Below are 57,671 nucleotides of genomic sequence, written 5' to 3'. Positions count from 1 at the left end.
GCGCCGCGCGAGCACGGCCACCACGGCCATGAGCACCACGTCCACCACCGCGCGGTGAGCCTCGACGTGCCCGCCCCGGTGGACCCTGCGACGATCACGGATCTGCTGGAGGATCCTCCGGCGTCCGTGCACCGGGTCAAGGCACTCGTGGACGTGCTCACGCCCTCGGGGCTGCGCCGTTTCGCCGCGCACTCGGTGGCCGGCTACGTCACGGTCGCGCGGACGAGCCGTCCCGCGCAGGCACCACCGCACTCGGTGGTCGTGGCGGTCGGACCCGAGGACACGGCGTCGTCACCCGTGGGCCTCGACGTCCTCGCCGCCACGGAACGTGCCGAGGTACCGTCGTCGCGGGAGCTGCGGCGCCTGACCCGCTACCTCTGTGCAGACACCGGGGACAGGCACACGTCGGAGCCCGCCCGGTCTCGGCGGACGCACGCCGTGGCATCGCCGACGCCGGCCGCGGAAGTCCCGCAGCTGGCCACGGCAGACCGGAGCCGACCGTCTGGGACCGTCCCGGCAGACGTCGTCAGGCCAGGTTCGAGAACCGCTCGACCTTCCGGGTGGGCCCGGTGACGAGGATCTGGTCGTCGTGGTACAGCATGGTCCCCGGCTCGATCGGCTCCCACTGGCCACCGGGACGGCACACCGCGACGACCGAGACCCCGAGCTTCTGCCGCACGTTGAGCAGGTCCATGGGCCGCTGCTGGATGGGCAGCGGCGGGGTGCAGCGCACGAGCGCGTAGCCGTCGTCGATGGGGACGAAGTCGAGGATCCGGTGCTGGATCAGGTGCGCGGCGCGGGTGCCCATGTCGCTCTCGGGGTTGACCACGTGCTGCACTCCGAGCTGCGTGAGGATCTCCGCGTGCGGCTCGGTGATGGCCTTGGCCCAGATGGCCGGGCAGCCGAACTTCACGAGCCGCGACGCCGTGAGGATGCTCGCCTGGATGTCCGAGCCGATCCCCACCACGGCGCGCTCGAACTCGTTGACGGACAGTTCCCGCAGGACGTCCTCATCCGTGGCGTCCGCGCGCACCACGGAGGTGAGCTTGCCGTTGAAACGCTGCACCGTGGCCTCGTCGTGGTCCACGCCGAGCACGTCCGTGCCGTTACGCATCAGCTCCAGCGCCAGCGCGCCGCCAAAGCGGCCGAGGCCGATCACCGCCACGGCATTGGACATGCCCTTGCGGGAAGACTCTGCGGGGTGGGATCCGAACATGTGAACCGCCTCTCGGGTCGGTGCGCGCCGCGTTTGCGGCGCGCGGGGAAAGGGGGGAGGACGACGTCGTGCGTCCGGGGGCGTCAGCCGATCAGCGGGCGTTCCTTGGGCAGCTCGTAGGCGGGCGGCCTGCGGCCGAAGGCGATCGCGGCGGCCACCGTGACAGGGCCCAGACGTCCCATGAACATCAGGGCGATCAGCACGCACTGCGCGAAGACCGGCAGCGTGGGGGTGATGCCCGTGCTCAGTCCCACGGTGGCGAACGCGGAGATGCACTCGAAGAGCACCCGGTCCAGGCCCAGGGACTCGTCCGTGAGCATGATGAGCATGGTGCCGCCGATCACCGCACCGGTGGCCAGGACCACCACCGTCATGGCCTCGCGCTGCACGGAGCGGGAGAGCTGCTTGCCGAGCACGGGGACGGCCGCCCCGCCGCGGATCTCCGTGAGGGCGATGAAGAAGAGCACGCCGAACGTGGTGACCTTCAGGCCGCCCGCGGTTCCGGCAGGTCCGCCGCCGATGAACATGAGGATGTCCAGCCCCAGCCAGGACACGGGGTGCATGTGGGAGATGTCGATGCTGTTGAACCCGGCGGTGCGGGCGATCGTGGACTGGAAGAACGCATTGAGCACTTTCACCGCGGGGGACTCCTGCCCCAGGGTCTGCGAGTTGTTCCACTCCAGTACAGCCAGGAACACCGTGCCGCCGAGCAGCAGCACGGGTGTGGCGAGCAGCACCAGGCGCGTGTTCATGCTCCAGAGCCGCGGGGTGCGGATGTGGCGGCGCAGCTCGTAGAGCACGGGGAAGCCCAGCCCACCCAGGATCACGCACGCGGCCAGCGTCAGAAGGATCCACGGGTCGCCGGAGAAGTCCATGACGTTCAGGGAGTAGAGCGCGAACCCGGCGTTGTTGAAGGCGGACACCGCGTGGAACGCCCCGTGGGCCAGTGCCGCGCCGGGGGAGTAGTGGTAGTAGCCCCAGAACCGCAGGAAAAGGATCCCCGCGGCGGCGGTCTCGATCACCGCGGTGGTCAGCACGATGCGCGCGACCACCTGACGGGCTCCGCCGCGGGACTTGGTCTCCACGTTGGCGAGCAGCCGCGTGGACAGCCCGAACTTGCGGGCCAGCAGGATGCCCAGCATGGTAGTGAACGTCATGACGCCCAGGCCGCCCACCTGGATCAGGCAGATGATCACCACCTGACCGAACGGGGTCCAGTAGGTGGCGGTGTCCACGGTTACCAGGCCCGTCACGCACAGGGCGGACGTGGCGGTGAAGGCCGCGGTGATCGCCTCCGCGCTGCCCGGGTCCACGGTGGACACGGGCAGCATGAGCAGACCCGTGCCGGTCAGCAGGGCGAGCAGGAAGGCGGTGACGAGGACCCTTGCCGAGCGCGCAGGGGTCAGCTCGTGGAGGTGCAGCGGGTCCGGACGACTTCGCAGCAGCGGCACCGCGCGGGGGATCCTGGAACCGTTCGTCTGCGAGCGGATCGCGGCCTGACGGAACGCCTCGGTAATGGGCACCGGGCAAAAGTACACCCGTCCGAGGGCCCTCGGTAACCCCCGTACGAGGCCCGTGGGCTTGCCGCGTGCCGTGACGCTCCGGCAGGCCGGGGGCGGCACCTCCCGCGGGCGCGCGTGTGATGGCCGCTACTGCACCGTGCGTGCCCTAAACTGACCGACATGACCAACATTCCCGCAGAACTCGCGTACACGGCAGAGCACGAGTGGGTCGAGGACCTCCACGAGGACGACACGTTCCGTGTGGGCATCACGGACCACGCACAGAGCGAACTGGGCGAGGTCGTCTTCGTCCAGCTCCCCGAGGTCGGGGACACCCTGGCCGCGGGGGACGTGGTGGGTGAGATCGAGTCCACCAAGTCCGTGAGCGACCTCTTCGCCCCGGTCAGCGGTGAGATCGTCGGCGTCAACGAGGAGCTCGTGGAGAACCCCGGGCTGCTCAACGAGTCTCCCTACGAGGCGGGATGGCTCTTCACGGTGCGTGCGGGCTCGGGGGAGGCCCCCGCGGACCTGCTGGACGCACAGGCTTACCAGCAGCTGCTGGACTAACAACGACACTTCACGTGAGGTGAGGGGATCCATGTCCAATCAAGAGAAGTCCGAGGCCGGGACCGGTCCGGAGACCACGTCCATCCAGATCGTCGCGGACGTGCTCTCGACCGCGGCGCACCACAAGCTGACGGAGGGCGAGCAGAACGCGGTGGCGTCCCTGCCCCCCGGCTCCGCCCTGCTGCTGGAGACCAACGGCGGGCTGACCGGCGCTCGGTTCCTGCTGGACCGGGACGAGATCGTGGCCGGGAGGCACCCCGCGTGCTCAGTGTTCCTGGACGACGTCACGGTGTCCCGGCGCCACGCGGAGTTCATCCGGCGCGACCACACCTTCGAGGTGGTGGACCAGTCCTCCCTCAACGGGACCTACGTGAACAGCGACCGTGTGAACACCAAGGTGCTGGAGAACGGCGACGAGGTGCAGATCGGCAAGTTTCGCTTCACCTTCTACCATTCTGTGCAGAACAGGGCCTGACGCGCTCCATGTCTAAACCCGAGCAGCAGCAGACCACGCGGCTGGGCATCGGCGCCCTGCTGCGTCGGTTGCAACCCCGTTTCCCGGACCTGAGCGCGTCCAAGGTGCGATTCCTGGAGGACCAGGGGCTCGTGCACCCGCAGCGCACGGCGTCCGGGTACCGGAAGTACTCTGAGGAGGACGTTGAGCGTCTGGAGACGGTGCTGTCCCTGCAGCAGGAGCGTTACCTGCCCCTGCGCGTGATCCGGGACCGCCTGGACCGCGGCCTGGACCCTGCGGCCGGTTCCGAGCGCCAGGTCCCGGACGCGACGTCGTCGCCCTCCGTTGGAATGCAGCCGTCCGACGACGTCGCCGCCCCAGTCGCCGGGCCCCCCAGCGGGCGCCGCTACACCCTGCGCGAGCTCGCGGCGCGCTCCAGTTCCGAGGTGCCCCTGGTGCGCGAGCTGCTCAACCACGGACTCATCGTGGAGCGCTCGGGAGAGTTCGACGACCGTGCGCTGGCGATTGCCGAGGCGGCGGGCCGGCTCAGCGGCTACGGCATCGAACCGCGCCACCTGCGGGTGCTGCGCGGGGCGTCCGAGCGGATCGTGGCCCTCGTGGACGGCAGTGTCTCGCCCCTGCGCAACCGGCGTGACCCGGAGACCCGGCAGATTGCCGTGCACCGCGCCAGGGAGATCTCGTCCCTGTGCCTGTCGATGATGTCCGCCATGGTGAACGCGCAGGTGGACGACACCGTCCGCGGGCTAGAGGCTCAAGAGCGGTCCGGGAGCACCCGGTGAGCGCGGACGTCCTCATGGAGATTGCCGGCGTGCGCATGGACGTGCCCAGCGGTCAGCCCGTGGTGGTCCTCAAGGAGGCCGCCGGTGCGCGCCGGCTGCCCATCTGGGTGGGGACCAACGAGGCCACCTCCATCGTCTTCGCACTGCAGGGCATCCGGCCACCTCGCCCCCTCACGCACGACCTGCTGCTCTCGGTGGTCGGGGCGCTCGGCCGCAGCGTGACCGGCGTGGTCGTGCACACGGTGGAGGACACCGTCTTCCACGCGGCCATCACGTTTGACGACTCCACCGTGGTGGACGCCCGTGCCTCGGACGCCCTCGCGCTCGCTGCGCGCACAGGCTGCCCCGTCCGCTGCGCCACCGCCGTGCTGGACGAGGCCGGGCTGGTGCTGAGCGCGGACGGCGAACTGCGGGAACAGGCGGGGGACGCGCCACGGGAGGCAGAGGCTCAGGTGCGGGAGTTCCGAGACTTCCTGGACCAGGTGGACCCGGAGGACTTCCAGTCCTGAATCACCGTGCGGGCACCCGCGGCGGGTAGGCTGGCGACACGGTCGCAGCCGCGCGGTATGTCTTTGACCCGGTCCCCGGCCGGGTCTACCGTCGGAGGACATCACCCGAGCACCCGCCCGGTCATCCGGGAGCACCGGCCGAAATCACCGGGCGCGGTCCGTGCGCACCACCCCCCATCCACGAGGAGGACGCTTGAGCAACCCGGAGCTGCCGTTCGACGCGGCGCAGTTGCGTGCCTCCTCCCTGGCCGGTGGCACGCAGGAGATGCTCTTCTCGGAGGACCTCGGCAGCTACGACGAGACCGTGGGATTCCGCGGCCCCACCGCGTGCAAGGCCGCGGGAATCTCCTACCGCCAGCTGGACTACTGGGCCCGTACCAGCCTCGTGGAGCCCACCGTGCGCGGTGCGAAGGGATCGGGTTCGCAGCGGCTCTACAGCTTCCGGGACATCCTCGTGCTCAAAGTGGTCAAGCGACTGCTCGACACAGGGGTGTCCCTCCAGCAGATCCGCTCCGCCGTGGGCGCGCTGCGGCTGCGGGGGATGGAGGACCTCACCCGGCTGACGCTGATGTCCGACGGCGCGAGCGTCTACGAGTGCACCTCCCCGAACGAGGTGATCGACCTCGTGCAGGGCGGCCAGGGCGTGTTCGGCATCGCCGTGGGACGCGTGTGGCGCGAGGTGGAGGCCACGCTCGCCTCGATGCCTGCGGAGCACGCGGCCCTCGACGGGTCATCCCAACCCGACACCTTCCCGGAGGACGAGCTCTCCGCCCGCCGCGCAAGGCGGCGCAAGAAGAACGCGGGCTGACGCGGCGTCGTCGTGCCCGGTCCGTCACGCCCCCACCGAGGCATCAGTGCAGCATGCCCTGGAGGATCGAGCTGAACCGCCCCGCGAGGTCCGAGGCAGCGGTTCCCGGCCAACGGTGCACGGGCCACGCCGCGCCCTGGGCCTGCTGCACCACGGGGGCGTCCGGCAGCACGGGGTCTACCACGAGCTGGCCGAAGAGTTCCTGCAGCTCCCGCAGGCGGTGGTGCTGCTCGTCGGAGCCGTCCCGGAAGCGGTTTACGACCACCCCGGCATCGGGCACTGCCCAGATCCGTGAGGTCTCGAACTGCGCGAGCGCGGACATCGTGCGCTTGGTTCCCGCCACCGAGAAGAGCGACGGCTCGGCCACGGAGAGCACCATGTGGGAGGCCGCCCAGGCCATGCGCGTCAGGGCGCTCAGGGTGGGTGGGCAGTCGATCAGGACGAGCTCGTAGCGCTCCAGCCCGTGCAGGACGGTCTCGAGTCGTTTGAGGTCCTTGGTCCGGAACGCCGCGTGGTCAAGGTGAGACGACGCCGCGGAGCCGGGGGCGACGTCGAGCACCGGCCGTCCGACGGCCGGGGAGCCGGCGGGCTGCCAGCCGGGATCCTGCTGTGTGCCGCTGACCTCGGGGGTGATGGGGTGCCGCGTCCACGGTGACGGAGCTGCGACCGCAGCAAGTCCCCCTTTACGGGGACGGCGCAGCACACTGCCCACGTCCTGGCCCGCCCGGGCGTGGACCCCGAGCGCAGTGGAGGCGTCGCCGTGCGGATCGAGGTCCACCACCAGGGTGGGGACCCGAGCCTCCAGGGCCGCCGACGCGAGTCCCAGGACCACCGAGGACTTGCCCACGCCGCCCTTGAGGCTGCTGATGCTGACGATCTGCACGGATCACCCTTCTGTCATCTGAAATGGGGCTTTACAACCAACAGGTACATGCTAATCGGTGCAGTTCCCGGTGGCGGCGAGGGCGGATCGCGTGGCGGGGGGGGGCGGCGGTGGACACGAAACGGCGGAGAGGGTCGTGTGAGGTGGTGCTCACGTAAGATGGATCCCGGTACTCGACCCCTCACCCAGTGCGCGGCGGCCCACCGGTCCCGCGCGCGGAAACGACAGCAATGTTCTCCAAAATCCTGGTGGCAAACCGCGGCGAGATCGCCATCCGCGCCTTCCGAGCGGCGTACGAGCTCGGAGCCAAGACCGTGGCCGTGTTCCCCTACGAGGACCGCAACTCGATCCACCGTCAGAAGGCGGACGAGGCCTACCACATCGGTGAGGACGGCCACCCCGTCCGTGCGTACCTGGACGTCGCGGAGATCATCCGCGTGGCCAAGGAGTCCGGCGCGGACGCGATCTACCCCGGTTACGGCTTCCTCTCCGAGAATCCGGAGCTCGCGCGTGCCGCGGCCGCGGAGGGCATCACCTTCGTGGGCCCGCGCGCGGAGATTCTCGAGCTCGCCGGCAACAAGGTGGCGGCGCTTCGCGCGGCCCGCCGCGCCGGGATCCCCACCCTGGAGTCCTCGGACCCGTCCTCGGACAAGGAGTTCCTGATCGCCGAGGCCGAGAAGATCGGCTACCCCGTGTTCGTGAAGGCCGTGGCCGGCGGCGGTGGGCGCGGGATGCGCCGGGTCGAGGCGCCCGAGCAGCTCGCCGACGCACTGGACGCCGCCATGCGCGAGGCGGACACCGCGTTCGGGGACCCCACGGTGTTCATCGAGCAGGCCGTGCTGCGCCCCCGCCACATCGAGGTCCAGGTGCTCGCGGACAACGACGGTGAGATTGTGCACCTCTTCGAGCGGGACTGCTCGCTGCAGCGCCGCCACCAGAAGGTCATCGAGATCGCACCGGCCCCGCACCTGGACGAGGAGATCCGGGAGGCGCTGCACCGCGACGCCGTGAAGTTCGCCAAGGAGCTGGGCTACGTCAACGCCGGCACGGTCGAGTTCCTGGTGGACACCGCCGGGGAGCGGGCCGGGCAGCACGTGTTCATCGAGATGAACCCGCGCATCCAGGTGGAGCACACCGTGACCGAGGAGATCACGGACGTGGACCTTGTGCAGTCCCAGTTGCGGATCGCCGCGGGGGAGTCGCTCTCGGAGCTGGGCATCTCCCAGGAGGACCTGCGGGTGCGCGGTGCGGCGCTTCAGTGCCGCATCACCACCGAGGACCCGGCCAACGAGTTCCGCCCGGACGTGGGCAAGGTCTCTGCCTACCGCTCGGCCGGTGGCGCGGGGGTGCGCCTGGACGGCGGCACCCTCTACGCGGGGGCGGAGATCTCCCCGCACTTCGACTCCATGCTCGTGAAGCTCACGTGCCGCGGCCGCGACTACGAGACCGCCGTGCTGCGTGCGCGCCGTGCCCTCGCGGAGTTCCGCATCCGTGGCATCGCCACCAACATCCAGTTCCTGCAGGCCGTGCTGCACGACAAGGACTTCCTGGCCGGGGACGTGGCCACGGACTTCATCGAGAACCACCCGGGTCTGCTCAAGGGCAAGGGCTCGGCGGACCGCGGCACCCGCGCGCTGAACTACCTCGCGGAGGTGACGGTCAACAAGCCCCACGGCGAGCGCATCGACGGCATGGACCCGCGCGACAAGCTCCCGCACTACCCGGGGGACAAGCGGGACGAGCCCTTCCGCAGCCCGTTCGACGGCCCGTCCTCCCACGAGGTGCCCTCCGGCTGGCGCCAGGTGCTCCAGGAGCAGGGGCCCGAGGGCTTCGCGCGCACCCTGCGGGACTACGAACCGCTCGCGGTGACGTCCACCACGTTCCGTGACGCCCACCAGTCACTGCTGGCCACCCGCGTGCGCACCCGCGACCTGCTCGCGGCGGCACCCGCGTACGCGCACCTGCTGCCGGGGCTGCTCTCGGTCGAGGCCTGGGGCGGTGCCACGTACGACGTCGCGCTGCGCTTCCTGGGGGAGGACCCGTGGGAGCGGCTGCGGCTGCTGCGCGAGGCGATGCCGAACATCCCCATCCAGATGCTGCTGCGCGGGCGCAACACCGTGGGGTACACGCCGTACCCGGTGGAGGTGACCAACGCGTTCGTCGCTGAGGCGGCCGAGACCGGCGTCGACATCTTCCGGATCTTCGACGCGCTCAACGACGTCGAGCAGATGCGCCCGGCCATCGAGGCGGTGCGAGCCACGGGCACCGCGGTGGCCGAGGTGGCCCTGTGCTACACGGGCAACCTCCTCGACCCGCAGGAGAACGTCTACACGCTTGACTACTATCTGGACCTCGCGCAGCAGTGCGTGGACGCCGGCGCGCACATCCTGGCGATCAAGGACATGGCTGGGTTGCTGCGCCCGGAGGCCGCGCGGCGTCTCGTGGCGGCCCTGCGCGAGCGCTTCGACCTGCCGGTGCACCTGCACACCCACGACACCGCGGGCGGGCAGCTCGCCACGCTGCTCGCCGCCGCGGAGGCTGGGGTCGACGCCGTCGACGCCGCATCCGCGTCCATGGCCGGCACCACGTCCCAGGTCTCGGGCTCCGCGCTCGTGGCCGCGCTCGAGAACACGGACCGGGACACCGGACTTGACCTGGACGCCGTGAGCGACATGGAGCCCTACTGGGAAGTGGTGCGCTCCATCTACAAGCCCTTCGAGTCCGGGCTGACCGGGCCCACCGGCCGCGTGTACCGCCACGAGATCCCGGGCGGGCAGCTGTCAAACCTGCGCCAGCAGGCCATCGCGCTGGGGCTCGGGGAAAAGTTCGAGGCGATCGAGGACATGTACCACGCCGCGGACCGGATGCTGGGGCACCTGGTCAAGGTCACGCCGTCATCCAAGGTGGTGGGCGACCTCGCCCTGCAGCTCGTGGGCATGGACGTGGACCCCGCCGAGTTCGAGGCCGATCCCCGCAAGTTCGACATCCCGGACTCCGTGATCAACTTCCTCGCCGGCGAGCTCGGCACCCCGCCCGCGGGCTGGCCGGAACCGTTCCGCAGCAAGGCGCTGGAGGGACGCACCGTGCACCTGGCGGACGAGGAGCTCTCGGAGCAGGATGTCGAGGAGCTCGCCCAGCCGGGTGAGGTGCGCCGCGCGGCCCTGAACCGGCTGCTCTTCCCCGGCCCCACGCGCGACTACCAGAACTCGCGCACCAAGTACGGGGACATCTCCCTCCTGCACACCCGCGACTTCCTGTACGGGCTGAAGCAGGACCACGAGCACGTCATCTCGCTCGGCAAGGGGGTGCGGCTGCTGGTCACCCTGCAGGCGATTTCCGAACCGGACGAGAAGGGGATGCGCACGGTCATGGTGACCCTCAACGGTCAGCTGCGCCTGCTCGAGATCCGCGACGAGTCGGTGAAGTCCCAGGCCGTGGAGACCGAGAAGGCGGACACCTCCAAGCCCGGGCACGTGGCGGCACCCTTCGCCGGTGCGGTCACGGTCACGGTCTCCGAGGGGGCAAAGGTCGCCGCGGGGGACTCAGTGGCCACGATCGAGGCCATGAAGATGGAGGCGTCCATCACTGCGCCGGTCTCGGGCACGGTCTCCCGCGTGGCACTTGCGGACACCGCGCACGTCAGCGGCGGGGACCTGGTGCTGGTGATCGACCCCGAGTGACGGATCCCGCCGCCCCGCCTGTCCCCGGACGCGCGGGGCGGCGGCCTAGGATGGGGCGTATGCGTTCTTTCGACCTGATCATCGTGGGCTCCGGCTCCGGCAACTCCATCCTCACAGACGAGTACGCGGACCTCGACGTCGCCATCGTGGAACCGGGCCGGTTCGGCGGCACGTGCCTGAACGCGGGGTGCATCCCCACCAAGATGTATGCCTACCCGGCCACCGTGGGGGACCAAGCGCGGGACGCCATACGGCTGGGCCTGGACGCCGTGATCGAGGGTGTGGACTGGCCCGGCATGCGGGATCGCATCTTCGCCCGCATCGACGCGATCTCCAAGAACGGGCTGCAGTACCGCGAGTCGCTCGACAACGTCACGGTGATCCAGGAGTACGTGCACTTCGTGGAACCCAAGGTCCTCGAGACCGAGTCCGGGCAGCGGATCACCGCCGATGAGATCGTGCTGGCCAACGGTTCGCGGGTCAGCATCCCGGACGTGCCGGGTACCGACCTGCCCGGGGTGCACACCTCGGACACCGTGATGCGCCTGGACGAGTTCCCCCGAGACGTCATCGTGGTGGGCGGCGGGTACGTGGCCGCCGAGTTCTGTCACGTCTTCCGCGGACTGGGCGCCTCCGTGACCCAGCTCAACCGTTCGCAGCGCTTGTTGCGCGAACATGACGACACGATCGCCGAACGCTTCACGCGCGAGGCCGCCGAACAGTGGGACCTGCAACTCGGGTGGACGCTGTCCGGGATCGAGCGTGCCGAGGACGGCCGCCTGACGGTGTTGGCGCAGGCCTCCGACGGTTCCGGGCAGCACTGGGACGGCACCGCCGACGTCGTCCTGCTGGCCACGGGGCGCGTCCCCAATGCGGACACGCTGCGCCCGGAAGCCGCCCACCTGGACGTCACCGGTGGCGGACTGCTCGCCGTGGACGAGTACCAGCGTGTGCTCTCGGACGGGGAACCCGTGACCGGCTTGTGGGCCCTCGGGGACGTGTGCTCCCCGTACCAGCTCAAGCACGTGGCCAACGCCGAGGCCCGCACGGTCTCCCACAACGTGGTGCACCCGCAGGATCTGCGCGCGACCGATCACCGCTACGTGCCGTCCGCGGTGTTCACCGAACCGCAGATCGCGTCCGTGGGCATGACCGAGGTCCAAGCCCGCGACTGGGCCGCCCGGAACGGCGAGCAGATCACGGTTAAGGAACAGGACTTCGGGGACGTTGCCTACGGCTGGGCCATGGAGGACCACGCCGGGATCTGCAAACTCATCGCGAACGCCCGCACCGGCGAGCTGCTGGGGGCACACCTCATCGGCCACGATTCCTCCAACCTGATCCAGCCGCTCGTCCAGGGCATGTCCTTCGGGCTGCGGGCCCACGAGATGGCACGCGGGCAGTACTGGATCCACCCAGCGCTCGCGGAGGTCGTGGAGAACGCCCTGCTGGGCCTGGACGTCCCTGGCCAGCACGTCAGGGACTGACGGCCACGCCGTGCCAGGGCCCGCCGATCAGAATGCGCCCTGGTGCGCAGGCCGGGCTCAGGCCGCCGGATCCCGCCAGGCCCCGGCACACTGATGCCGTCGTGGCCTGCGCGCCGCGACGGCTGTGACCCGCGAGCCAGTGCCGCTGGCTCCCACCCCAGCGCCGCCGGCCCCGTGGGTTCCGGTGCCGCGCCGTCGTCCCCTGCTTCTACTTCGCGTAGATGCCCTCGATGACATCAACGAAGTCCTCAGCGACCTTGGCTCGCTTGAGCTTGAGCGAGGGGGTCAGGTACCCGTCCTCCACCGTGAGGTCCTCCTCGAGGATCCGGAAAGCTCTGATGCTTTCCGCGCGGGAGACCCTGGCGTTGGCGTGGTCCACGATTTTCTGCACGTGCGCGATCACGGCGTCCTCGTGGCCGGCGCGCGCCGGGTTCATTGCGGGGTCCAGGCCGAGGCCCCTCAGAATTGTGGGAAGGGTGTCCGGGTCCAGCGTGATGAGCGCCGCCACGAACGGGCGGTTGTCTCCCACCACCATGATCTGACCCACGGTGGCCGAGGCCCGGATGGGATCCTCGAGCTGCGTGGGGATCACGTTCTTGCCACCGGCGGTCACGATGATCTCCTTCTTGCGCCCAGTGACGGTGAGCAGCCCCTCCTCGTCCAGGTGGCCGAGGTCCCCGGTGGTGAACCAGCCGTCGTGGAAGACCTCCGCGGTCTTCTCCGGCAGCCCGTTGTAGCGGGCGAAGACGTTGGAGCCGCGCACGAGGATCTCGCCGTCCTCGGCGACCGCGATCTCGTTGCCCGGGATGGGGTGGCCCACGGTGCCGATCCTGTTGATCGCCGGGAAGTTGCCGGCAATGGGCGCGGTGGTCTCCGTGAGCCCGTAGCCCTCCACCACGTAGACGCCGATGCCGTTGAAGAAGTGTGCGAGGTGCTCGCCGAGCGACGCCCCGCCCGACACGGCGTAGCGGACCTCGCCGCCCATGGCCTCGCGCAGCGTCGAGTACACGAGCTTGTCGTAGAGCCGGTGGCGGAACTCCAGCCACGGCGGGACGTGCCCGTTCTGCGAGGCCTTGGACCACGCGGCGGCCGTGGTCACGGCCCGTTCGAAGATCAGCTTCTTGACGGGGGAGCCCGCCTGCGCCTTGAACCGGGCGCCCACCAGGATCTTCTCGAAGACTCGGGGCACCGCGAGGATGAACGTGGGCTTGAACCGGGCGAGGTCGTCCATCAGCTGGGAGACGTCCGGGGTGTGCGCGAGGGTGATCCCGGCGTCCAGTGACGTGACCTCCACGAAGCGCGCGAAGACGTGGGCGAGCGGCAGGAACAGCAGGGTGCGGGCACCCTCGGCCATGATGGGTCCCGCCACGGGGATCGTGTTCTGCGAGCACGCCACGAAGTTGCGGTGCGTGAGCTCGCAGCCCTTCGGCGGGCCCGTGGTCCCCGAGGTGTAGATCAGGGTGGCGGTGTCGTCGAGGGAGACGCCGTCGTAGGGGCCGGTCAGGTCCGTTCGCCCCGAGCCCGCGGCCACGAGTGCGTCGAGGGAGAGCTCGTCCGACGTCGTGTCGAAGACGCAGATCCGCTGTGCGGCCGGGAACGCAGTGATCTCCGCGGCCGCGCGCACGCGGTCCGCGAGCTCGTCGGTCTCCGCGAAGACCGCGACGGCCTCGGAGTCCGAGAGGATCCACGCGATCTGGTCAGGTGAGGAGGTGTCGTAGACCGGCACGGGAACCGCCCCGAGCCACCACAGCGCGAAGTCCGCGAGGCTCCACTCGTAGCGCGTGCGGCTCAGCAGCCCCACGCGGTCCCCGGCACCGATGCCCCGGGCGGCCATGCCCCGGGCCAGCCCGACGACCTCGTCGCGGAACTGCCGGGCGGTGACGTCCCGCTCGCGCCCCGGCGCGAGGACCGTGTAGAGGACCGCATCGGGTGTCTTCTCTGCACGCTCCGCGAGGATGTGGGCGGTGCCGGGGTACGGCAGGGGGTCGACGATGGCGGGGGCACTGACGCGTCTCATGGGGAACCTTCCTGGTGAGATCGAGCCTCAGCCTACTGTGTGTTTCCGTTCATACACCGGCGCGACGCTCGGGTGACGGCGCGATGCGCGGACGACGGCGAGGCACTCAGACCACGGCGCCGTCGTCGTCCTCCGGGGCGTCCTCGGGCAGCGCCCGGAAGACGAGGACAAGACCTGCCACGATCCCGGCGATCCCCGCAACCCACACGAGCCCGGGCAGGGGGCCGGGCAGCAGGGCGAGGCCCAGCATGATCACAAGGACCGCCAGGATCACGCCCAGAGCCCGCAGCATCGCGGGGGAGATCCCGCTCGTCACGGGGCCCGGGTCAGGGTCGTAGCGTTCGTCGGCGGGATCCTCCGTGAGCTCCGGGGGAATCCCGTCCGCGGGCTGCTCGCGGGGCTCCCAGGGAACATCCTCCGCCCAGGGCTCCAAGTCCTCGTCGTCACGAGGGACGTCGTCCCAGCTGTTCGCGCGGATGATGCTCTCGAACGGGTCCTCGGAGGGGGTGCGCCCGCTCATGCCCGGTCCCCGGGCAGGAACGGCTCGCCGCGGGAGAGCCGCTGCACGGCGTCGCGTGAGGTGGCCTCGACGACCGGGGCGTCGCGGTCGAGGGTGGCCACGTGGTAGCTCTCGTGCAGGGGGACCACCAGAACCTCGCCGCGGCTGCGCCGCGCAAGCAGGTCTGCGGACGACCCGGAGACCACGTGGTCTTCGTCGGAACGGAACACCACGGCCGGTGCCGTGACGGCGGGGAGCATCCGCACGGTGTGGTGCATCAGGGTGTTCAGCTGGGCCACGGCGGCCAGGGGAGTGCGGTCGTAGGCGGACTCCAGGCCCGCGGGGTGCTTGATGTCGCTGCCAATGCCCTCCAGAGAGGGCACGGCCGGGGCGAGAACGTGACTGAAGCGAGCCATCCGGTTCACCAGCGCCAGGGCGGGGTTCACCAGCAGCACACCGGAGACGTCCCGCCGCGCGGCGGTGTGCAGCGCGAGCGCGCCGCCCATGGACAGCCCGCACACCACCACGTGCTCGTGCTCCCGGCGCAGCGCCCAGTACTCGGCGTCCACGGCGTCCCGCCAGTCCTGCCAGTGCTGACCGGCGAGGTCCTCCCAGCGGGTCCCGTGACCCGGCAGGAGGGGGACGCGCACGCCCGGGTGGGCGCCGTCGTCGTCGACGGCCGTGTGGATCGCCCGCGCCCACTGCGCCACGGAGGCAGTGGTCGAGGTGAAGCCGTGGAGCACCAGCACCCCCACGGAGGAGGTGCCGGGAAGGGACAGGGGGCCGTGCTGCGGATCCGGAGACATGGCGCCATTGTGCCAGCCGCCGGCCCGCCCCGTGAGAGAATCGCCCGTGGACGCCCGGCCACGGGCCCCGCTCCCGGCGACGACGACGGACCCGCCCACCACCCGCACGGTGCGGCGCGTCCACGAAAGGCTCCCACTGATGGTGTACATGTTCCTGCGGACCTATGTGGTGGCGCCGGTGGTCAACCTGATCTGCCGCCCCACGGTGATCGGCCTCGACAACGTTCCCGCCGAGGGCCCCGCGATCCTCGCGAGCAACCACCTCTCCGTCCCGGACTCGATCTTCATGCCCGTGGCCGTTCCCCGCCAGGTCTACTTCCTGGCGAAGTCGGAGTACTTCACCACCCCGGGCCTGCGCGGGCGGGTCGTCGCGTGGTTCTTCCGCGCCATCAACCAGATCCCCATGGACCGCCGTGGGGGACGGGCCAGCGCGGAGTCCCTCAGCGCGGGGGGCCAGGCGCTCGCCGAGGGCAAGCTCGTGGGCATCTACCCGGAGGGAACGCGGTCGCCGGACGGGCGGCTGTACCGGGGGAAGATCGGTGTGGCCCGGCTCGCGCTCGAGACGGGTGCTCCCGTGATCCCCGTGGCCATGCACGGCACGGACCGCATGCAGCCCCTGGGCTCGCGCTTCCCGGACCCGCGCCGCGCGAAGATCACCACCACGTTCGGCGAGCCCATGGACTTCTCCCACCTGATGTCCCAGCACGGGGACCACGCCACGCTGCGGCGCGTGACCGACGAGATCATGGCGGCCATCCAGCAGCTCTCCGGGCAGGAGCAGGCCGATGTCTACGCCGCTGACCACAAGCGCCAGCTCGCGCAGGAGAGGGCCCGGGAGAAGTCCGGGGGCCTGTCCTCCCAGGCGCGCGAGGTCGCCCAGGCCACGAAGGACAAGGGCCGCGCGGTGACGGAGGCCGTCTCCCAGCAGGCCGGGGCGCTGGGGGAGAAGCTGCGGGATCGTTCACATGACGGAACGGACGAGCAGGGCCGCCGCTGAACGGCCTACACTGTCCGAATGAGTTCCCTGACCCTGCCTGAACAGTTCCGATCCCCGGCCTCGTCCCTGCGTGCCGCGAACTACCCCGGCCTGGACGACTGGCGGGGCAAGACCATCGGCCAGCACCCCCAGTGGGCGCAGCACCCTGACTTCGCGCGGTCCATCGAGGAGCTCAACACGGTGCCGCCGCTCGTCTTCGCGGGCGAGGTGGACCGGTTGCGTGCCCGCCTCGCGGAGGTCGCCAACGGCGAGGCTTTCTTCCTCCAGGGCGGCGACTGCGCCGAGACCTTCGAGGGCGCCACGGCGGACAAGATCTCCGGGCGCGTGCGCACCCTGCTGCAGATGGCCGTGGTGCTCACCTACGGTGCCTCGATGCCCGTGGTGAAAATGGGCCGCATGGCCGGGCAGTTCTCCAAGCCGCGCTCCTCGAACGAGGAGACCCGCGACGGCGTGACCCTGCCCTCCTTCCGCGGCGAGATGGTCAACGGCTTCGACTTCACCCCGGAGTCCCGCGAGCACGATCCGAACCGGATGCTGCGCGGCTACCACACCTCGGCGTCCACCCTGAACCTGATCCGCGCGTTCACCCAGGGCGGCTTCGCGGACCTGCGCCGCGTGCACCAGTGGAACATGGGCTTCGCCGCCAACCCCGCCTACTCCCGGTACGAGACCATGGCGCGGGAGATCGACCACGCGGTGAAGTTCATGGCCGCGTGCGGCGCGGACTTCGACGCGCTGCGCACCACCGAGTTCTTCGCGGGCCACGAGGCGCTGCTGCTCGACTACGAGCGGGCCCTCACGCGCATCGACTCCCGCACGGACCTGCCGTACGGCACCTCCGCCCACTTCCTGTGGATCGGGGAGCGCACCCGCGAGCTCGACGGCGCCCACGTGGACCTGCTCTCGCGGCTGCGCAACCCCATTGGCGTGAAGCTCGGCCCGGGCACCACCGGCGAGGACGCGCTGCGCCTGATCGACGCCCTGGACCCCGAGCGCGAGCCCGGACGCCTGACGTTCATCACCCGCATGGGCGCCAAGAACATCCGGGAGAAGCTTCCCCCGGTCATCAAGGCGGTCCAGGAAGCGGGCGCCAGGCCCGTGTGGGTCACCGACCCCATGCACGGCAACACGGTGTCCCTGCCCTCCGGGTACAAGACCCGCAACTTCGACGACGTCGTGGACGAGGTGCGCGGCTTCTTCGAGGTGCACCGCGAGCTGGGCAGCTTCCCGGGCGGCATCCACGTGGAGATGACGGGCGACGACGTCGCGGAGTGCCTGGGCGGCTCGGATCCCGTGGCCGAGTCCTCCTTCGCGGAGCGCTACGAGACGCTGTGCGATCCGCGGCTGAACCACATGCAGTCCCTGGAGATCGCGTTCCTCGTGGCGGAGTACCTCTCGAACCAGAACTGAGCGCATCCCTGACACCGCCCCGGTGCCCCCCTCTCCGGGAGGCGGCACCGGGGCGGTGTCCGTGTGCGGGGACGATGACGGCTGGAGGGCACGTCGGTTGCGAGGAATCCCGAATCAGAGCACGGTGAGGAAGACGGTGTCGCCCTCCTCGCGCTGGCTCACCACGCGGTGCAGGTGGGAGCCCACGGGAGCAGAGACCTCCACCGTGTAGCCCTTCGCCTCGAGGGTGCTGCGCGCCTCCTCCTCGCTCTGGCCGACCACGTTCGGCGGATCCCCCTGCGGGCTGTCCGCCGCGACGGTCAGGTCCACAGCCGTGCCCTCGTCCACGCTTGCGCCCGCGGCGGGGGACTGCGAGACCACGGTGTCCACGGCCTGGGTGGAGTAGGTGCTCGTCACCGTGCCCACCGTGAGCCCGGCGTCCGTGACCGCGGTCCGTGCGGCGTCGGCGGAGAGACCCGTGAACGCGGGGACGTCCACGCGGGCCGGTCCCTCGGAGACGAGCAGGTTGACCTGCTCGATGCCGCGCACGGAGGCGGACGCGGCCGGGTCCGTGGAGATCACGGTGCCCTCCGGTGCGTCCCGGCTGGTGGTGGAGCGCACGCCCACGTTGGAGATTCCCGCGGCGTTCAGTGCGCGCTCTGCGCTGGCGGCGTCCTGCCCCGCCACGGCGGGAACAGTGGCGGACGCGGTGCCCGGCGCCGAGCCCAGCCACCAGCCCAGGAATCCTGCGACCGTCAGCAGCAGCGCGAACAGGATCACGGCGACCGCCACGTGCAGCGGTGTCAGGTTCGGGTTCAGGCGGACGCGCGGAGTCTCGGGGGAGCGGCGCGCAGTGGAGCCGGACTGCCGGCCGGCGCGGGCGCCCACTGCGGTGGTGGTTCCGGTGGCCTCCGGGTCGTAGCTCGGAAGGATCGGGGAGGTGGGCGGGCCGCTGCGTGGCGTTCCCATCACGCGGGTGGCGTAGGGATCTGGGCGGATCGTGGCGGTGCGCTCTGCGGTGCCCAGCGCCTCCGTCGCGGCCTCGCCGCCCGGTGCGCCATCCCCGAGGGTGCCGGAGTCAGATGCGCTGCCCAGACGATTCCGGGCGTCGAACGCCTCGGTTGCCATCTCGTCCCCGTGCCGCGTGGTGGTGCCGAACACCTCGGTGGGTGCCTCGCCCGCGGACCCGGCGCGGGCGGCGTCGCCGTCGAGCGCGGAGAGCGGTTGCGTCAGTGCGGTGTCGAGGGAGGGCGGGTCCTGGGGCGCCGGCAGGGAACGGCGGATGGCGAGCGCGAGGTCCAGCAGTGCGGCGGCGTCCACGGGCCGGCGGGAGGCATCGCGCGCGGTGGCTCGCAGCACGAACTCGTCCAGGGCGGGCGGCACCCCGGGGACGACGCCGCTCGGGGCCGGGACGTCGCGGCTCACGTGGGCGTTGACCACCTGCAGGGCGGTGCCCGTGTAGGGGCGGGAGCCCGTGAGCATCTCGTACGCCATGATCCCCACGGCGTAGACGTCGCTGCGCTGGTCCACGGGGCCGTCCCCCACGAGCTCCGGGGCCGCGTAGCCCACCGTGCCCAGGACGGTCGCGCTCGCGGTGTGCTCGTCCACGGCGCGCATCAGCCCGAAGTCCGCGACCTTGACCTGGCCGTCCTCGGTGAGCAGGACGTTCTCGGGCTTGACGTCCCGGTGGATCAGACCGATCCGGTGCGCCTGCGCGAGGCCGCGCAACACCGGGACCAGCAGGTCCAGGGTCCGCCGCGCGGAGAGCGGAGCCTCGCGTGCGATGACCTCCCGCAGCGTGGGCCCGGCGACGTACTCGAGCACGAGGTAGAGCTCGCCCTCGCGGGTGTGCCCCTGGTCCAGGACGGAGACGACGTTGGGGTGCTGCAGCCGGGCCGCGGACTTCGCCTCGCGCTGGGCCCGCCGCACGAACGAGGAGTCGTCCGCGAGGTGCGGGTGCATGATCTTCAGCGCCACGGGCCGGTCGAGGCGCTCGTCGAGCCCCTCGTACACGGTCGCGGAGCCGCCGCGCGCGATCCTGCGCCGGACCGTGTAGCGGTCCTCGAGCAGGGTTCCCTCGCGGGGGTCGTTCGTGCTGCTACTGGGCAAAGTCTCGTTCCTGTGCGCTCACGGCCTTCACGTACGCCTTGGTGTCGGGGTACATACCGTACGTCTGCACGCCGTGCAGACCCTGGTAGTAGGCCGCGACGCCCACGTCCTTGGACGGGGCCCTGTCCTGCAGCTCGCGGATGATCGCCACCCCGGCCGTGACGTTGTCGCGGGGGTCCAGCAGGTCCAGGTTCTGACCCACCATGGCCGAGGCCCACTCTCCCGCGGCGGGGACCACCTGCATGGTGCCCACGGCGTCCGCGGGGGAGACCACCGCGTGGCGGAAGCCCGACTCCTGGGAGGCGTGCGCCAGCGCGAGCGCGGGGTCCACGCCCATGGAATCTGCCGTGCTGCGCACCAGCTCCCGCAGCTCGTCGGCGGACGGCTGGGCGCGAGCGGCGAGCTGTGCGCGGTGGGCGTCCGCGGAGGCGACAGCCTCGGTGGGGTACGTGCGCCCGGCCATCGACGTGGGCCCCGTCGGGGCGGAACCGGCGGCTCCCTGGGCCGGGCGGGCCCCGGCAGTGGTGTCGGCTGCGGCTGCGGTGTCCGTGGTGTCCAGGGGATCCTCCGACGACGTCGTACGGCCACTCTGTGCCCCATCAGGGGCAGGCACAGCGAGACTCTGCCCGGGGCGCAACCCGGCACCTGCCGGGAGGCCGTTGGCGGCCGCGAGGTCCGCGACGCTCACCCCGTGGCGCAGCGCGAGGTCCCAGAGGGTGTCACCGGAGGCCACCGTGTGACGGGCGACGGGGTGGGAACCGGTGCGGGCGGCGTCGTCGCGCTCGGCGCCGTCCATCGAGGTGCTGGCCCGCGTGGCGCGCTCATTCGCGGCACCTGCCTGCGTGGCGGTGGGCAGCGTGAGGCGCTGGCCCGGTCGGAGCATCCCGTGCGCCGGGACGTCGTTGGCGGCCATCAGCTGGGTGACCGTGACGCCGTGGGCGGTGGCGAGGGACCACAGGGAGTCCCCGGGCCGCACGGTCACGGACGAGGAGCCCGTCTGCTGGGATGCGTGGACGCTCTGCGCCGGGGCGGGGGCTGCTTGGGCGGGACCGACGGTCCCCAGTGCGGTGAGGGCCGCAAGAGCGGCGGCCGAGCCCTGCGCGGCGCGGCGACCCCACGCGGGTCGCGGGGAGGGGCGGTCGTGGGGCGGCTCAACCGGCATGTTCGCGATTCCTGCCTCGGGTGGGGGAAGTAGGGGGTGCACGCGGTGCGCTCGCGGGCGGCGCGTGTCCCCACCAGATTACCCGACGACTCCGGCCCGGCCCCGGGGGTGTGAGCCTGGCGCCGCGCCGTGGCAGAGTAGTGCCCGTGAACTACGCAACGGATCTGACACCCGAGGAATTTGCCGAGCTGGATGCGCTTGTGGGCGAGTGGAGCTATCTGCCGGACATCGCCGAGGCCATGGACGTGCAGGTGACGCGAGTGCACCGGCTCATGGACGACGGCTCCCTGCTCGAGGTCCGCCGCCCCGAGGACCGCGTGCGCGTGGTGCCCGCCGAGTTCATGGACGGCTCCCACCCCCTCGACTCCCTCAAGGGCACCGTGGGTGTGCTGCGCGACGCCGCGTTCACGGACGCGCAGGCCATCCGCTGGCTCTTCACCGCGGACGAATCCCTGCCGGGCCGCCCCATCGACGCGCTGCGGCGCGGTCAGAAGACAGAGGTGCGACGGCGGGCCCAGGCTCTGGGCTGGTAAGGCACCGGGCCCGGTTCTACCGGGCGCGCCGCACGGCGGCGTCGGCGAGGTTGCGCAGCCCGGCCCGGCTCACCCCGTCCGTGGCGAGGGCGGCCAGGCCCTCGTCCGAGGTGGTCACCAGCGAGTCGATGAGCTCCTCCGAGCGCGCCAGCGCGCCACTGTCACGGATCAGTGTGCGGGCCCGGTCGACGTCCCGGTCGCCGAGTTCCGGGGTGCCCAGCACAGAGTCGAGCCACGCGTTCCCGGCGGGGTCGCCGTACTGCGCGCACAGCGCCACCAGGGCGGTGCGCTTGCCCTCGCGGATGTCGTCCCCGGCGGGCTTGCCCGTGGTCTCGGGATCCCCGAAGACTCCCAGAACGTCGTCGCGCAGCTGGAAGGCCTCCCCGAGGGGCAGGGCGAAGGCGGTGCACGCGGTCAGGAAGGCGGGTCCCGCCCCGGCCAGTGCGGCACCGATGCTCACGGGGTGCTCCACCGAGTACTTGGCGGACTTGTAGCGCAGCACGGTCATGGCGCGCTCCAGCTGCTCGCGGGGATCCTGCGGGGCCGGGGAGACCTCGGCGTGGATGTCGAGGTACTGGCCCACCATGACCTCGGTGCGCATGGTCGAGAACAGCTCGCGAGCCCGTGCCGCGGCGGGCGCGGGGACCCGGGCCGCGGCGTCGGCGAAGAGCTGCTCTGCGAAGGACAGACTCATGTCGCCGGTGAGCACCGCGGCGCTCACCCCGAAGTGCTCGGCGTCCGCGGCCCAGCGGGACTCACGGTGCAGCGACTCGAAGACCCGGTGCACGCTCGGGTTCCCGCGGCGGGTGTCCGAGCGGTCCAGGATGTCGTCGTGGATCAGCGCGGCGGTCTGGAACAGCTCGAGCGCCGCGGCCGCGATCTCGGGCTCGGGCTCGTGCGCCCCACCGCCAGCCGCGCGCCATCCCCAGTAGCACAGCCGCGCCCGCAGCCGTTTGCCGCCGTGGGTCAGCCGCTCGATGGCGTCCACGAGGTCCGTGGCGGAGGGCGAGATGCCCGTGACGCGCTCGCGCTCGGCGCGGAAGAACTCCCGCAGCCGGGCGTCCAGCCGGGCGGAGAACTCCCGGTCCTGGAGCGCTGCGGTCGCGGTCGCGTCGGAGGGGGTCATGCCGGGGCACCTCTGTTCTGGGGAAGTCGCTCCGCAGAAGTTCTGCTGCGCCCGTCCAGCCTAACCGGCCGCCGCGGCGTGCGTGTCGGAGCCTCCACCTACTCTTGCACCTGGAATGCCGATGGGCGCGGTTGCGGGAGGAGCGGGATGGCGGGTCCGAGTGCGGAGCAGCTGGAGCAGTACCGGCGCTGCGCGATCCTGCACGTGGACATGGACATGTTCTACGTGGGGGTGGAGCTTCTCAACGCCCCGCAACACCGGGGCCGGCCCGTGATCGTGGCGGGCTCCGGCGCCCGTTCCGTGGTGCTCTCCGCGTCCTACGAGGCCCGCGAGTACGGCGTGCACTCGGCCATGCCGCTGATGCAGGCCCGCGCGCGGTGCCCCTCCGCCGTGCTGTTGGAGCCGCACAAGGAGGCCTACGCGCACTACTCGCGCATCGTCATGGGAATCTTCCGCTCGGTCACGGACCGCGTGGAGCAGCTGAGCGTGGACGAGGCGTTCCTGGACGTCTCAGGGGCCATCAGACGCTGCGGACCGCCCGTGGAGATTGCTCGGCGGCTGCGGCGCGAGATCCAGGAGTCTACCGGGCTCACGGCGTCGGTGGGCGTCGCCGAGAACAAGACGGTCGCCAAGATCGCTTCCGCCTACTGCAAGCCGGATGGGCTGCTGGTGGTCGCCCCAGAGCACACGCGCGCGTTCCTCGCCCGGCTGCCCGTCAACAAGCTGTGGGGCGTGGGCCGGCGCACCACCGAGACGCTGCAGGCCGCCGGTCTTCCCACGGTGGGCGACATCGCGACCACCCCGCTTCCCCGCCTGCACTCGCTCGTGGGGGCGGCGGCAGGCGCCCACCTGCACCAGCTGGCCAACGGGCACGACCCCCGCCCGGTGACACCCGTGCGGGAGGAGAAGAGCCTTGGTGCCGAGCGCACGTTCGAGCGCGACGTCGCCGAGACCGCCGCCCTGAAACGGGTGCTGCTCGGGCTCAGCCACGACACCGCGGCCCGGCTGCGCCGCCACGGGCTGCGCGCGGGGCGCGTGGGACTGAAGCTGCGCTACGCGGACTTCGCCACGATCAGCCGCTCGCGCACGCTCGGGCACCCGGTGACCTCCGCGCACGACCTCTACTCCGAGGCCTGCGCGCTGCTCGACGGGATCGGTCCGCGGCCCCAGTCCGTGCGGCTGCTCGGGGTGCGGGCCGAGAAGCTCACGGGCAGCGAGCACGCCCTGCAGCTGAGCCTGGACGGTCGTGAGGCGGAGTGGGGTGCGGCGGAGGAGGCCATGGACCGGGTGCACCACAAATTCGGCCCCGGCACGCTGCGCCCGGCCAGACTCATGGAGCCCACGATGCCAAACCGCCCCGCACGGGATATTCTGGACGACACGTGAGGCTCGCCCGCCCCACGCTCAACCCCTCAGGAGGAATCGTGCCTCTCTCCGAGCACGAACAGCAGCTTCTCGCCCAGCTCGAGAAGCAGCTGCACGAAGAAGACCCCCGCTTCGCATCCACCATGCACAAGGAGGCGGCGCGGGGCCGCGGCTCCATGCGCAACCTGGTGCTGGGCGTGGTGATCGCGGTCGTCGGGCTGGGCGTTCTCCTGGCCGGTGTCTCCACCCACCTGATCGTCGTGGGAGTCCTGGGCTTCGTGCTCATGGCCGCCGGCGCGTACGTGGCCACCCTGCGCAGCAAGGCAGCCCCCGGCGAGGTTCCGGGCACGGGGCGCACGCCACGGTCACCCCGTGACAGCTCCTCCGGTTCTGGAAAGTCCTCCACTTTCCTCCAGAACCTCGAGGAGAAGTGGGACCGGCGCAACCAGGGCGGGCGCTGACCCCCTCTCCACCACAGTCTCGGACCGCACGGTCCACGAAGAGCTCCCCGGCACACCGCCGGGGAGCTCTTCTCGTTCCCGCCCCTCGTCAGCCCCGGTTTTCCGGGCCGGGAGAGGGCGTCGGGTGCGCGACGTCGGGCTCCGGCCCAGGTTCTCGAGCCGTGTCGTGGAGCGGATCCGCATTGACGGGGGAGGGGTGTGGAGTAAAGTGGAGGGCGGTAGAGAAGCGAGGGTCGGGCTGGCCCTCATCCGAAGGCGGTGGCGATGTTTCTCGGAACATACGAGCCGCGTCTGGATGACAAGGCACGGCTGATCCTTCCGGCCAAGTTCCGGGCTGAACTGGCGGACGGACTGGTGCTGACACGAGGGCAGGAACGTTGCCTCTACGTGTTCAGCGCGCAGGAGTTCGCCAGGGTGCACGAACAGATGAGAGCGGCACCGCTGTCGTCGAAGCAGGCCAGGGACTACATCCGCGTTTTTCTCTCCGGGGCCTCGGACGAGATCCCGGACAAGCAGGGCCGCATCACCATTCCCGCGTCACTTCGTTCGTATGCGGGCCTGGACAGGGAACTGGCGGTGATCGGGGCGGGAAGCCGCGCCGAGATCTGGGATGCGGCCGCCTGGCAGCAGTACCTCGCGGAGAAGGAAGCGGCCTTCTCCGACACCGAGGACGAGGTGATACCCGGTCTCTTCTAGGGAGCGGGAGCAGCCGGAGGTGCGCACGCGACGTCGCCGGTCGTGAGATCTCCAGCCGCCCACGTCACCGTCCTGACTCGACTTCCCCCGAGTCAGGCCGGATTCGAGGGGCGAGCGGCGGATGGGGATCTGGTGACCGGCCGCACGTGGGCCGCGCCGCACGGTGCGTGGCCGCCATGCAGACGGACCCCGTGGACACGGTGCGGCACATGAACGGCACCGCGGATGAACGGCCCGGGCCGGGCACACCTCGACAAGACCCCCAGGTAACACCCGCGACGGACCAGGAGCCCGGCATGGAAGACGCGCCCGCCGAGCAACGGCACATACCCGTGATGCTGGGGCGCTGCCTGGACCTGCTGGCCCCCGCGCTGGACACCCCGGAGCCGGTCGTCGTCGATGCAACCCTCGGGATGGGCGGCCACACCCACGCCATGCTCGAGCGCTTCCCCTCCTTGCGCGTAGTGGGCATCGACAGGGACCCGCAGGCCCTTGAGCTGGCCGGTGCGCGCCTGGCCCGCTTCGGCTCGCGCTTCCAGGGCGTCCACAGCACCTATGACCACGTTGCGGACGCCGCCGCCCTCGCCGGGGTGGAGCGGGTGGACGGCATCCTCTTCGACCTCGGCGTCTCCTCGCTGCAGCTCGACGAGCGCGAACGCGGTTTCGCCTATTCCTTCGACGCGCCCCTGGACATGCGCATGGACTCGCACGCGCAGCTCTCCGCCGCCACCGTGGTCAACGAGTACACGGAGGCGGAGCTGCGCGACATCATCTACCGCTGGGGAGAGGACCGCTTCGCCCCCCGGATCGCGCGGGCCATCGTCGCGGCCCGCGCGCAGACGCCGCTGCGCACCACGGCCCAGCTGGTCGACGTCGTCCGCTCGGCCGTGCCCGCCGCGGCCCAGCACAAGAAGGGCCACCCCGCCAAGCAGACCTTCCAGGCGCTGCGGATCGAGGTCAACGAAGAGCTCGACGTGCTGGAGCGTGCCGTTCCCGCGGCGGTGGAAACTGTCAGGGTGGGAGGGCGTGTCGTCGCCATGAGCTACCACTCCCTGGAGGACAGAATTGTGAAGCAGGAGTTCGCCCGCGGTGCCCGCTCCACGGCTCCCAAGGGCTTTCCCGTGGAGTTGCCCGAGCACCGTCCCTCGCTGACCGTGCTGACGCGCGGCGCCGAGCGGGCCACGCCGGAGGAGACCGAGGGCAACCCGCGGGCCGCCTCGGCACGGCTGCGCGCGGTGGAGAAGCTCCGCGAGACCACGACCCCAGGGAGCGTCCGATGAGCAGTGCGGCCACCACCGCCTCGAGCGGCGCCTCCGAGGGCCACGGCCCGGAGCGCCGTCGGCCCCTGTCCGTGGTGCCTCACCGAGCCAGCCGTCGCAGCCGCGTATCCACAGTGGTGATGTGTGCGCTCGCGCTCGCCGCCGCGCTGGTGGGGATCCTCGTGCTCAACATCCAGATCACGCAGGGGCAGTACGAGCTCACCGAGCTGACGGGCCAGCAGCGCGCCCTGTCCCAGGAGAACGAGGCCCTGACCCAGGACATCGAGGCGAACTCCGCCCCGCAGAACCTCGCGGCCCGGGCCAACGACCTCGGCATGGTCAGCGCGAAGGACGTGGGCAGCATCGACATCGCCTCTGGAGCTGTGAGCGCGCCGTCCGCCGTGGCCGAGAAGGGCGACCCGCAGAACATCCTCGTGCCGCCGGCCAAGCTGAAGGGCTCCGACGCCGCCGAGGCCAACCGCCGTGCCGCCGAGGAACGCGCGGAGAAGCGGGCCAAGGAGGAGGCGGACAAGAAAACCGCCGAGCGCGAGGCCGCCCAGAAGGCCGACAACGCGCGGGACCTCAACGGGGGCTCGTTGCCCGCGCCGTCGCAGCGCGCACCCGGCAACTGACGCCGAGGGTCCACACGTCGGACCCGCGACCACCACCCATCGGAGGGAGCCGCACCACGCCGGAGTCCAGGAAACGAGGAAGACCGTGTCACCATCCACAGCGCGCAGGAACCGACTGCTCAGGCCCTACTCGCGCATGCAGGTGGGCATCGCCGTGCTGCTGGTGCTGCTGCTGCTGGTGGTGGGCAAGCTCTTCTGGATCCAGGGACTGGACCCCAGCGGCAGGGCGGAGGCTGCGGCGGCGCAGCGCACGCTGGTGGAGTCGATCCCGGCGGTGCGCGGTGAGATCACCGACTCCCGGGGCGCGGTGCTCGCCCGCACACTGCAGCGCTACGACATCACGGTGGACCAGACGGCGGTCACCTCGGTGGACGTCCCCAGCACGGACGGCTCCACCCAGACCGTGACCCCCACCCAGGCGGTGTACAAGATCGCCGACGCCCTGGGAATGAGCGACACCGACGTCAAGAAGGCGCTGGACGGCGACAAGACCTTCAACTATGTGGCCCGCGGCGTGACCCCCGAGCAGTACAACAAGCTGCGGGAGCTGAACCTGCCCTACATCTATGGCCAGCCCACGTTCCAGCGCAGCTACCCGAACGGCTCCCTGGGCGGCTCGGTGGTGGGCTTCCTCGGCGGGGACAGCCAGGCGCTGGGCGGCATCGAGCAGACCCAGGACTCCGCGCTGCGCGGCACGGACGGCGAGCGGCGCTTCGAGATCTCGGGCGACGGCGTGCGCATCCCCGTGGCCCCGCAGGAGCAGAAGGCCGCCCAGAACGGCTCGGACGTGCAGCTCTCCCTGGACAGCGACGTGCAGTTCTTCGCCGAGCAGGCGGTGCGCGAGCGCGCCAAGGCCCTGAAGGCAGAGTGGGGCACGGCCGTCGTGATGGACGTGAAGACCGGAAAGGTGCTGGCGCTGGCGGACACCTCCTCCGTGGATCCGAACGCGCCCGGGGAGGCCAAGGCGGAGGACCTCGGGGTGCGCGCGGTGACGCAGTCGGTGGAGCCGGGCTCCACCGAGAAGATCGCCACACTCGCCGGTGCGCTGGACCGGGGGATTGTGACCCCGTCCACCCAGATCACGGTGCCCTCCTACCTGCAGATCGGCTCGGAGAAGATCACGGACGCGTTCGACCACCCGGCGCAGAACCGCACGGTCGCGGGCATCATCGGGGACTCCATGAACACGGGAACGGTGATCATGGGCTCCAAGATGGACAAACAGACCCGGCACGACAACCTCGCGAACTTCGGGGTGGGCCAGGCCACGGGCATCGAGCTGCCCGGCGAGTCCACCGGCATCCTCGCTCCCGCGGACCAGTGGGACGCCCGCCAGGAGTACACAGTGCTCTTCGGCCAGGGCGTCTCCCAGACCCCGCTTCGCACTGCCTCGATCTTCCAGGCCGTGGCCAACAAGGGCCGTCAGATCGAGCCGCGCATCGTGAACTCCGTCACGGCGGCGGACGGCACCGTGAGCACCCCGCAGAGCCCCGAACCCAAGCAGGTGCTCTCCGAGTCCGCGGCCCAGGACACGCTGGACGTGATGGAGAACGTGGTGACCCAGGGCGGTGCCAAGGAGGCCGCCGTGCCGGGCTACCGCGTGGGCGGCAAGACGGGAACGGCCGAGGCCCCGAGCGACAGCGGCGGCTACGACGGCTACACGACCTCGTTCGTGGGCGTGGCGCCCATGGAGGATCCGCAGTACCTGGTGGCCGTGACCATGCAGCGCCCCCAGGGCGACGTCCACACGGTCGGGGTCACCTCCACGTTCTCCACGATCATGTCCCAGGTGCTCCACCACTACAACGTGGCACCCTCCACCACCGAGGGCCCGAAGTTCGACATGCAGGTCCCGGAGAACATCAAGCGGGACGTGACCCCGGAGAACGCCCTCGAGCAGACCTGGCCCGAGCCGAGCAGGGACGACTCCCAGGGCTAAACTTCCGATGCAGGCGCGCACAGCGTGGACTACTACCGGTGAGTTGCCGGCCCGGGTGAGCGGGGATCGTTCGCAGACAGGTTTCGAGAAGGACTTTCATGGAGACATCTGCCCACGAGGGGGTCGACGCGCAGAGCATGCGTCCCTCCCGACCCGTGCCCCACACGGTGCAGGAGCTGGCCCGGCTGACCGGTGCCGAACTGGTGCCCGCCCGTTCCGATGCGGCCGGCGCGGTGACGGGCGTGGTCCTGAACTCGCGCGAGGTGCAGCCCGGTGACCTCTACGCGGCACTGCCCGGTGCGCGGGTGCACGGGGCGCGCTTCGCCGGCGACGCCGCCGCCGCGGGTGCCGTGGCCGTGCTCACCGATCCGGTGGGTGCGCGTGAGCTCGCGGCGGCTGGTGTGGACCTGCCCGTGCTCGTGAGCCCGCAACCGCGCACGTGGGTGGGTCCGGTGGCCCGCGCGGTCTACGACTCCCAGCCGCAGGACGGCACCGGCCAGGAGCTCTTCGCCGTGACCGGGACCAACGGCAAGACCACCACCACGTACTTCACCACTTCGATCCTGCGCGCCCTGGGCCACACCACCGGGCTGATCGGCACCATCGAGATCCTCGCCGGAGACACCCCCATCCCCTCGCGCCTGACCACACCGGAGGCACCGCACGTGCACTCGCTGCTGGCCCTGATGCGCGAGCGCGGGATCACGGCCACGGGCATGGAGGTCTCCTCCCACGCCCTCGAGTACCACCGGGTGGACGGCGTGCGCTACGACATCGCCGGATTCACCAACCTGACGCAGGACCACCTGGACCTGCACGGCTCCATGGCCGAGTACTTCGAGGCCAAGGCGCAGCTGTTCACGGCGGAACGCACGCGGCGCGCCGTGCTCGTGCTCTCCGAGGACGACCCCTGGGGCGCCGCGATGGCGCAGCGCGCCCGCGAGAACCTGGGGGCCGAGAATGTGACGACCGTGGCCCTGCGCGGCAGCGACGCCGCGGGGGAGCCCGCGGACTGGACCCTCAGCTCGCTCGAACGCAGGGGGATCGGCAATGCGTTCCGGCTGCAGCACACGGACGGGACACAGCTGCGCGTGCACACGGGCTTGCCGGGCGAGTTCAACGTGGCCAATGCGGCGCTGGCCGTGCTCATGGTGCTGGACTCCGGCGTGGCCGTGGATGCCCTGCAGCGCGCGCTGGACGAGCACGACCCGCTCACCACGAGCGTGCCGGGCCGGATGCAGCTCGTGGGCACCGCCCCCACGTCCCTGGTGGACTTTGCCCACAACCCGGACGCGCTCGTGCGCTCCCTGCGATCGGTGACCCCCGAGGACCGCGAGGGCCGCGTGATCGTCGTCTTCGGCGCCACGGGCCAGCGGGACACGACCAAGCGGCCCGTCATGGGCAGGGTGGCCGCCGAGGAGGCGGACGTCGTGATCGTCACGGACGACGACCCCCACTCCGAGGAGCCCGCCCCCATCCGGGAGCAGGTGGCCGCCGGGGCCCGCGAGGCCGTGGCGAACGGAGCGCGCGCCACGGATGTGCTCGTCATCGAGCCGCGTGCCACGGCCATCCGCACGGCCGTTCGGATGGCCCGCCCCGAGGACTCGATCATCGTGGCCGGGCGCGGGCACGAGACCGCACAGGATTTCAACGGCGTGAGCGTCCCCCTGGACGATCGCGTGGAGCTGCGGAGCGCCCTCGAGGCGCTGCACGCGCACACGAAGGAGCAGAAATGATAGCCATCACCGCCGCCCAGGTGGCCGAGGCCGTCTCGGGCCGGCTCGTGGGGGTCCTGGACCCCTCGGCCGTGACCGTCACCTCGGTCACCACCGACTCCCGCGAGGTCGTGCCCGGCACACTGTTCGTGGCCAAGCCGGGGCAGAGCACGGACGGCCACCACTTCCTGCCGCAGGCCGCGCACGCCGGTGCCGTGCTGCACCTCACCGAGCGCGAGGTTGCCGAGGAGTCGGGAACACCCTTCCCGTCCGTCGTCGTGGAGGACGTGGTGCTCGCCATGGGCGCGCTCGCCTCGCACGTGCTCGGGCAGCTGCGCGCGGACCACGCTGTCACGGTGGTCGCCGTGACGGGCTCCGTGGGCAAGACCACCACCAAGGACCTGCTGCACGGGATCTTCAGCGCGCAGGGGCCCACGGTGGCCCCGCGCAACTCCTACAACGGCGAGGTCGGGGTGCCGCTGACGGTCTTCACCGCCACGGAGGAGACCGAGTTCTTCGTGATCGAGATGGGTGCCACGCACATCGGCAACATCCGCTACCTGTGCGAGATGGTCCGCCCGGACGTCGGTGCGGTGCTGTGCGTGGGCTCGGCCCACGCGGGCGAGTTCGGCGGCGTCGATAACATTGCGCGCGCCAAGGGGGAGATGGTCGAGGCACTGGCCCCGGAGGGCACCGCTGTGCTCAACGACGACGACGCCCGGGTGCGCGCCATGCGCGAACGCACCGTGGCGCGCGTAGTCTCCTTCGGCCAGGGCCCCGAGGCCCACGACGCGGCCACGGCGGACCCGCGCGTGTGGGCCGAGGACGTCACGACGGGCGCGGACGGCTGCCCGGTGTTCACCCTGCACCTGCCGGACGGCTCCGAGCACCCGGTGCGCTCGAAGCTGATCGGCGTGCACCACGTGACCAACCTGCTCGCGGGGGCCGCCGTCGCGTGGTCCGCCGGAGTGGATCCCGCGCAGATCGCAGCCGGCCTCGAGGGTGGCGCGCGCTCCCGGTGGCGCATGGAGCGCACCGAGCGCGCGGACGGCGTGACCGTGATCAACGACGCCTACAACGCCAACCCGCAGTCCATGAAGGCCGCGCTGCAGACGCTCGCGCAGCTGGGACGCGGGAACGCCGAGCACCCCGCCCGCCGCACGATCGCCGTGCTCGGCGCAATGCACGAGCTCGGCGAGGACTCCGTCCAGGCCCACGCGGATCTCGGGCAGCTGCTCGTGCGGCTGAACATCTCGCACGTGCTGGCCGTGGGGGATCTCGCCCGGCCCGTCTTCACCGCCGCGACCCTCGAGGGGTCGTGGGGCGAGGAGGCGGCCTGGGTGCCGGACGCCGAGCACGCAGAGGAGTACCTGCGGGAGCAGCTGCGCCCCGGGGACATCGTGCTGCTGAAGTCCTCGAACGCGGCGGGACTGAACCACCTGGGTGACCGGATCGCGGCATCCGGGTCCGAGACGATCCAGCGGGAGGTCTGAGCCGCATGATCCAACTTCTCATGGCATCGGGGCTCGGCCTCGTGTTCTCCATCTTCGGGACCCCGGTCCTCATCAAGCTCCTGGCCCGGCGCGGGTACGGACAGTACATCCGCGACGACGGCCCCACGTCCCACCAGACCAAGCGGGGCACGCCCACCATGGGCGGTGTGGCCATCCTGCTCTCGGTGGTGGCCGCGTACCTCGTGACCCACCTGATCAGTGTGCTCGCCTGGCCCGATAACGGGGGCATCACCCTCTCCGGGGTGCTGGCCCTGGGGCTCATGCTGGGCATGGGACTCGTGGGCTTTTTGGACGACTTCAAGAAGATCTCCAAGAAGCAGAACCTCGGGCTCACCGCCGCCGGGAAGATGATCCTGCAGGGGGCCATCGGAACGGCGTTTGCGGTCCTCGTGCTGTTCTTCCCGGACGCCTCCGGACACACCCCCGCCTCCACGGCGATCTCCTGGACGCGGGACACCGGGCTGGACCTCGCGTTCGCCGGGCCGCTCGTGGGCCTGGTCCTGTTCGTGGTCTGGGTGAACCTGATCGCCACCGGCACCACCAACGCCGTGAACCTCACGGACGGGCTGGACGGCCTCGCCACCGGCGCCTCGATCCTGGTGTTCAGCGGTTACATGCTCATCTCGCTGTGGCAGGCAGGGCACCTGTGCGACACCGTGGGGCAGGCCGCGTGCTACGAGGTCCGCGACCCCATGGATCTCTCGATCGTGGCCGCCGCCCTTGTGGGCGCGCTCATCGGTTTCCTGTGGTGGAACACCTCGCCCGCCAAGATCTTCATGGGCGACACCGGCTCCCTGGGTCTGGGCGGGGCGCTCGCGGCCTTCGCGGTGCTCTCCCGCACCGAGCTGCTGCTGGTGCTGATCGCGGGGCTCTTCGTGGTCATCACCCTCTCCGTGATCCTTCAGGTGGGTTACTTCAAGCTCTCCCACGGCAAACGGATCTTCAAGATGGCGCCCCTGCAGCACCATTTCGAGCTCAAGGGTTGGCAGGAGGTCACCATCGTGGTGCGCTTCTGGATCATTGCCGGGCTCTTCGTGGCCGCCGCCCTCGGGGTGTTCTACGGCGACTGGCTGCTGCACAACGGGGGAGCGTTCCCCGGCACCGAAGTGCTGCACTGACAGCGCTGGACCGACACCCCGCACCCGGTCTCCCCAGGGACCCCGGGACCCCCGACGAACGACACCCGGACCAGAGGAAGAAGAGGCACCGACCAGTCATGATGCACGCGAGCAACGAGAACCCCGTCCTGGACAACCCGCGGCTCACCGAGCTCACCAGCTGGGACGCCGACTGGTCCGGACTGCGCGTGGTGGTCGCCGGGATCGGCGTCTCCGGCTTCGCCGCCGCGGACACGCTCATCGAGCTCGGTGCCCTCGTCACGGTCCTGGACTCGGGCGACAACGAACGCAACCAACAGGCCGCGGACACTCTGAAGATCGTGGGCGCGCGCGACGTCGTGCTCGGCCCGGACGCCATGACCCGCGTCCCGGACGTGGTCGGGGTCCGTCCCGACCTCGTGGTGACCTCGCCCGGAATCCGCCCCACGAACCCGCTGCTGACGGCGGCGCGCGAGGAGGGGATCCAGATCTGGGGGGACGTGGAGCTCGCGTGGCGCGTGAGCGAGCGCCGCGGCCGTCGCACCCCGCAGTGGCTGTGCGTCACCGGGACGAACGGGAAGACCACCACGGTGGGGATGACCGAGTCGATCCTGCGGTCCGCCGGGCTGAAGGCCATCGCTGTGGGCAACGTGGGCACCCCCATCCTGGACGCGCTGCGCGACCCGGTGGAGTACGACGTCCTCGCCGTGGAGCTCTCGAGCTTCCAGCTGCACTGGGCGCACTCGGTGTCCCCGCTGGCCTCGGCGGTGCTCAACGTGGCCGAGGACCACGTGGACTGGCACGGCAGCTTTGAGAACTACCGCGCGGACAAGTCCCGCGTGTACGAGAACACGCGCGTGGCGTGCATCTACAACGTGGACCAGCCGGGCGCGGAGGAGCTGGTGGAGGCGGCGGACGTGGTCGAGGGCTGCCGCGCGGTCGGCTTCACCACGGGCACTCCGGGTCTCTCGATGCTCGGGGTGGTGGACGAGCTGCTCGTGGACCGGGCGTTCGTCGCGGACCGTGCCACGAGCGCCGCGGAGATCGGCTCCGTCGCGGACACCGGGGACCTTCCCACACGTCACGGGGTGGCCAACGCGCTCGCGGCCGCCGCGCTGGCACGTGCGGCGGGAGTGGAGCCGGGAGCCGTGCGGGACGGGTTGCTGGCCTACCGCCCGGGGGAGCACCGGATCCAGCTCGTGGCCGAGACGGAGGGCGTGCGCTGGATCGACGACTCCAAGGCCACGAACCCGCACGCCGCGCAGGCCTCGCTCTCCGCGTTCGACACGGTGGTGTGGATCGCGGGAGGGCTGTCCAAGGGCGTGGACTACGACGAGCTCGTGGCGGCCAATGCGCAGCGCCTCAAGGCCGTCGTGGTCATCGGCACCGACGACGCCGCGCTGCTGGGCTCGCTCTCCCGGCTCGCCCCGGAGGTCCCGGTTCTGGCGGCCACACCGGGCCTGGCAGGTGGCACGGCCACCTCCAACGGGGAGCCCGCGATCGACCCCTCGGACGGGCACGCGGTGATGCGCCGCGCGGTGCAGCTCGCCGCGGCGCGGACCGAGCCCGGTGACACCGTGCTGATGGCCCCGGCCGCCGCGTCCATGGACCAGTTCACTGACTACGCGGACCGCGGCACGTCTTTCGCCCGCAGCGTCCACGAGGAACTAGGACTGGCATGAGCACACGCGCACCCGCACCGACTTCCCCCCAGGGCGAGGCGCCCGAGAGCACACCGCGCCCCGCCGGGGCGGCACTGACCACCCGCCTGCGCGCCCTGTGGCACCACCTCACGGACGGCCCGCTCTTCCACTCCTACTACGCCCTGGCCGGGTGTGTGATCCTGCTGACCGGCATCGGCGTGATGATGGTGCTCTCGGCCTCCGCCGTGGAGTCCATTTCCGACAGCCGCTCCGCGTACTCCCTGTTCGCCAAGCAGGCGGTCTTCGGGCTGGTCGGACTCGTTCTCATGTTCTCGCTCTCGCTGGTGCCCGCCCGCTGGTACCGCGCCGCGGCATGGCCCCTGTGGGGTCTCAGCGTGCTGCTCTCGCTGCTGGTCTTCTCCCCGTTGGGGCAGGAGGTCAACGGAAACCGGAACTGGCTGGTCCTCGGCGGGCAGTCCTTCCAGCCCTCCGAGCTCGCGAAGCTCGCGCTGTGCCTGTGGCTCGCCGCACTGTTCGCCAAGCAGGGGGACGTGGTGGAGCACGAGTGGAAGAAGGCGCTGTGGCCCTCCCTGCTCGGCTTCGGCGTCCCCACGGTCCTCGTGCTCGGGGGAGGTGACGCCGGCACGGCCATCGTGTTCTGCCTGATCTACGCCGCCGCGCTGTGGTTCGTGCGCGCACCCATCAAGATCTTCCTGGGGGGTGCGGCGCTCGCGGTCGCCGGCGGTCTCCTCCTGGTGGTCACCGCCCCGCACCGGCTGGACCGCATCAAGGGCTGGCTCTTCGGTGACTGCGGTGCCACGGACGCGTGCTGGCAGGCGCAGCAGGGGCTCAACGCGCTGGCCACCGGCGGCTGGTGGGGCGTGGGCCTGGGTCAGTCCCGACTGAAGTACAACTACGTCCCCGAGGCGCACAACGACTACATCTTCTCGATCATCGGGGAGGAGCTCGGTCTCGTGGGAACCACCATCATCCTGGTGCTGTTTATCGTGATGGTGGTCGCCATGGCCCGGATCCTCACCCGCACCCGCAGCACCTTCGTGCGGATCACCACCGCGGGGATCGCCACGTGGCTCGTGGGCCAGGCGTTCGTCAACCTCGGCATGGTCACGGGCCTGCTCCCGGTGATCGGCATCCCCCTGCCGTTCATCAGCTACGGTGGTTCCGCGCTGCTCATGACCATGGCCGCCGTGGGTGTGGTGATGTCCTTCGCCCGGGTGCCGCGCACCGTGCGCGTGGGCCGCGGCCAGGGCCTGGGCGGCTCCCAGATCCTGGACGCCCAGGAGGCCCACGAACAGGGCCTCGACGACGGCGACGGCGCGGCTCGCGGCTCGTGGGCGCAGCGTGTGACCGGACGCTTCGGAAAGGGACGACGATGACTTCCACGCAGGAGAGCGCAGCACTCGAGCAGCGCGCGGGATCTGCCCGTGTGGTGCTCGCCGGGGGCGGCACGGCGGGGCACATCAGCCCGCTGCTCGCCATTGCGCACGCGATCCGGGATGAGCGCGAGGACGCGAGCGTGTGCGCCGTGGGGACGGCCTCGGGCATGGAGACCCGGCTGGTCCCCGCCGCCGGTGTCGACCTCGAGCTGATCGGACGCGTTCCCCTGCCGCGCAAGCCGTCCGTGGACCTGTTGAGGCTGCCTCGCCACATGGCCACCGCGGTGCACCAGGCGGGGCGGATCCTCGACTCCCGGCAGGCCACCGTGGTGGTGGGTGTGGGCGGCTACGTCTGCACCCCGGTGTACCTGGCCGCCCGTCGTCGGGGCATCCCCGTGGTCATCCACGAGGCGAACGCCAAGCCCGGGATCGCCAACCGGGTGGGCGCGCGCTTCGCTACCGCCGTGGCCACCGCCTTCCCGGACACACCGTTGCGGGGCGCACGCGTGGTGGGCATGCCCATGCGCCGCGAGATTGCCACGCTGGACCGCGCGGCGCAGCGAGCGGCAGCCCGCGCCGACCTCGGCCTGGAACTGGACCTGCCCACCGTGGTGGTCACGGGGGGTTCCTCCGGCGCGCAGTCCATGAACCGCACCGTCGAGGCCGTGGTCCGCGAGGTGGGGGAACAGGGCTACCAGCTGCTGCACGTGACGGGACGCGGCAAGGAGCTGCGCACTCCGGAGGGTGAGCTGCTGCGCGCCCCGCACTACGTCCAGACCGAGTACGTGGACGGGATGGAGAAGGTCTACGCCGCGGCAGACCTGCTCGTCGCCCGCTCGGGTGCGGCCACCGTGTGCGAGGTCGCCGCGGTGGGCCTGCCCGCCGTGTTCGTGCCCCTGCCCATCGGCAACGGGGAGCAGGCGCTGAACGCCCGTTCCCTCGTGGCCGCGGGCGGCGCGCAGCTCGTGGCCGACGCCGAATTCACACCCCGCTTCTACCGGGACACCGTGGCGCCCCTGGTGACCGACGCCGCCCGCCTGGACGAGATGACACGCGCCTCCGCGGCGCACGGCGTCCGCGACGCCGCCCAGGTGATGGCGCGGCTCACCCTCGACACCGCCCTCGCCTGACCCCCGCTTCCCCGCACGCACCACAGGAGACGACCGTGAACACCCAGCAACCCCTCGACCCCCACGGCCTGGGCCGCGTGCACTTCATCGGCATGGGCGGTGCGGGCATGTCCGCCGTGGCGCGCCTGCTGCTCGCCCGCGGCGTGGAGGTGAGTGGCTCAGACGCCAGGGACTCCGCGGGTCTGCGCGAGCTAGAGGCAATGGGCGCCACCGCGTTTGTCGGCCAGGCGGGCGAGAACGTCGCCGGGGCCGAGACCGTGGTGGTCTCCACGGCCATCAAGGACGGCAACCCGGAGCTCGCCGCGGCACGCGCCGCCGGTGCCCGCGTGCTGCACCGCTCCGAGGCGCTCGCCGCCGCCATGCACGGGCGCCACGTGATCGCCGTCGCGGGCACGCACGGCAAGACCACGACGAGCTCCATGGCCGCGGTCGCCCTGCGGGAGGCGGAGCTCGACCCCTCGTGGGCGATCGGCGCGCACGTGGCGGACCTCGGTGCCAACGCCGGTTTCGGCGAGGGCGACTGGTTCGTCGCGGAGGCCGACGAATCGGACGGCTCGTTCATGGCCTATCACCCCACGGTGGCGGTGGTGACGAACATCGAGCCGGACCATCTGGACCACTACGGCAGCGCCGAGGCGTTCTACCAGGCCTTCGACGAGTTCTCGGACACCATCCGCACCGGCGGCACCCTGGTGGCGTGCGCGGACGATCCCGGCGCCGCCCGCCTGGCCGAGCGTCGCCGTGCATCCGGCGCGCCGGTGCTCACGTACGGGGCTGACCCCTCGGCGGACGTGGTGGTCTCGGAGGTCACCCCGCACGGCACCGGCTCCTCGTGCCGCCTGGACTTCCCCGCCGCGGGGGAACGCCGAACCGCCGAGCTGCGTCTTGCGGTCCCCGGGGCGCACAACGTGGCCGATGCCGCCGCCGCCTTCACGGCGGGACTCGCCGCCGGCGCAGATCCCGTCCGGCTGCTCTGCGGGCTGGCAGGGTTCCACGGTTCCGCGCGCCGCTTCGACCTGCGCGGCGAGCAGGACGGCGTGCGGGTCTTCGACGACTACGCGCACCACCCCACGGAGGTCGCCGCAGCCCTGACCGCCGCCCGGGACGTGGCGGGGGAGCACCGCGTGCTCGTGGTCTTCCAACCGCACCTGTACTCCCGCACGCGCGAGTTCGCCGAGCCGTTCTGCCGTGCGCTGGAGCTCGCGGACCTCGCGTGCGTCCTGGACGTCTTCGGGGCCCGCGAGCAGCCGGAGCCCGGCGTCACGGGGGAGAGCATCACACGCTTCGCCGACGGCGCCGCGGTGGTCTCGACGCCCGCGGCCGAGGACGCGATTGCGGCGGTGGTCGCGCGGGCGGCCCCGGGCGACGTCGTCATGACCGTGGGTGCCGGCGACGTCACCGCGCTCGGCCCCGAGATCCTCTCCGCCCTGGCGCGACGCTGATGGCCCGCTCCCTGCCCCCGCACCAGCCGTCCTTCGGCGGACGGGCTTCCGGCGAAGCCCACTCCGAGGACTTCCACGCCGCAGACCCCGGATCCGAGGAGGATTCGGTGGCCTCGGCGGGCCTGGACGAGCGCGATCCCGCGTGGGACGCGGACTGGGGTGTCGGCCCGGACGGGGAGTTCCACGGCGTCGAGGACGACCCGCCCGCGGTGCGGGTCAACGACAGTGGCAAGGTCACCCGCGTGGACACGGGTCAGCTCGAGGCGGCCCCCGCGGCGGGGGGGCGCTTCTCCACGTGGCGTGCGCGACGCCGTGCCGCGCGAGCCGAGGAGGCGGCCGGGTCGACCGGTGATCCGGGCGACGCCGCCGGTGAGGACGCCGACTCCACCGTGCTGCAGTTCCCGCCCAGCACCCACCGGCGCCGCCGCAGACGCCGACTGATCACGCTGCTCGTGTCCCTCGCGGCCCTGGCCCTGCTCGCGCTCGTGGTCTTCTTCTCCCCGCTGTTCGCCGCCCGCACGATCGACGTGGAGGGCGCGACCCTCACGGACCCGCAGGCGGTGCAGGAAGCACTCTCCGGATTCCAGGGCGTGCCCCTCACCCGGATCTCGAAGCAGGACGTCAGGGACTCCCTCGGGGACGTCCCCCAGGTGAAGTCCGTGGACGTGGTATTCCACCCGCCGCACACGATCACCGTGCAGCTGCACGAGCGCGTGGGAGTGGCCGTCGTGGAGGACGGCGACTCGTTGATGCTGGTGGACTCCGAGGGCAAGCCCCTCTCCACTGTGGCGAAGGCCCAGCGTCCGGACGTTCCGCTGGTCTCCGGCGGGCGCGGTGTCCTGAGCACGCAGAAGTTCACGGACGTCTCCGCGGTCCTCGCGGCGCTGCCCGCGGAGGTCCTCTCGAGGCTCGAGAGCGCCGCCGCACCCTCGGGCTCGGCCGTGGAGCTGACCTTCAAGGACGGCCGTAAAGTGCTGTGGGGGGACGCCTCACAGAGCGATTTCAAGGCGCAGGTGGTCGCGGCCCTCGTGAACTCCGAGGCCACGGCGAACGCCACCCAGATCGACGTGTCCGCACCGCTGCACCCTGTCGTCAAGTGACCAAAATTTCAACGCTCAAGAGCGACTTGAAGAGAAGTCCTCTGCGTGACCTGGAGGTTTGCGGGGTAATCGGGTAACACGCCCCGGCATGATATGGAGAACGCCCCCGAGGTTGTTATCCTTACCGTCAAAGGAATGGTGTGCCTCCGGGCACCTCAGTTCACCCGAGTTTAACGCAAGACTTTAGACTTTTTCAGCGAATCATCCCCGGATAGCGCAAGCCCACGCGAGTTAGGTGCATATGGACTCCTCAACCCCCCAGAACTACTTGGCCGTCATCAAGGTGGTCGGCATCGGCGGCGGCGGCGTCAACGCCGTGAACCGCATGATCGAGGAAGGCCTGCGCGGCGTCGAGTTCATCGCCATCAACACCGACGCCCAGGCTCTGCTGATGTCGGACGCGGACGTCAAGCTCGACGTCGGCCGTGAGCTGACCCGCGGCCTCGGCGCCGGTGCGAACCCGGACGTCGGGCGCCAGGCGGCCGAGGACCACGAGGAGGAGATCCAGGAGGTGCTCAAGGGCGCCGACATGGTCTTCGTGACCGCGGGTGAGGGCGGTGGCACCGGCACCGGCGGCGCTCCCGTGGTCGCTCGCATCGCCCGCTCGCTGGGTGCCCTGACCATTGGTGTGGTCACCCGCCCGTTCACGTTCGAGGGCCGCCGCCGCTCCAACCAGGCCGAGAACGGCATCGAGACCCTGAGGGACGAGGTGGACACGCTCATCGTGATCCCCAACGACCGTCTGCTCTCCATCTCGGACCGCAACGTCTCCATGCTGGACGCGTTCAAGTCCGCGGACCAGGTGCTGCTCTCCGGCGTCTCCGGCATCACGGACCTCATCACCACCCCGGGCCTGATCAACCTGGACTTCGCGGACGTCAAGTCCGTGATGCAGGGTGCGGGCTCGGCGCTGATGGGCATCGGCGCGGCGCAGGGCGAGGACCGGGCGGTCAAGGCTGCGGAGCTCGCCATTGCGTCCCCGCTGCTCGAGGCGTCCATCGACGGCGCCCACGGCGTGCTGCTGTCCATCCAGGGCGGCTCGGACCTCGGCCTGTTCGAGATCAACGAGGCTGCCCGTCTGGTGCAGGAGGTTGCCCACCCGGAGGCGAACATCATCTTCGGTGCCGTGATCGACGACGCCCTGGGGGACCAGGCACGCGTCACCGTGATCGCCGCGGGCTTCGACTCCGTGTCCCAGGAGACCAACGCGAACAACTCCTCCCCGGCCCAGCGCCAGGCGGAGAACACGCGTGCGACCTTCGGCGGGGATGCCTCCCGCCCCTCGGGCCTGGGCCGTTCCCCGCAGCGCGGCGGGAACTCCTACGCCGCTCCCACGGGCAGTTTCGGCTCGCGCCAGAACCAGAACGATGACGTCCCGGACGACGCCGGGTTTGACGTGGACCTGCCCGCCGAGTCGGACGCGCCGTCCTCCTCGAGCTCCTCCGCCCGCAAGGACTCGCTGGACTTCCCCGACTTCCTGAAGTGAGGCGACGGGCGCCCGGCGCCCGCTGACACGCCGTCGCCCCTCGGGGACAGTGCGAGGAGATCGGCACTGGCGCGGGAGCGTTCAGAAGGGGGTGGCCACCGTTGCGGTGGCCACCCCCTTCGGCATCCGCCCAGCCAGGATGGGCAGGCCGGACAGACGAGGTTGAGGACGGGCGGCGCCACCTGCTGTGAGGGCGGTGGTGGCGCGTCGCACCGGTTCATCGGGTACGACGAGCGGCGCCCGGAGTCCGGCCCCAGAGAATAACGAGGAGGACCAGCATGTGGTACCGCACGGACAGCGGCGGCGTGGGAGTGGCGTTCACTGACGTCTCGGATGGCAATCTCGCCGCGCACACGGGTGACGAGCCGGCGCAGGTGGCGCGGCGGCGTCGTCGTGTGGAGCAGAAGTTGGGAACGGGGCTGGTGCGCTACGCGTGGCAAGTGCACGGAACCGCGGTGCTCGACGTCACGGGCACGGCGTCCAATGCCACGGACCTGCTCGCCGCCCCGGAGGCAGATGCGGTGGTCAGTGCGGACGGGACTCCGGTGGGGATCCTCACCGCGGACTGCCTGCCGGTGGTGTTGGTGGGTCGACGGGCGGGCGGCGTTCCGGTGCTCGCGGTGGCCCACGCCGGGCGCCCGGGTCTGCTGGCCGGCGTGCTGCAGGAAACCGTGGCGGCCGTGCGGGCCCACGAGGCACTGGACCTCGAGGCCTGGATCGGGCCCGCCGTGTGCGGGGCGTGCTATGAGGTGCCCACCGAGATGGCGCAGCAGGCGGAGGAGGCCCTACCGGGCGTCGCGACGACGACGTCGTGGGGCACGGACGGTCTCGACCTGCCGGGTGCCGCGCGCTCGATCCTGGAGGACCACGGGGTGCGGGTCCGGGAGGAGACCGCGGACCGCGCCGCGTGGTGCACGCTGGAGCACGATGAGTTGTACTCGTACCGCAGGGACAAGACCCGGGGCCGGCTCGCCGGCCTCGTGTGGGTCAGCGAGGAAAGTGGGCGTAATGCGTGAGATCGGTGACGGAGTGGACCCGCAGGACGCCGGACGCACGGCGGAGCTCGCGCAGCGGCTGTCCGCCGTGCGGCGGCGGATCCTGGACGCGGCCGCCCAGCGCAAGGAGGACCGCTCCCACGGGGGCGAGCTGCCCTCGCTCGTGGTGGTGACCAAGTTCTTCCCCGCGCAGGACGTCCTGCGACTGCGCGAGCTGGGGGTGCGCGCGGTGGGGGAGAACCGGGACCAGGAGGCCGGACCCAAGGCCGCCGAGGTGGCGGCCGCACTGGCCGAGCGTGAGCCTCCCGTGTCCCCGCCCGTGTGGCACTTCGTGGGTCAGCTTCAGTCGAACAAGGCCAAACACGTGGTGCGCTACGCCGCGTGGGTGCACTCGGTGGACCGCACCTCGCTGGTGACGGCGCTCGGCAGGGCGGTGCGCAACCACCGGGAGGCGGTGGTCGCCGGGGATGCCGAGCCGGGACCGTGCGCCACCGAGGACCTCACGTGCCTGCTGCAGGTGGACCTGGACCCGGAGGCCACTCCGGAGAGTTCCCGGGGCGGTGCGCACCCGCAGGCCGTGCCGCAGCTCGCGCGCAGGGTCGCAGAGACGGACGGGCTGCGGCTGGGCGGTGTGATGGCTGTGGCACCCCGCGACGCCGATCCCCGTGAGGCCTTCGACCGACTGTGGGGAATTTCGCAGGAACTGCTCCTGGAGCACCCGGAGGCCCGCGCCGTCTCGGCCGGGATGAGCGGTGACCTCGAGGCCGCCGTGGCCGCGGGGGCCACGCACGTGCGCATCGGATCGGATGTTCTCGGGCCCCGGCCCGCCGTGCGGTAGCGTAAAGGACTGACGATACGCGGGCCGATCCCACTCGGCCCGTTCAGTGATTGAGGAGAGAATATGGCCGGAGCGCTGCGTCGCACCATGGTGTATCTCGGGCTGGCCGAGAGCGACGACGAGTACATCTCCGCAGACACCCCCCGCCCCCGGGACATCCCCCACACGGTCTCGAACGGGCCCGCTCCTGCGGCGAACGAGGCCGGCAGCACGGCGGTCAGCCGCCGGAGCCCCGAGTACCGAGCCCCCGTGACCCCCATCAAGCGGGCTCCCAGTTCCCGAGAGGACGACAACGAATTGCGCATCATCACCACCGTGCACCCCCGGTCGTACAACGACGCCAAGTCCATCGGTGAGGCATTCCGTGACGGGACCCCCGTGATCATGAACGTCTCGGACATGGGCGAGGCCGAGGCCAAGCGGCTGGTGGACTTCGCGGCGGGCCTGGTTTTCGCCCTGCACGGATCCATCGAGCGCGTCACCGCCAAGGTGTTCCTGCTGACCCCGTCCTTCGTGGAGGTCCGGGACCAGGGCCACACGGACGAGATCGACGAGAACGCTACGGCCCACGAGCAGGTCGAGGGCTGAGAGCATGAGCCTGGTGCTGTCGATCGTCTACCTGGTGGTCCACGTGCTCTACATCGCCCTGCTGGGACGCCTGGTCCTGGACTGGGTGCAGATGTTCGCGCGCAGCTGGCGTCCCAAGGGCCTGGCCCTGGTGGTGGCGTCCACGGTCTATTCGGTGACCGACCCGCCCATGAATGCGCTGCGCCGGCTGGTCCCGCCGCTGCGCTTCGGAGGAGTGGCGCTGGACCTGGGGTTCCTGATCCTGGTCTTCGCTATCAGCATCCTGCAGTCGGTGCTGGGCAACATCCTGTTCCGGCTCTGAGCGCCGGGCCCGCTGACCTGCGGCGGCGCTCGCCCGCGAGGAGCGGGCGCCCGCTGAGCGCTATTGTGGAGCAGAATCCCTCCGCGGGTCTTCAGCGCGCCAGAGCGCGCGGCAGGATCCAGCGGTATTTTCCGTACAACACGAGGAGTGAGAAGATCCATGGCTCTGACACCCGAAGACGTCATCAACAAGCGGTTCCAGCCCACCAAGTTCCGTGAGGGCTACGACCAGGACGAGGTGGATGACTTCCTGGACGAGGTGGTCGTCGAGCTGCGCCGCCTGACGCAGGAGAACGAGAACCTGCGCAAGCAGGTGGAAACCCTCGGCGGCACCCCGGACGAGTCCGCGGCCACCTCCGAGAGCGTCTCGGAGACCACCACTACGTCCGCCTCGACCGGCTCCGGCTCGCACGCCGGGGACGCCACCTCGGCGAACGCGACCCAGACCGCGCCCGCCGAGACGACCCCGGTCGCCGAGGCGAGCGAGCACCGCACCACGGACACCGCCGCAGCGGAGACCGCGGGCACGACGTCGTCGGCCCAGACCGCCACCGGCGCCCAGACGGGCGCCGCGACCGGGGAGTCCGCGCAGTCCGCCGCCGCCGTGCTGGCGATGGCCCAGAAGCTGCACGACGACTACGTGACGCAGGGTAAGCAGGAACGAGAGCGCCTCATCACCGAGGGCCGAGTCCAGGCGGACCAGCTCGTCTCCGAGGGCAAGCGCATCAAGGAGGAGACGCTGTCCTCGCTCGAGCGCGAGAAGGTGGACCTCGAGTCCAACGTGGCAAAGCTGCGCTCGTTCGAGAAGGACTACCGCAGCAACCTCAAGACCTTCCTCAACGGCCAGCTGCGGGACCTCGACAACACCGGGTCCCTGGAGCCGGCCGAGTCGGTCTCCACCGCGGGCAAGCGCCCCGGCACCAAGTAGGACGCCTGTGAGCGATAGCTCCACCCACGCAGCGGCGGCACCCGTCCCCACCCGAGCGGGCCGCCGCTGCGTCGTGGTGTCCCTGGTGGTGGCCGCGCTGCTCTACGCGGGGGACCAGGCAAGCAAGCTGTGGGTCGTGGACAACCTCGTGCTCGGCCGCGAGTACCCGGTGGTCCCGGGCCTGCTGTGGTGGCAGCACATCCGCAACAGCGGCGGGGCGTTCTCGCTGGGCTCCGGTGCCACCTGGGTCTTCACGCTCGTGATGGCCGCCGTGGTCGTGGCGATCCTGTGGCACCTGCGCCGGGTCCGCGACCCCCTGTGGGCCCTCGCACTGGGGCTGGTGCTGGGCGGCGCGCTCGGGAACCTGACCGACCGCCTGTTCCGGGAACCGGGGTTCGGGCGCGGGCACGTGGTGGACTTCATCGCGGTGCCCCATTTCGCGATCTTCAACGTGGCCGACTGCGGCGTGGTGGTGGGCATCGGCCTGGTGCTGCTGCTGATCCTGCTCAACCGGGACTCGGGGGTGGCTCGTGAGCGCTGAGCGCACCCGCCCCACCGGCTCCGAGCCGGAGTACGAGAGCGAGCGGTTCACGGCGTCCCCCGAGCTGGAGGGTACCCGGCTCGACGCCGCCGTGGCCGCCTGGACGGGCCTGTCACGCTCCGCCGCGGCGCAGCTGTGCGAGCAGGAGCGGGTCTCCCACCGCGGGCGGCCCGTGGCCAAGTCTCACCGGGTGGCGGCGTCCGAGACCTACACCGTGGAGGTCCCCGTGCCCGAGGACCCCGAGCGCATTGCGCCGCAGCACGTGCCGGACCTGCGCCTCGTGGAGGTCAACCCGAGCTACGTGGTGGTCGACAAGCCCGCCGGAGTGGCCGCGCACCCCTCGCCCGGGTGGAAAGGGCCCACGGTGGTGGGCGCCCTGGCCGGTGCCGGGGTGTCCGTGGCAACCTCCGGCGCCCCCGAGCGTCAGGGCGTCGTGCACCGGCTGGACGTGGGAACCTCCGGGCTGATGGTCGTTGCGCGGGAGGAAACCGCGTACACGCAGCTCAAACGCGCGTTCAAGGAGCGCACGGTGACCAAGGTCTACCACGCCGTGGTCCAGGGCATCCCGGACCCGCTGAAGGGAACGATCGACGCGCCCATCGGGCGGCACCCCGGCCACGAGTGGCGCTTCGCGGTGCTCTCGGACGGGCGCCGTTCCGTGACCCACTACGAGGTGCTCGAGGCGTTCGGGCGGGCCTCGCTCGTGGAGGTGCACCTGGAGACGGGGCGCACCCACCAGATCCGCGTGCACTTCAGCGCACTGCAGCACCCGTGCTGCGGTGATCTCACCTACGGGGCGGACCCTGCCCTGTCTGCGGGCCTGGGGCTCACGCGGCAGTGGCTGCACGCCAAGCGGCTGGGGTTCACGAGCCCTGTCACGGGGGAGTACGTGGAGTACGAGAGCCCCTATCCCACGGACCTCGCGTACGCCGTGGAGACCCTGCGGGAGGGCGGCCCGCAGCTCTGAGGCGAGTAGGCGTGTCCTGGGTGTCGGAGCCGCCGCCTAGACTTGTCCCGTGACTTCGGCGACCGGCAAAAAAGGCTTCACCCATCTCCACGTGCACACCGAGTACTCCATGCTGGACGGTGCCGCGCGCCTAAACGACCTCTTCGAGGAGTGCCACCGGCTGGGGATGGACTCCCTGGCCACCACGGACCACGGGTTCGTCTTCGGTGCCTTCGACTTCTGGAACAAGGCCCGTGCGGCCGGCATCAAGCCGATTGTCGGCGTCGAGGCATACCTGACCCCGGGCACCGCCCGGCAGGACCGCACGCGCGTGAAGTTCGCGGACGGCGGGCGCGACGACGTCTCCGGTGCCGGTGCCTACACGCACATGACCCTGCTCGCGCAGTCCAGCGAGGGCATGCAGAACCTCTTCCGCGCCTCCACCAAAGCGTCCCTGGAGGGCCAGCTCTACAAGCCGCGCATGGACCGGGAGCTGCTCAACCAGTACGGCAAGGGGCTGATCGCCACCACCGGCTGCCCCTCCGGGGAGGTGCAGACCCGGCTGCGGCTGGGCCAGTACGACGAGGCGGTCAAGGCCGCTGCCGATTTCCGGGACATCTTCGGCGCCGAGAACTTCTACTGCGAGCTCATGGACCACGGGCTGGGCATCGAGAAGCGGGTCACGGGGGACCTGCTGCGCCTGGCCAAGGAACTGAACCTTCCCCTGGTGGCCACCAACGACCTGCACTACACGCACGCGGAGGACGCCAAGTCCCACGCGGCGCTGCTGTGCGTGCAGTCCGGTTCCACCCTGCAGGACCCAAAGCGCTTCAAGTTCGACGCGGACGAGTTCTACCTCAAGTCCCCGGAACAGATGCGCGAGGTGTTCCGGGACTTCCCGGAGGCGTGCGACAACACGCTGGAGATCGCGGAGCGCTGCGAGGTGGACTTCGACACGTCCGCCAACTACATGCCGCGCTTCCCCACGCCGGAGGGCGAGGACGAGACCTCGTGGTTCATCAAGGAGGTCGAGAAGGGGCTGCACTACCGCTTCCCGGCCGGCATCCCGGATGACGTCCGCGAGCAGGCGGAGTACGAGAAGAAGATCATCATCCAGATGGGCTTCCCGGGTTACTTCCTGGTGGTCGCGGACTTCATCAACTGGTCCAAGGACAACGGGATCCGCGTGGGTCCGGGGCGTGGCTCCGGTGCCGGTTCCATGGTTGCGTACGCCATGCGCATCACCGAGCTGAACCCCTTGGCGCACGGGCTGATCTTCGAGCGCTTCCTGAACCCGGACCGCGTGTCCATGCCGGACTTCGACGTCGACTTCGACGACCGCCGACGCTCTGAGGTGATCCACTACGTCACCGAGAAGTACGGCGACGAGCGCGTGGCCATGATCGTCACCTACGGCACCATCAAGGCCAAGCAGGCGCTGAAGGACTCCTCACGCGTTCTGGGCTACCCGTTCTCCATGGGGGAGCGGCTCACTAAGGCCATGCCGCCGGACGTGATGGGCAAGGGCATCTCCCTGCAGGACGTCTACGACGAGGATGCCAAGCGCTACGACGAGGCCGGGGAGCTGCGCGAGATCCTCGCGGACGACCCCGAGTCCATGAAGGTCTTCGAGACCGCCCAGGGCCTGGAGGGGCTCAAGCGGCAGTGGGGTGTGCACGCGGCCGGCGTGATCATGTCCTCGGATCCGCTGATCGACATCATCCCGCTGATGCGCCGCGAGCAGGACGGGCAGGTCATCACGCAGTTCGACTACCCCACGTGCGAGGGCCTGGGGCTGATCAAGATGGACTTCCTGGGGCTGCGCAACCTCACGATCATCTCGGACGCCCTCGAGAACATCACGCTCAACCGGGACGGGTTCGTGCTGGACCTGGAGCACCTGCCGATCGACGACGCCGGGTCCTACGACCTGCTCGCGCGCGGGGACACCTTGGGCGTGTTCCAGCTGGACGGCGGGCCCATGCGCCAGCTGCTCAAGCTGATGCGCCCGGACAACTTCGAGGACATCTCTGCGACCATCGCCCTGTACCGGCCGGGGCCCATGGGCGCGAACTCGCACACGAACTACGCGCTGCGCAAGAACGGCGCGCAGGAGATCACGCCCATCCACCCGGAGCTCGCCGAGCCGCTCTCGGAGATCCTGGGCACCACCTACGGTCTGATCGTCTACCAGGAGCAGGTGATGGCGATCGCCCAGAAGGTGGCCGGCTACTCCCTGGGCCAGGCGGACATTCTGCGCCGCGCGATGGGCAAGAAGAAGAAGGCGGAGCTGGACAAGCAGTACCAGGGCTTCCACCAGGGGATGATCGACCGCGGGTACTCCGAGGACGCGATCAAGGCCCTGTGGGATATCCTGTTGCCCTTCTCGGACTACGCGTTCAACAAGGCGCACTCGGCGGCCTACGGGCTGGTCTCCTACTGGACCGCCTACCTCAAGGCACACTACCCGGCCGAGTACATGGCGGCCCTGCTGACCTCGGTGGGCGACGACAAGGACAAGCTCGCCATGTACCTCACGGAGTGCCGCCACATGGGCATCACCGTGCTGCCGCCGGACGTGAACGAGTCCGAGTTGAACTTCACCCCTGTGGGCACTGACATCCGCTTTGGCATGGGTGCGGTGCGCAATGTGGGCGCCAACGTGGTCCAGGCCATGGTGGGTGCACGCAACGAGGAGGGCAAGTTCACCTCCTTCAACGACTTCCTGGCGAAGGTCCCGGCCGTGGTGTGCAACAAGCGCACCATCGAGTCCATGGTCAAGGCCGGTGCGTTCGACCAGCTCGGCCACACCCGCCGCAGCCTGGTGATGTGCCACGAGCAGGCCGTGGAGGACGTGGTCGCGCAGAAGAAAAAAGAGGACAACGGCGAGTTCACCTTCGACATCTTCTCGATGAGCGGTTCGCAGGACACGGAGCAGGAGACCTTCTCCGTGGAGGTCCCGGACGTCCCCGAGTGGGAGCGCAAGGACCTGCTGGCCTTCGAGCGCGAGATGCTGGGTCTCTACGTCTCGGACCACCCGCTGCGCGGTCTCGACGACGCCCTGGGCCAGTACACGGACACGGCCATCGCCCCGCTGCTCACGGAGGAGAACACCCGGCCCGACGGGGCCGTGGTCACCATCGGGGGCATGATCACCTCGCTCTCGCGGCGGATCGCGAAGACCTCCGGCAATGCCTATGCACGCGTGGAGCTGGAGGACCGCTCGGGCTCCATCGAGGTGATGTTCTTCGGCAAGGCCTACGCGCCGATCGCCGGGGTGCTGACCGAGGACCTGATCTGTGTCATCAAGGGACGGATGCAGCGCCGAGACGACGGCTCCGTCTCGATCTCCGCGCAGGAGCTCACGGTGCCGGAGCTCAGCGTGGACGGCTCCTCCGGGCCGGTGTGCGTGGCGCTGCCGGAGCACCGGGCCACGGAGGCCACGATTCGCCGGATCGGCGAGGTGCTGCGCAACCACAAGGGGGACTCGGAGGTGCGCATCCACCTGGACACGCGCCGCAGCACCCAGGTCATGAGGCTCGGACCCGAGTACCGGGTGAACCCGTCGCCCGCGCTGTTCGGGGACCTCAAGGTGCTGCTGGGCCCGGCCTGCCTGGAGGCGTGAGCCGCGCCGCGCCGCGTGCGGCCGCAGCGGTGCCCGCATCACCGCGGCGGCGGACCGGTCGGTTGCCTGATCCGCCCGCGACGGCGCTCCGCGCCGGGCAGTGCCGAGGCCTCCTCCGATCGAGCCCCGTCCGATTGACGCGCGATTGTAGACTGAAAACGTGACTGAGCAACCCCTGATCCCCGCGCCCACCACCACCCCCGGCTCGTACCTGCGGGTCACAGACCTTCGGGGGACGCACCTGGGCTGGAGCGAGCTGCGTGCCGCGGTGCCTCGGCAGGCGCCGTCGTCGGTCGTGGACGCCGAGGACGCCGTGCGGGGGATCATCGAGGATGTGAAGGCGCGCGGAGCGGAGGCCTTGCGCGAGCTCGCCCGGAAGTTCGACGGCGTGGACCAGGAGCGCATCCGGGTTGCCCCCGAGGAGATCCAGCGCGCCGTCGCCGCCCTGGACCCTGCCGTGCGGCACGGTCTAGAGTCCGCGATCGAGCGCACACGGGCGTTCGCCGCCGCACAGCGCCCGTCGGACGTGACCGTGGAGGTGGCACCCGGCGCGGCCCTGCACCACCGCTGGACCCCCGTGCGGCGCGCTGGGCTCTACATCCCCGGCGGGCTGGCCGTGTACCCGTCCTCCGTGGTGATGAATGTGGTCCCGGCGCAGGCGGCCGGCGTGGAGTCCGTGGTGCTGTGCTCCCCACCGCAGAAGGAGTTCGGCGGTCTGCCGCACCCCGTCATCCTCGGTGCGGCCGGCCTGCTGGGCGTGGACGAGGTCTGGGCCATCGGCGGTGCGCAGTCGCTCGCGGCCATGGCGCACGGCGTCGTGGACGGCGAGGACGTCCTGGAGCCCGTGAACACCGTCACCGGCCCGGGCAATATCTTCGTGGCCATGGCCAAGCGGCAGCTGCGCTCCGTGGTGGGCGTGGACGCCGAGGCCGGGACCACCGAGATCGCGGTCCTTGCGGATGACTCCGCCGATCCCCGCTACGTTGCCGCGGACCTGATCTCCCAGGCGGAGCACGATCCGGCCGCCGGCTCCGTGCTGATCACGGACTCCCCGGAGCTCGCGCACGCCGTGGAGGAGCAGCTCTCGGTGCAGGTCTCCGAGGCGAAGCACCGGGAGCGGATCACCACGGCGCTGGGCGGGCCGCAGTCCGGGGTGGTTCTCACCGAAGACCTCGAGGCCTCCGTGGCCGTGGCGGACGCCTACGCCGCCGAGCACCTGGAGATCCACACACGCGACGCGAGCGGGGTGGCGGCCCGGATCCGCAACGCCGGCGCCGTCTTCGTGGGCCCCTACAGCCCCGTGCCGCTCGGCGACTACGCGGCCGGCTCCAACCACGTGCTCCCCACGGGCGGCACAGCGGTGTTCAGCTCCGGCTTGCAGGCGGCCTCCTTCATGAAGGCGGTGCAAGTCATCGAGTACTCGCGCGAGGCGCTGGCCGCGCTGGAGGAGGACATCGTGGCCCTGTCCGCGAGCGAGGACCTCCCTGCCCACGGGCGCGCGGTCACGCTGCGCGGCGAGGACCGTGGCACGGGCACCGACACCGTCTCGGGAGGCTGAGCCGTGCACTGCCCGTTCTGCCGCCACAACGACTCGAAGGTCGTGGACTCCCGCACCTCCGACGACGGCACCTCCATCCGCCGCCGCCGCCGCTGCACCGAGTGCGGCCGCCGCTTCTCCACCCTGGAGACCACCTCCATCTCGGTCATCAAGCGCTCCGGGGTCACCGAGCCGTTCGACCGCCAGAAGATCGTCAACGGCGTGCGCAAGGCGTGCCAGGGGCGGCCGGTGAGCGAGGACGACCTCGCGATGCTCGCCCAGGAGGTCGAGGAGTCGATCCGCGCCTCGGGCAGCGCTGAGGTGGAGGCCCACGACGTCGGGCTGGCCATCCTTCCGCCGCTGCGGCGTCTGGACGTGGTCGCCTACCTGCGCTTCGCGTCCGTCTACCAGGCGTTCGAGGACCTCGAGGACTTCGAGCGGGCCATCGATGTGCTGCGCGACCAGCAGGCGGAGCTCGCCGGGCAGCAGACGCTCGTGCCGCCGGCCGGGCAGCACGCTCCGGCACGACGCCGCTCAACGCGCCGCGCCGTGCCCACCTCGAGCACCGCGCCTGCTCCGGACGGTACCAAGCCGTCGGCCGCCGCGGGCACGGAGGCGTCCACCCCCGAGACCACAGCGGCCTCCGCCGCGCAGGCCCCGGGTGAGGAAAAGCCGGCCTCGCCGCGTCGTCACCGGGCCAAGAAGCCCGCGGATACCGTGACCCAGCCGCGACTGCTCTGACACGCCCAGCTCTCTGCTGCGGCCGTGACGGCATCACGGCCCGGTTGGCCGCTGGGCCTCGGCTGTTATTCTCGCAGTGTGTCTATGAAACAGAACACACACGATCGCACGGGCGGGGATGTGGACGTGGTCCGCGCCTCGCCCCAGGACGTCGACACCGCGGCCGACGTCCTGGCCCGCGCGTTCTCCGTGGACCCGCACGTCGTGGGGCTGCTGCCCCGCGGTGACGTCCTGCGCCCGCTCACCCGCCTGTGGCAGCGCATCCTGCGCGAGACCCTGGCGGCCGGTGGTCACGCCTACCTCGCGAGGCGCCGTGGTGAGCGGGAGGTGCTCGGGGTGGCGCTGTGGGAGGGGCCCGGTGAGAAGGTGTCCCTGCGCCAGATGCTTCCCGGGCTGCTCTCCTACCTGTCGGTCTTCCGTCAGCGTTTCCCGGACGCCCTGGTCAGTGAGCACCTTGCTCACGAGGCGCATCCGGACGCGCCGCACTGGTACCTCAAGGCCGTGGGGACAGTTCCCGAGGTGCGGGGTGAAGGGGTGGGCACCGTGCTGCTGAACGAGCGGCTGCGGGAGATCGACGGCGAGCACGTGGAGACCTACCTGGAAGCCTCTACGCAGGACCTCGTGCCGTACTACGCGCGCTTCGGTTTCATCTCGCGCGGTCCCGTGCCGTGCCGGGGGACCGTTCCCGCGATCGGGATGGTGCGCCCGGCGGTGCCCTGAGGTGCACCGGCTCTCAGCCTGTCACGAGCTTGTGGAGGACGTCCACCACCCGTTGTGCGGCTGCGCTCCGGCGGACACTCACAGGAGGCCCCTTTCGGTGGAGGTCCTCAGTATGGTCCCGTCGGCGAGCCACCCGTCCTCCACACGCGCGCCGGTCACGTGATGCCGCGGAATCCCGCGGACCGTGTGCCGGGACCGCAGCACACGGACGCCCCGGATGATCACTCTGCGGTCCGTCACCACGAGTGCCCGGCTCGGTTCGAAGGCGTCGATGCAGGGAATCGCGGCGAGGACGGACTCGTCGGGGTCCAGAACCTCGAGCGCGAGCTTTCCCCAACGAATCCGGGACTGCGCGTCACCCAGGTGGCTGAGCCCCTCGCCCGTGGCTCTGTGACGGGAGACGATCGCCTCGTCCTCCGGCTCGTCGTGCATGGGCACCACGGGAGCGGGCGCCCGGCGCGTGGGTGCAGGTTCACATGGGCGCCGGGCGGGGCGGGGGCAGGGCGCCTGGACCGGTGGCGGCACCGCAGGAAGAGGACGGCGCGGGAGAAGGGGGGAGGTGTGGGCCCTGCCGGGATCGAACCGACGACATCTACGGTGTAAACGTAGCGCTCTACCAGCTGAGCTAAAGGCCCCAGGATCGGGTGGGCACGACTGGAACAGCTGCCAGCACCCGATGGGGGATAGCCTACCGGTCGGTCGGGAACTCGCCCAACGAGGCGTCGTCGACCCGGCGTGATGTTCCCCACGGCAGCCTGGAGCGGGTTTGACACTCGACCCGATGAATGCGTTAGGCTGTACTCGTTGTCGAGATCAACACACCAGGGGACGCTGGTGCGCTGGATCGCCTTCGGGCGTGACAGATACGGCGGTTCGATTCCGTCGGTCTCCACCACACACCGGAACCCCCGGGAGCCACGGCTCCCGGGGGTTCCGTGCATGTCGGGGCCTGTCCCACGCCACCGCGCCCCGGCTACTGGCACGGCGGCAGGGTGGATAGGCTAGGACGCATGGCAGCAGAAAAGAAAGCAGACATCGGTGTCACCGGCCTGGCCGTGATGGGCGCCAACCTGGCTCGCAACTTCGCACACCACGGCTACACCGTGGCGCTGCACAACCGCTCCGTGGGCAAGACGGACGCGTTGCTCGCCGAGCACGGCTCCGAGGGGGACTTCGTCCGCACGGAGACCATGCAGGAGCTCGTGGACTCGCTGGCGACGCCGCGGCGCGTGATGATCATGGTCAAGGCGGGTGCGCCCGTGGACGCCGTGATCGAGCAGCTCACGCCGCTGCTGGACGAGGGCGACATCATCATCGACGGCGGCAACTCCTACTTCCAGGACACGCGCCGCCGCGAGCGTGAGCTCGCCGAGAAGGGCCTGCACTTCGTGGGCGTGGGCGTCTCCGGCGGCGAGGAGGGCGCGCTCAACGGCCCGTCCATCATGCCGGGCGGCTCCGAGGAGTCCTACAAGACGCTCGGGCCCATGCTCGAGGACATCTCCGCGAAGGCGAAGGACGGCGCTCCGTGCTGCGCGTGGATCAGCACCGACGGTGCAGGTCACTTCGTGAAGATGGTGCACAACGGCATCGAGTACGCGGACATGCAGGTCATCGGCGAGGCGCACGAGCTGCTGCGCTCCGTGGCGGGTCTGGAGCCCGCCGAGCAGGCGGACGTGTTCGACGAGTGGAACAAGACTGAGCTGTCCTCCTACCTGATCGAGATCACCGCGCAGGTGCTGCGCCAGGTGGACCCCAAGACGGGCAAGCCGTTCATCGACATCGTGGCGGACGCCGCGGGGCAGAAGGGCACCGGCCGCTGGACCGTGCAGGAGGCGCTCGAGCTGGGCTCGCCGGTCACGGCGATCGCCGAGTCCGTGTTCGCCCGCGCACTGTCCTCCTCCGAGCCCGCCATGCGCAAGGAGGCCCAGGAGGTGCTGCCGGCGGGCATCGGCGAGACCACCGAGGACGTCGTGCGTGACCCCGGGTTCGTGGAGGACGTCCGCAAGGCGCTCTACGCGTCCAAGCTCGTGGCCTACGCGCAGGGCCTGGACATGCTCACCATGGCCGGGCGCGAGTACGGCTGGATCCTGGACCTGGCCACGATCGCGAGCCTGTGGCGCAACGGCTGCATCATTCGCGCCGAGCTGCTCAACGTGATCATGAAGGCCTACGAGGGCGACAAGGCCCCGCTGAACCTGCTCTTCGCGCCCGAGTTCGTGGAGTCCATCGAGGACGCCCTGCCGGCATGGCGTCGCGTGGTGGCCCGCGCGGTGGAGCGCGGCATCCCCGCCCCGGTGTTCTCCTCGGCGCTCGCGTACTACGACGGTCTGCGCCGCCCGCGCCTGAACGCCGCGCTGACCCAGGGTCTGCGCGACTACTTCGGCGCGCACACCTACAAGCGCATCGACGACCCCGAGTCCAGCTTCCACGTGCTGTGGAGCGGGGACCGTTCCGAGGTCGTCTCCTGATCCCAGGACCGACGTCCTGACAGAAGCAGAGCGGGCCGGTTCCCTTCGGGGAACCGGCCCGCTCTGCCTCGTGGGTGGGGGTCTCAGATCCACATGGCGGGGTCGATGTAGGTGGCCGGGTCCACGAGCGGCTCCTGCTTCTCCGGGGTCCTGCGGCGGACCTTGCCGGGGATGCCCGTGACGATGGAGTCCTCCGGGACGTCCTTGACCACCACGGCGTTGGCGCCCACGGAGGAGTCGTGGCCCACGGTGAGGGGACCCAGGATCTTGGCCCCCGCGCCGATGGTGACGCGGTCCCCGATGGTGGGGTGGCGCTTGACCGGTTCCAGCGAGCGGCCGCCCAGTGTGACGCCGTGGTAGATCATGACGTCCTCGCCGATCTCCGCGGTCTCCCCGATCACCACGCCCATGCCGTGGTCGATGAAGAAGCGGCGGCCGATCGTGGCCCCCGGGTGGATCTCCACCCCGGTGGCGAAGCGCGCGAACTGGGACACGGTGCGGGCCAGCAGCCGGCGCTCGGGGTCCTGCCACAGCCGGTGGGAGAGCCGGTGCGCCCAGATGGCGTGCAGCCCGGAGTAGTTCAGCACGATCTCCACGGCGGAGCGCGCCGCGGGGTCGTGGGTGCGGGCCGTGTCGATGTCCTCGCGGAGTCGGCGCCAGAAGCTCACGTGGAATTCCCCTTCGGTGGTGGACCGGCAGACCGGTCCATTGTCCCAGGTCGGCGGGCTGAGGAGGTCACGTCCGCGCGCTGGGCGCCGGGCCGGGAGGCGGCGGAAGCGACGAACGGGTGCCCGGGGCGCGCCGGTGAGGGCGCAGGCCCCGGGCACCCGCGGCGCCCGTTGGTGGGGGCGATCAGCCCCGGATGTCCTCGTAGAGGATCGTGGAGATGTAGCGCTCGCCGAAGTCGCAGACCACAGCCACGATCAGCTTGTCGCGGTTCTCCTCCTTGGCGGCCTCCTGCAGGGCGGCCCACACGATGGCGCCCGAGGAGATGCCACCGAGGATGCCCTCCTTGGTGCCGAGGTCACGGGCGACCTTCACGGAGTCCTCCACGGTGACGTCGTAGACGTCGTCGTAGACCTCGCGGTCCAGGACGTCCGGCACGAAGTTCGCGCCGAGGCCCTGGATCTTGTGGGGCCCGGCCTTGCCCTCGGTGAGCAGCGGGGAGTCGGAGGGCTCCACGGCGATGAGGCGCACGTCCGGCTTCTGCTCGCGCAGGTACTTCCCGACGCCGGAGATGGTGCCGCCGGTGCCGATGCCCGCCACGAAGACGTCCACCTGCCCGTCCGTGTCCTCCCAGACCTCCGGGCCCGTGGTCTCGTAGTGCACCTGGGGGTTCGCCGGGTTGGCGAACTGGCTCGCGAGCACCGCGTTCTCGGTGGTGTCCACGATCTCCTGGGCCTTGTCCACGGCGCCGCGCATGCCGTCCGCGCCCGGGGTCAGCACGATCTCGGCACCGTAGGCGCGCAGCATGACCCGGCGCTCGGTGGACATGGTCTCGGGCATGGTCAGGATGACCTTGTAGCCGCGGGCAGCACCCACCATGGCCAGGGCGATGCCGGTGTTGCCGGAGGTGCCCTCCACGATCGTTCCGCCCGGCTTGAGCTGGCCGGAGGCCTCGGCGGCGTCCACGATGGCCTTGCCGATGCGGTCCTTCACAGAGTTCGCGGGGTTGTAGAACTCGAGCTTGACCGCCACGTTGCCGGGCAGGCCCTCGTCCAGGTGGTTCAGGCGGACCAGGGGAGTGCCCCCGACCACCTCGGTGACGTCGTTGTAGATCTTGCCCATGGAAATCTCTCCTGTTCGGTTGCCACGCAGTGCCGCGGCGCGCTCACGGGCGCGGCCGGGGGCCTGCACAGAATCTTCTCCAGCGTATCGGTGCGGGTTGGGCCCGTTCAGTCCGTGAGCCACGCGGCGTAATGTTTGCGGACCTTCGCGAGCTTGGGGTTGATGATCACCTGGCAGTAGCCGTTGAAGGGCTGGTTGCCGTAGAAGTCCTGGTGGAAGTCCTCGGCCTCGTGCAG

At 70.7% G+C, this 57,671-nt stretch carries 50 protein-coding genes, 2 tRNA genes and 1 pseudogene (2 of these 53 running past the window's edge); 39 read left to right on the top strand and 14 right to left on the bottom strand.

Going from position 1 to position 57,671, the window contains the following annotated elements:
* Nucleotides 1–573 carry the 3' portion of a CobW family GTP-binding protein gene (locus tag FS770_RS07700; RefSeq protein WP_244944808.1) on the top strand. The gene continues 318 nt to the left of window position 1, outside the view, so only the last 573 of its 891 coding nucleotides appear in the window; its start codon lies off the left edge, out of view; it ends in the stop codon at nt 571–573.
* Here the strand turns inward: FS770_RS07700 and FS770_RS07695 are convergent.
* A complete protein-coding gene (locus tag FS770_RS07695) occupies nt 527–1,216 on the bottom strand; it encodes a potassium channel family protein (RefSeq protein ID WP_145010896.1) in 690 nt (229 codons plus the stop codon). The genes FS770_RS07700 and FS770_RS07695 overlap by 47 nt on opposite strands.
* Nucleotides 1,217–1,299: 83 nt before the next feature.
* Nucleotides 1,300–2,739, bottom strand: coding sequence for a TrkH family potassium uptake protein (locus FS770_RS07690; RefSeq protein WP_145010893.1), 1,440 nt, complete (start codon nt 2,737–2,739; stop codon nt 1,300–1,302).
* 159 nt (nt 2,740–2,898) lie between these two features.
* Between FS770_RS07690 and gcvH the strand changes: the two genes are divergently transcribed.
* The 5 genes from gcvH to FS770_RS07665 all read left to right on the top strand — a co-directional run bounded on the left by gcvH (nt 2,899) and on the right by FS770_RS07665 (nt 5,856).
* Nucleotides 2,899–3,285 carry a glycine cleavage system protein GcvH gene (gcvH, locus tag FS770_RS07685; protein WP_055083111.1) on the top strand — a complete coding sequence of 129 codons (387 nt, stop codon included), beginning with the start codon at nt 2,899–2,901 and terminating at the stop codon, nt 3,283–3,285.
* Between the two features lie 31 nt (nt 3,286–3,316).
* The gene (locus FS770_RS07680) at nt 3,317–3,760 is read left to right on the top strand and encodes an FHA domain-containing protein (RefSeq protein ID WP_144942761.1); all 444 of its coding nucleotides are present in this window, start codon (nt 3,317–3,319) and stop codon (nt 3,758–3,760) included.
* An 8-nt stretch (nt 3,761–3,768) separates the two neighbouring features.
* On the top strand, nt 3,769–4,539 hold the full coding sequence (gene ftsR, locus FS770_RS07675) for a transcriptional regulator FtsR (protein ID WP_144942762.1): 771 nt from the start codon (nt 3,769–3,771) through the stop codon (nt 4,537–4,539).
* On the top strand, nt 4,536–5,048 hold the full coding sequence (locus FS770_RS07670; protein ID WP_126874316.1) for a bifunctional nuclease family protein: 513 nt from the start codon (nt 4,536–4,538) through the stop codon (nt 5,046–5,048). The genes ftsR and FS770_RS07670 overlap by 4 nt, the downstream gene beginning before the upstream one ends.
* Before the next feature lie 265 nt (nt 5,049–5,313).
* Nucleotides 5,314–5,856 carry a MerR family transcriptional regulator gene (locus FS770_RS07665; RefSeq protein ID WP_232300221.1) on the top strand — a complete coding sequence of 181 codons (543 nt, stop codon included), beginning with the start codon at nt 5,314–5,316 and terminating at the stop codon, nt 5,854–5,856.
* A 43-nt stretch (nt 5,857–5,899) separates the two neighbouring features.
* Here the strand turns inward: FS770_RS07665 and FS770_RS07660 are convergent, their stop codons facing one another.
* Nucleotides 5,900–6,739, bottom strand: coding sequence for a ParA family protein (locus FS770_RS07660; RefSeq protein ID WP_055083103.1), 840 nt, complete (start codon nt 6,737–6,739; stop codon nt 5,900–5,902).
* Nucleotides 6,740–6,969: 230 nt separating this feature from the next.
* On the opposite strand from FS770_RS07660, the gene FS770_RS07655 reads away from it, so the two are divergent.
* Both FS770_RS07655 and FS770_RS07650 read left to right on the top strand, forming a co-directional pair.
* The gene (locus tag FS770_RS07655) at nt 6,970–10,419 is read left to right on the top strand and encodes a pyruvate carboxylase (protein WP_144942764.1); all 3,450 of its coding nucleotides are present in this window, start codon (nt 6,970–6,972) and stop codon (nt 10,417–10,419) included.
* Between the two features lie 59 nt (nt 10,420–10,478).
* Nucleotides 10,479–11,906 carry a mycothione reductase gene (locus FS770_RS07650; RefSeq protein WP_055083099.1) on the top strand — a complete coding sequence of 476 codons (1,428 nt, stop codon included), beginning with the start codon at nt 10,479–10,481 and terminating at the stop codon, nt 11,904–11,906.
* Nucleotides 11,907–12,114: 208 nt separating this feature from the next.
* Here FS770_RS07650 and FS770_RS07645 read toward each other — a convergent pair whose 3' ends face one another.
* From FS770_RS07645 to FS770_RS07635, 3 genes are all read right to left on the bottom strand, one after another.
* Entirely contained in the window at nt 12,115–13,923 is a 1,809-nt protein-coding gene (locus FS770_RS07645) for an AMP-dependent synthetase/ligase (RefSeq protein WP_144942765.1), read from the bottom strand.
* A 106-nt stretch (nt 13,924–14,029) separates the two neighbouring features.
* Nucleotides 14,030–14,443, bottom strand: coding sequence for a hypothetical protein (locus FS770_RS07640; protein WP_055083095.1), 414 nt, complete (start codon nt 14,441–14,443; stop codon nt 14,030–14,032).
* A complete protein-coding gene (locus FS770_RS07635; RefSeq protein ID WP_145010891.1) occupies nt 14,440–15,228 on the bottom strand; it encodes an alpha/beta hydrolase in 789 nt (262 codons plus the stop codon). Before FS770_RS07635 ends, FS770_RS07640 begins: the two co-directional genes overlap by 4 nt.
* A gap of 139 nt (nt 15,229–15,367) precedes the next feature.
* Here FS770_RS07635 and FS770_RS07630 point away from each other — a divergent pair, with 139 nt between their 5' ends.
* Both FS770_RS07630 and FS770_RS07625 read left to right on the top strand, forming a co-directional pair.
* Nucleotides 15,368–16,225 (top strand): lysophospholipid acyltransferase family protein, encoded by an 858-nt coding sequence (locus FS770_RS07630; protein ID WP_145010888.1) that lies wholly within the window; start codon nt 15,368–15,370, stop codon nt 16,223–16,225.
* 18 nt (nt 16,226–16,243) lie between these two features.
* A complete protein-coding gene (locus FS770_RS07625) occupies nt 16,244–17,635 on the top strand; it encodes a class II 3-deoxy-7-phosphoheptulonate synthase (protein ID WP_145010884.1) in 1,392 nt (463 codons plus the stop codon).
* Between the two features lie 114 nt (nt 17,636–17,749).
* Here FS770_RS07625 and FS770_RS07620 read toward each other — a convergent pair whose 3' ends face one another.
* The gene (locus FS770_RS07620) at nt 17,750–19,723 is read right to left on the bottom strand and encodes a protein kinase domain-containing protein (protein ID WP_145010881.1); all 1,974 of its coding nucleotides are present in this window, start codon (nt 19,721–19,723) and stop codon (nt 17,750–17,752) included.
* On the bottom strand, nt 19,713–20,885 hold the full coding sequence (locus FS770_RS07615) for a lytic transglycosylase domain-containing protein (protein WP_145010878.1): 1,173 nt from the start codon (nt 20,883–20,885) through the stop codon (nt 19,713–19,715). The genes FS770_RS07620 and FS770_RS07615 overlap by 11 nt, the downstream gene beginning before the upstream one ends.
* A gap of 140 nt (nt 20,886–21,025) precedes the next feature.
* Between FS770_RS07615 and FS770_RS07610 the strand changes: the two genes are divergently transcribed.
* Nucleotides 21,026–21,418, top strand: coding sequence for an Rv2175c family DNA-binding protein (locus FS770_RS07610; RefSeq protein WP_186366723.1), 393 nt, complete (start codon nt 21,026–21,028; stop codon nt 21,416–21,418).
* A gap of 16 nt (nt 21,419–21,434) precedes the next feature.
* Here the strand turns inward: FS770_RS07610 and FS770_RS07605 are convergent, their stop codons facing one another.
* Nucleotides 21,435–22,544 (bottom strand): polyprenyl synthetase family protein, encoded by a 1,110-nt coding sequence (locus tag FS770_RS07605; protein ID WP_144942771.1) that lies wholly within the window; start codon nt 22,542–22,544, stop codon nt 21,435–21,437.
* 147 nt (nt 22,545–22,691) lie between these two features.
* On the opposite strand from FS770_RS07605, the gene dinB reads away from it, so the two are divergent.
* From dinB to FS770_RS07475, 26 genes and pseudogenes are all read left to right on the top strand, one after another.
* Complete coding sequence (dinB, locus tag FS770_RS07600; RefSeq protein WP_145010876.1) at nt 22,692–23,930, top strand: DNA polymerase IV; 1,239 nt, start codon at nt 22,692–22,694, stop codon at nt 23,928–23,930.
* A 38-nt stretch (nt 23,931–23,968) separates the two neighbouring features.
* On the top strand, nt 23,969–24,370 hold the full coding sequence (locus FS770_RS07595) for a DUF3040 domain-containing protein (protein WP_144942773.1): 402 nt from the start codon (nt 23,969–23,971) through the stop codon (nt 24,368–24,370).
* Nucleotides 24,371–24,634: 264 nt separating this feature from the next.
* On the top strand, nt 24,635–25,066 hold the full coding sequence (mraZ, locus tag FS770_RS07590) for a division/cell wall cluster transcriptional repressor MraZ (protein WP_055083177.1): 432 nt from the start codon (nt 24,635–24,637) through the stop codon (nt 25,064–25,066).
* Between the two features lie 296 nt (nt 25,067–25,362).
* A complete protein-coding gene (gene rsmH / locus FS770_RS07585) occupies nt 25,363–26,346 on the top strand; it encodes a 16S rRNA (cytosine(1402)-N(4))-methyltransferase RsmH (protein WP_144942774.1) in 984 nt (327 codons plus the stop codon).
* Nucleotides 26,343–26,957 (top strand): cell division protein FtsL, encoded by a 615-nt coding sequence (gene ftsL / locus FS770_RS07580; protein WP_144942775.1) that lies wholly within the window; start codon nt 26,343–26,345, stop codon nt 26,955–26,957. Before rsmH ends, ftsL begins: the two co-directional genes overlap by 4 nt.
* Nucleotides 26,958–27,042: 85 nt before the next feature.
* Nucleotides 27,043–28,896: a peptidoglycan D,D-transpeptidase FtsI family protein gene (locus FS770_RS07575; protein ID WP_244944807.1), complete on the top strand. Its 1,854-nt coding sequence runs from the start codon at nt 27,043–27,045 to the stop codon at nt 28,894–28,896.
* 98 nt (nt 28,897–28,994) lie between these two features.
* Entirely contained in the window at nt 28,995–30,632 is a 1,638-nt protein-coding gene (locus FS770_RS07570; RefSeq protein ID WP_144942776.1) for a UDP-N-acetylmuramoyl-L-alanyl-D-glutamate--2,6-diaminopimelate ligase, read from the top strand.
* Entirely contained in the window at nt 30,629–32,104 is a 1,476-nt protein-coding gene (locus FS770_RS07565; protein ID WP_144942777.1) for a UDP-N-acetylmuramoyl-tripeptide--D-alanyl-D-alanine ligase, read from the top strand. The genes FS770_RS07570 and FS770_RS07565 overlap by 4 nt, the downstream gene beginning before the upstream one ends.
* A 5-nt stretch (nt 32,105–32,109) precedes the next feature.
* Nucleotides 32,110–33,243 (top strand): phospho-N-acetylmuramoyl-pentapeptide-transferase, encoded by a 1,134-nt coding sequence (gene mraY / locus FS770_RS07560; RefSeq protein WP_144942778.1) that lies wholly within the window; start codon nt 32,110–32,112, stop codon nt 33,241–33,243.
* Between the two features lie 98 nt (nt 33,244–33,341).
* On the top strand, nt 33,342–34,904 hold the full coding sequence (murD, locus tag FS770_RS07555; RefSeq protein ID WP_186366722.1) for a UDP-N-acetylmuramoyl-L-alanine--D-glutamate ligase: 1,563 nt from the start codon (nt 33,342–33,344) through the stop codon (nt 34,902–34,904).
* Nucleotides 34,901–36,262 (top strand): putative lipid II flippase FtsW, encoded by a 1,362-nt coding sequence (gene ftsW, locus FS770_RS07550; RefSeq protein WP_144942779.1) that lies wholly within the window; start codon nt 34,901–34,903, stop codon nt 36,260–36,262. Before murD ends, ftsW begins: the two co-directional genes overlap by 4 nt.
* Nucleotides 36,259–37,392: an undecaprenyldiphospho-muramoylpentapeptide beta-N-acetylglucosaminyltransferase gene (gene murG, locus FS770_RS07545; protein WP_144942780.1), complete on the top strand. Its 1,134-nt coding sequence runs from the start codon at nt 36,259–36,261 to the stop codon at nt 37,390–37,392. The genes ftsW and murG overlap by 4 nt, the downstream gene beginning before the upstream one ends.
* A gap of 35 nt (nt 37,393–37,427) precedes the next feature.
* The gene (gene murC / locus FS770_RS07540) at nt 37,428–38,834 is read left to right on the top strand and encodes a UDP-N-acetylmuramate--L-alanine ligase (RefSeq protein ID WP_144942781.1); all 1,407 of its coding nucleotides are present in this window, start codon (nt 37,428–37,430) and stop codon (nt 38,832–38,834) included.
* On the top strand, nt 38,834–39,934 hold the full coding sequence (locus tag FS770_RS07535) for a cell division protein FtsQ/DivIB (protein WP_144942782.1): 1,101 nt from the start codon (nt 38,834–38,836) through the stop codon (nt 39,932–39,934). Before murC ends, FS770_RS07535 begins: the two co-directional genes overlap by 1 nt.
* A 241-nt stretch (nt 39,935–40,175) precedes the next feature.
* Nucleotides 40,176–41,420, top strand: coding sequence for a cell division protein FtsZ (ftsZ, locus tag FS770_RS07530; RefSeq protein WP_144942783.1), 1,245 nt, complete (start codon nt 40,176–40,178; stop codon nt 41,418–41,420).
* A 278-nt stretch (nt 41,421–41,698) separates the two neighbouring features.
* Nucleotides 41,699–42,436, top strand: coding sequence for a purine nucleoside phosphorylase YfiH/LACC1 family protein (locus tag FS770_RS07525; RefSeq protein WP_145010873.1), 738 nt, complete (start codon nt 41,699–41,701; stop codon nt 42,434–42,436).
* Nucleotides 42,429–43,253: a YggS family pyridoxal phosphate enzyme gene (locus FS770_RS07520; RefSeq protein ID WP_144942785.1), complete on the top strand. Its 825-nt coding sequence runs from the start codon at nt 42,429–42,431 to the stop codon at nt 43,251–43,253. Before FS770_RS07525 ends, FS770_RS07520 begins: the two co-directional genes overlap by 8 nt.
* Nucleotides 43,254–43,316: 63 nt before the next feature.
* Nucleotides 43,317–43,841, top strand: a complete 525-nt coding sequence (locus tag FS770_RS07515; protein ID WP_145010870.1) for a cell division protein SepF — start codon at nt 43,317–43,319, stop codon at nt 43,839–43,841.
* A 4-nt stretch (nt 43,842–43,845) separates the two neighbouring features.
* Nucleotides 43,846–44,142 carry a YggT family protein gene (locus tag FS770_RS07510; RefSeq protein WP_144942787.1) on the top strand — a complete coding sequence of 99 codons (297 nt, stop codon included), beginning with the start codon at nt 43,846–43,848 and terminating at the stop codon, nt 44,140–44,142.
* Nucleotides 44,143–44,301: 159 nt separating this feature from the next.
* The gene (locus FS770_RS07505) at nt 44,302–45,069 is read left to right on the top strand and encodes a DivIVA domain-containing protein (RefSeq protein ID WP_145010867.1); all 768 of its coding nucleotides are present in this window, start codon (nt 44,302–44,304) and stop codon (nt 45,067–45,069) included.
* A 7-nt stretch (nt 45,070–45,076) separates the two neighbouring features.
* Nucleotides 45,077–45,610, top strand: a complete 534-nt coding sequence (gene lspA, locus FS770_RS07500; RefSeq protein WP_055085757.1) for a signal peptidase II — start codon at nt 45,077–45,079, stop codon at nt 45,608–45,610.
* Complete coding sequence (locus tag FS770_RS07495; protein WP_186366721.1) at nt 45,600–46,577, top strand: RluA family pseudouridine synthase; 978 nt, start codon at nt 45,600–45,602, stop codon at nt 46,575–46,577. Before lspA ends, FS770_RS07495 begins: the two co-directional genes overlap by 11 nt.
* Before the next feature lie 109 nt (nt 46,578–46,686).
* On the top strand, nt 46,687–50,181 hold the full coding sequence (dnaE, locus tag FS770_RS07490) for a DNA polymerase III subunit alpha (RefSeq protein WP_244944823.1): 3,495 nt from the start codon (nt 46,687–46,689) through the stop codon (nt 50,179–50,181).
* Nucleotides 50,182–50,341: 160 nt separating this feature from the next.
* A complete protein-coding gene (gene hisD / locus FS770_RS07485; RefSeq protein WP_145010861.1) occupies nt 50,342–51,739 on the top strand; it encodes a histidinol dehydrogenase in 1,398 nt (465 codons plus the stop codon).
* Between the two features lie 3 nt (nt 51,740–51,742).
* Nucleotides 51,743–52,201, top strand: a pseudogene (gene nrdR / locus FS770_RS14065) (transcriptional regulator NrdR); the annotation flags it as partial.
* A 342-nt stretch (nt 52,202–52,543) separates the two neighbouring features.
* A complete protein-coding gene (locus FS770_RS07475; RefSeq protein ID WP_144942792.1) occupies nt 52,544–53,179 on the top strand; it encodes a GNAT family N-acetyltransferase in 636 nt (211 codons plus the stop codon).
* A 78-nt stretch (nt 53,180–53,257) separates the two neighbouring features.
* Here FS770_RS07475 and FS770_RS07470 read toward each other — a convergent pair whose 3' ends face one another.
* Together FS770_RS07470 and FS770_RS07465 are read right to left on the bottom strand one after the other, a co-directional pair.
* Nucleotides 53,258–53,611 carry a hypothetical protein gene (locus tag FS770_RS07470; RefSeq protein WP_145010857.1) on the bottom strand — a complete coding sequence of 118 codons (354 nt, stop codon included), beginning with the start codon at nt 53,609–53,611 and terminating at the stop codon, nt 53,258–53,260.
* A gap of 130 nt (nt 53,612–53,741) precedes the next feature.
* Nucleotides 53,742–53,814, bottom strand: a tRNA-Val gene (locus FS770_RS07465).
* 189 nt (nt 53,815–54,003) lie between these two features.
* Here FS770_RS07465 and FS770_RS13740 point away from each other — a divergent pair.
* Together FS770_RS13740 and gndA are read left to right on the top strand one after the other, a co-directional pair.
* Nucleotides 54,004–54,074 (top strand) — tRNA-OTHER (locus FS770_RS13740).
* Between the two features lie 115 nt (nt 54,075–54,189).
* On the top strand, nt 54,190–55,647 hold the full coding sequence (gndA, locus tag FS770_RS07460; RefSeq protein WP_145010855.1) for an NADP-dependent phosphogluconate dehydrogenase: 1,458 nt from the start codon (nt 54,190–54,192) through the stop codon (nt 55,645–55,647).
* An 83-nt stretch (nt 55,648–55,730) separates the two neighbouring features.
* Here the strand turns inward: gndA and epsC are convergent, their stop codons facing one another.
* The 3 genes from epsC to msrA form a co-directional block, all read right to left on the bottom strand.
* On the bottom strand, nt 55,731–56,315 hold the full coding sequence (gene epsC / locus FS770_RS07455; RefSeq protein WP_055085744.1) for a serine O-acetyltransferase EpsC: 585 nt from the start codon (nt 56,313–56,315) through the stop codon (nt 55,731–55,733).
* Between the two features lie 184 nt (nt 56,316–56,499).
* The gene (gene cysK / locus FS770_RS07450; protein ID WP_144942795.1) at nt 56,500–57,435 is read right to left on the bottom strand and encodes a cysteine synthase A; all 936 of its coding nucleotides are present in this window, start codon (nt 57,433–57,435) and stop codon (nt 56,500–56,502) included.
* Between the two features lie 107 nt (nt 57,436–57,542).
* Nucleotides 57,543–57,671 carry the final stretch of a peptide-methionine (S)-S-oxide reductase MsrA gene (msrA, locus tag FS770_RS07445; RefSeq protein ID WP_055085740.1) on the bottom strand. It continues 411 nt past the right edge of the window, so the window shows 129 of its 540 coding nt (coding positions 412–540); its start codon lies off the right edge, out of view; the stop codon is at nt 57,543–57,545.

This window comes from Kocuria salsicia (assembly GCF_007681555.1).
GTDB lineage: Bacteria > Actinomycetota > Actinomycetes > Actinomycetales > Micrococcaceae > Kocuria > Kocuria salsicia.
The sequence above is the reverse complement of the archived record's forward strand: the minus strand, read 5'-3'. Positions and strand labels throughout refer to the sequence as shown.

Coding starts and splice junctions, on each gene's coding strand:
- rsmH (WP_144942774.1), top strand. CDS start 25,363: ATGGAAGACGCGCCCGCCGAGCAACGGCACATACCCGTGATGCTGGGG.
- FS770_RS07645 (WP_144942765.1), bottom strand. CDS start 13,923: ATGAGACGCGTCAGTGCCCCCGCCATCGTCGACCCCCTGCCGTACCCC.
- ftsW (WP_144942779.1), top strand. CDS start 34,901: ATGAGCACACGCGCACCCGCACCGACTTCCCCCCAGGGCGAGGCGCCC.
- ftsL (WP_144942775.1), top strand. CDS start 26,343: ATGAGCAGTGCGGCCACCACCGCCTCGAGCGGCGCCTCCGAGGGCCAC.
- murD (WP_186366722.1), top strand. CDS start 33,342: ATGATGCACGCGAGCAACGAGAACCCCGTCCTGGACAACCCGCGGCTC.
- FS770_RS07640 (WP_055083095.1), bottom strand. CDS start 14,443: ATGAGCGGGCGCACCCCCTCCGAGGACCCGTTCGAGAGCATCATCCGC.
- FS770_RS07510 (WP_144942787.1), top strand. CDS start 43,846: ATGAGCCTGGTGCTGTCGATCGTCTACCTGGTGGTCCACGTGCTCTAC.
- FS770_RS07630 (WP_145010888.1), top strand. CDS start 15,368: ATGGTGTACATGTTCCTGCGGACCTATGTGGTGGCGCCGGTGGTCAAC.
- mraZ (WP_055083177.1), top strand. CDS start 24,635: ATGTTTCTCGGAACATACGAGCCGCGTCTGGATGACAAGGCACGGCTG.
- FS770_RS07470 (WP_145010857.1), bottom strand. CDS start 53,611: ATGCACGACGAGCCGGAGGACGAGGCGATCGTCTCCCGTCACAGAGCC.
- FS770_RS07565 (WP_144942777.1), top strand. CDS start 30,629: ATGATAGCCATCACCGCCGCCCAGGTGGCCGAGGCCGTCTCGGGCCGG.
- FS770_RS07535 (WP_144942782.1), top strand. CDS start 38,834: ATGGCCCGCTCCCTGCCCCCGCACCAGCCGTCCTTCGGCGGACGGGCT.
- FS770_RS07665 (WP_232300221.1), top strand. CDS start 5,314: ATGCTCTTCTCGGAGGACCTCGGCAGCTACGACGAGACCGTGGGATTC.
- gndA (WP_145010855.1), top strand. CDS start 54,190: ATGGCAGCAGAAAAGAAAGCAGACATCGGTGTCACCGGCCTGGCCGTG.
- FS770_RS07695 (WP_145010896.1), bottom strand. CDS start 1,216: ATGTTCGGATCCCACCCCGCAGAGTCTTCCCGCAAGGGCATGTCCAAT.
- cysK (WP_144942795.1), bottom strand. CDS start 57,435: ATGGGCAAGATCTACAACGACGTCACCGAGGTGGTCGGGGGCACTCCC.
- FS770_RS07615 (WP_145010878.1), bottom strand. CDS start 20,885: ATGCCGGTTGAGCCGCCCCACGACCGCCCCTCCCCGCGACCCGCGTGG.
- FS770_RS07520 (WP_144942785.1), top strand. CDS start 42,429: ATGCGTGAGATCGGTGACGGAGTGGACCCGCAGGACGCCGGACGCACG.
- murG (WP_144942780.1), top strand. CDS start 36,259: ATGACTTCCACGCAGGAGAGCGCAGCACTCGAGCAGCGCGCGGGATCT.
- FS770_RS07680 (WP_144942761.1), top strand. CDS start 3,317: ATGTCCAATCAAGAGAAGTCCGAGGCCGGGACCGGTCCGGAGACCACG.
- FS770_RS07625 (WP_145010884.1), top strand. CDS start 16,244: ATGAGTTCCCTGACCCTGCCTGAACAGTTCCGATCCCCGGCCTCGTCC.
- FS770_RS07475 (WP_144942792.1), top strand. CDS start 52,544: ATGAAACAGAACACACACGATCGCACGGGCGGGGATGTGGACGTGGTC.
- FS770_RS07515 (WP_145010870.1), top strand. CDS start 43,317: ATGGCCGGAGCGCTGCGTCGCACCATGGTGTATCTCGGGCTGGCCGAG.
- ftsZ (WP_144942783.1), top strand. CDS start 40,176: ATGGACTCCTCAACCCCCCAGAACTACTTGGCCGTCATCAAGGTGGTC.
- mraY (WP_144942778.1), top strand. CDS start 32,110: ATGATCCAACTTCTCATGGCATCGGGGCTCGGCCTCGTGTTCTCCATC.
- FS770_RS07505 (WP_145010867.1), top strand. CDS start 44,302: ATGGCTCTGACACCCGAAGACGTCATCAACAAGCGGTTCCAGCCCACC.
- FS770_RS07655 (WP_144942764.1), top strand. CDS start 6,970: ATGTTCTCCAAAATCCTGGTGGCAAACCGCGGCGAGATCGCCATCCGC.
- dinB (WP_145010876.1), top strand. CDS start 22,692: ATGGCGGGTCCGAGTGCGGAGCAGCTGGAGCAGTACCGGCGCTGCGCG.
- gcvH (WP_055083111.1), top strand. CDS start 2,899: ATGACCAACATTCCCGCAGAACTCGCGTACACGGCAGAGCACGAGTGG.
- FS770_RS07635 (WP_145010891.1), bottom strand. CDS start 15,228: ATGTCTCCGGATCCGCAGCACGGCCCCCTGTCCCTTCCCGGCACCTCC.
- FS770_RS07605 (WP_144942771.1), bottom strand. CDS start 22,544: ATGACCCCCTCCGACGCGACCGCGACCGCAGCGCTCCAGGACCGGGAG.
- ftsR (WP_144942762.1), top strand. CDS start 3,769: ATGTCTAAACCCGAGCAGCAGCAGACCACGCGGCTGGGCATCGGCGCC.
- FS770_RS07650 (WP_055083099.1), top strand. CDS start 10,479: ATGCGTTCTTTCGACCTGATCATCGTGGGCTCCGGCTCCGGCAACTCC.
- dnaE (WP_244944823.1), top strand. CDS start 46,687: ATGCTGGACGGTGCCGCGCGCCTAAACGACCTCTTCGAGGAGTGCCAC.
- FS770_RS07570 (WP_144942776.1), top strand. CDS start 28,995: ATGGAGACATCTGCCCACGAGGGGGTCGACGCGCAGAGCATGCGTCCC.
- FS770_RS07525 (WP_145010873.1), top strand. CDS start 41,699: ATGTGGTACCGCACGGACAGCGGCGGCGTGGGAGTGGCGTTCACTGAC.